This window comes from Komagataeibacter melomenusus (genome assembly GCF_013155395.1).
Classification (GTDB): domain Bacteria; phylum Pseudomonadota; class Alphaproteobacteria; order Acetobacterales; family Acetobacteraceae; genus Komagataeibacter; species Komagataeibacter melomenusus.
Window position 1 is genome coordinate 1 of sequence record NZ_JABJWC010000024.1, and the last position, 49,203, is coordinate 49,203.

49 protein-coding genes and 1 other RNA gene are annotated in these 49,203 nt (G+C 65.0%); 18 read left to right on the forward strand and 32 right to left on the reverse strand.

Annotated features, from left to right (window positions below):
• From HNW77_RS10205 to aat, 4 genes are all read right to left on the reverse strand, one after another.
• A partial coding sequence (locus HNW77_RS10205; protein WP_172157354.1) for a hypothetical protein occupies nt 1–203 on the reverse strand: 203 nt, incomplete at its 3' end.
• Nucleotides 204–330: 127 nt separating this feature from the next.
• Nucleotides 331–927, reverse strand: coding sequence for a DUF4412 domain-containing protein (locus HNW77_RS10210; RefSeq protein WP_276592109.1), 597 nt, complete (start codon nt 925–927; stop codon nt 331–333).
• A gap of 34 nt (nt 928–961) precedes the next feature.
• Nucleotides 962–1,594 carry a DUF4412 domain-containing protein gene (locus tag HNW77_RS10215; RefSeq protein ID WP_241694396.1) on the reverse strand — a complete coding sequence of 211 codons (633 nt, stop codon included), beginning with the start codon at nt 1,592–1,594 and terminating at the stop codon, nt 962–964.
• A gap of 98 nt (nt 1,595–1,692) precedes the next feature.
• Nucleotides 1,693–2,376 (reverse strand): leucyl/phenylalanyl-tRNA--protein transferase, encoded by a 684-nt coding sequence (gene aat, locus HNW77_RS10220; protein ID WP_172157358.1) that lies wholly within the window; start codon nt 2,374–2,376, stop codon nt 1,693–1,695.
• A gap of 84 nt (nt 2,377–2,460) precedes the next feature.
• On the opposite strand from aat, the gene HNW77_RS10225 reads away from it, so the two are divergent.
• Nucleotides 2,461–3,435, forward strand: coding sequence for a 2-hydroxyacid dehydrogenase (locus HNW77_RS10225; protein ID WP_172157360.1), 975 nt, complete (start codon nt 2,461–2,463; stop codon nt 3,433–3,435).
• Between the two features lie 25 nt (nt 3,436–3,460).
• On the forward strand, nt 3,461–3,661 hold the full coding sequence (locus HNW77_RS10230) for a hypothetical protein (RefSeq protein ID WP_172157362.1): 201 nt from the start codon (nt 3,461–3,463) through the stop codon (nt 3,659–3,661).
• 106 nt (nt 3,662–3,767) lie between these two features.
• Here the strand turns inward: HNW77_RS10230 and HNW77_RS10235 are convergent, their stop codons facing one another.
• The 3 genes from HNW77_RS10235 to HNW77_RS10245 form a co-directional block, all read right to left on the reverse strand.
• Nucleotides 3,768–4,613, reverse strand: a complete 846-nt coding sequence (locus HNW77_RS10235; RefSeq protein WP_172157364.1) for an EcsC family protein — start codon at nt 4,611–4,613, stop codon at nt 3,768–3,770.
• Nucleotides 4,614–4,793: 180 nt separating this feature from the next.
• A complete protein-coding gene (locus HNW77_RS10240) occupies nt 4,794–5,207 on the reverse strand; it encodes an EVE domain-containing protein (RefSeq protein WP_172157366.1) in 414 nt (137 codons plus the stop codon).
• 9 nt (nt 5,208–5,216) lie between these two features.
• Nucleotides 5,217–5,510 (reverse strand): YciI family protein, encoded by a 294-nt coding sequence (locus HNW77_RS10245; protein WP_172157368.1) that lies wholly within the window; start codon nt 5,508–5,510, stop codon nt 5,217–5,219.
• 177 nt (nt 5,511–5,687) lie between these two features.
• Here HNW77_RS10245 and HNW77_RS10250 point away from each other — a divergent pair, with 177 nt between their 5' ends.
• The 8 genes from HNW77_RS10250 to HNW77_RS10285 all read left to right on the forward strand — a co-directional run bounded on the left by HNW77_RS10250 (nt 5,688) and on the right by HNW77_RS10285 (nt 11,192).
• Nucleotides 5,688–6,488, forward strand: a complete 801-nt coding sequence (locus tag HNW77_RS10250) for a heme ABC transporter permease (RefSeq protein WP_172157370.1) — start codon at nt 5,688–5,690, stop codon at nt 6,486–6,488.
• Nucleotides 6,485–6,631, forward strand: coding sequence for a heme exporter protein CcmD (gene ccmD / locus HNW77_RS10255; RefSeq protein ID WP_172157372.1), 147 nt, complete (start codon nt 6,485–6,487; stop codon nt 6,629–6,631). The genes HNW77_RS10250 and ccmD overlap by 4 nt, the downstream gene beginning before the upstream one ends.
• Nucleotides 6,628–7,152: a cytochrome c maturation protein CcmE gene (gene ccmE / locus HNW77_RS10260; protein WP_110567173.1), complete on the forward strand. Its 525-nt coding sequence runs from the start codon at nt 6,628–6,630 to the stop codon at nt 7,150–7,152. The genes ccmD and ccmE overlap by 4 nt, the downstream gene beginning before the upstream one ends.
• 19 nt (nt 7,153–7,171) lie before the next feature.
• Nucleotides 7,172–9,151: a heme lyase CcmF/NrfE family subunit gene (locus HNW77_RS10265; protein WP_172157374.1), complete on the forward strand. Its 1,980-nt coding sequence runs from the start codon at nt 7,172–7,174 to the stop codon at nt 9,149–9,151.
• Complete coding sequence (locus HNW77_RS10270; protein ID WP_172157376.1) at nt 9,148–9,720, forward strand: DsbE family thiol:disulfide interchange protein; 573 nt, start codon at nt 9,148–9,150, stop codon at nt 9,718–9,720. The genes HNW77_RS10265 and HNW77_RS10270 overlap by 4 nt, the downstream gene beginning before the upstream one ends.
• A complete protein-coding gene (locus HNW77_RS10275; RefSeq protein WP_172157378.1) occupies nt 9,717–10,196 on the forward strand; it encodes a cytochrome c-type biogenesis protein in 480 nt (159 codons plus the stop codon). The genes HNW77_RS10270 and HNW77_RS10275 overlap by 4 nt, the downstream gene beginning before the upstream one ends.
• Before the next feature lie 7 nt (nt 10,197–10,203).
• Nucleotides 10,204–10,926: a c-type cytochrome biogenesis protein CcmI gene (gene ccmI, locus HNW77_RS10280; protein WP_172157380.1), complete on the forward strand. Its 723-nt coding sequence runs from the start codon at nt 10,204–10,206 to the stop codon at nt 10,924–10,926.
• Nucleotides 10,927–11,012: 86 nt separating this feature from the next.
• Nucleotides 11,013–11,192 carry a DUF1674 domain-containing protein gene (locus HNW77_RS10285; protein WP_172157382.1) on the forward strand — a complete coding sequence of 60 codons (180 nt, stop codon included), beginning with the start codon at nt 11,013–11,015 and terminating at the stop codon, nt 11,190–11,192.
• A gap of 113 nt (nt 11,193–11,305) precedes the next feature.
• Here HNW77_RS10285 and HNW77_RS10290 read toward each other — a convergent pair whose 3' ends face one another.
• Nucleotides 11,306–11,824: a hypothetical protein gene (locus tag HNW77_RS10290; protein WP_061271450.1), complete on the reverse strand. Its 519-nt coding sequence runs from the start codon at nt 11,822–11,824 to the stop codon at nt 11,306–11,308.
• Between the two features lie 24 nt (nt 11,825–11,848).
• The gene (locus tag HNW77_RS10295; protein WP_172157384.1) at nt 11,849–13,018 is read right to left on the reverse strand and encodes a serine hydrolase domain-containing protein; all 1,170 of its coding nucleotides are present in this window, start codon (nt 13,016–13,018) and stop codon (nt 11,849–11,851) included.
• Nucleotides 13,019–13,092: 74 nt separating this feature from the next.
• Between HNW77_RS10295 and HNW77_RS10300 the strand changes: the two genes are divergently transcribed.
• Nucleotides 13,093–15,783 carry a M16 family metallopeptidase gene (locus tag HNW77_RS10300; protein WP_172157386.1) on the forward strand — a complete coding sequence of 897 codons (2,691 nt, stop codon included), beginning with the start codon at nt 13,093–13,095 and terminating at the stop codon, nt 15,781–15,783.
• Nucleotides 15,784–15,973: 190 nt separating this feature from the next.
• Here the strand turns inward: HNW77_RS10300 and rpsA are convergent, their stop codons facing one another.
• From rpsA to aroA, 3 genes are all read right to left on the reverse strand, one after another.
• Nucleotides 15,974–17,671, reverse strand: coding sequence for a 30S ribosomal protein S1 (gene rpsA / locus HNW77_RS10305; protein ID WP_078524594.1), 1,698 nt, complete (start codon nt 17,669–17,671; stop codon nt 15,974–15,976).
• Nucleotides 17,672–17,945: 274 nt separating this feature from the next.
• Nucleotides 17,946–18,587, reverse strand: a complete 642-nt coding sequence (cmk, locus tag HNW77_RS10310) for a (d)CMP kinase (RefSeq protein ID WP_172157389.1) — start codon at nt 18,585–18,587, stop codon at nt 17,946–17,948.
• On the reverse strand, nt 18,584–19,936 hold the full coding sequence (gene aroA, locus HNW77_RS10315; protein ID WP_172157391.1) for a 3-phosphoshikimate 1-carboxyvinyltransferase: 1,353 nt from the start codon (nt 19,934–19,936) through the stop codon (nt 18,584–18,586). Before aroA ends, cmk begins: the two co-directional genes overlap by 4 nt.
• Before the next feature lie 179 nt (nt 19,937–20,115).
• Between aroA and HNW77_RS10320 the strand changes: the two genes are divergently transcribed.
• The gene (locus HNW77_RS10320) at nt 20,116–20,454 is read left to right on the forward strand and encodes a TIGR02300 family protein (RefSeq protein ID WP_172157393.1); all 339 of its coding nucleotides are present in this window, start codon (nt 20,116–20,118) and stop codon (nt 20,452–20,454) included.
• Nucleotides 20,455–20,495: 41 nt separating this feature from the next.
• Here HNW77_RS10320 and folB read toward each other — a convergent pair whose 3' ends face one another.
• From folB to HNW77_RS10365, 9 genes are all read right to left on the reverse strand, one after another.
• Nucleotides 20,496–20,894, reverse strand: coding sequence for a dihydroneopterin aldolase (gene folB / locus HNW77_RS10325; protein ID WP_172157395.1), 399 nt, complete (start codon nt 20,892–20,894; stop codon nt 20,496–20,498).
• Between the two features lie 24 nt (nt 20,895–20,918).
• Nucleotides 20,919–21,689: an SDR family oxidoreductase gene (locus HNW77_RS10330; RefSeq protein WP_172157397.1), complete on the reverse strand. Its 771-nt coding sequence runs from the start codon at nt 21,687–21,689 to the stop codon at nt 20,919–20,921.
• Nucleotides 21,686–22,282 (reverse strand): recombination mediator RecR, encoded by a 597-nt coding sequence (gene recR, locus HNW77_RS10335; protein ID WP_172157399.1) that lies wholly within the window; start codon nt 22,280–22,282, stop codon nt 21,686–21,688. The genes HNW77_RS10330 and recR overlap by 4 nt, the downstream gene beginning before the upstream one ends.
• Before the next feature lie 22 nt (nt 22,283–22,304).
• Nucleotides 22,305–22,628 carry a YbaB/EbfC family nucleoid-associated protein gene (locus HNW77_RS10340; RefSeq protein WP_078524600.1) on the reverse strand — a complete coding sequence of 108 codons (324 nt, stop codon included), beginning with the start codon at nt 22,626–22,628 and terminating at the stop codon, nt 22,305–22,307.
• A gap of 15 nt (nt 22,629–22,643) precedes the next feature.
• The gene (locus HNW77_RS10345) at nt 22,644–24,641 is read right to left on the reverse strand and encodes a DNA polymerase III subunit gamma/tau (RefSeq protein WP_172157401.1); all 1,998 of its coding nucleotides are present in this window, start codon (nt 24,639–24,641) and stop codon (nt 22,644–22,646) included.
• A 69-nt stretch (nt 24,642–24,710) separates the two neighbouring features.
• An RNA gene (gene ffs, locus HNW77_RS10350) (signal recognition particle sRNA small type) lies at nt 24,711–24,805 on the reverse strand.
• Nucleotides 24,806–24,866: 61 nt separating this feature from the next.
• A complete protein-coding gene (ggt, locus tag HNW77_RS10355) occupies nt 24,867–26,642 on the reverse strand; it encodes a gamma-glutamyltransferase (protein WP_172157403.1) in 1,776 nt (591 codons plus the stop codon).
• Between the two features lie 34 nt (nt 26,643–26,676).
• Complete coding sequence (gene map, locus HNW77_RS10360) at nt 26,677–27,483, reverse strand: type I methionyl aminopeptidase (protein ID WP_172157405.1); 807 nt, start codon at nt 27,481–27,483, stop codon at nt 26,677–26,679.
• A 137-nt stretch (nt 27,484–27,620) separates the two neighbouring features.
• Nucleotides 27,621–28,742, reverse strand: coding sequence for a D-alanyl-D-alanine carboxypeptidase family protein (locus HNW77_RS10365; protein WP_172157407.1), 1,122 nt, complete (start codon nt 28,740–28,742; stop codon nt 27,621–27,623).
• 260 nt (nt 28,743–29,002) lie between these two features.
• On the opposite strand from HNW77_RS10365, the gene clpS reads away from it, so the two are divergent.
• The 3 genes from clpS to HNW77_RS10380 all read left to right on the forward strand — a co-directional run bounded on the left by clpS (nt 29,003) and on the right by HNW77_RS10380 (nt 32,362).
• A complete protein-coding gene (gene clpS, locus HNW77_RS10370) occupies nt 29,003–29,434 on the forward strand; it encodes an ATP-dependent Clp protease adapter ClpS (RefSeq protein ID WP_241694395.1) in 432 nt (143 codons plus the stop codon).
• A gap of 161 nt (nt 29,435–29,595) precedes the next feature.
• The gene (clpA, locus tag HNW77_RS10375; protein ID WP_172157409.1) at nt 29,596–31,926 is read left to right on the forward strand and encodes an ATP-dependent Clp protease ATP-binding subunit ClpA; all 2,331 of its coding nucleotides are present in this window, start codon (nt 29,596–29,598) and stop codon (nt 31,924–31,926) included.
• Between the two features lie 106 nt (nt 31,927–32,032).
• The gene (locus HNW77_RS10380; RefSeq protein ID WP_172157411.1) at nt 32,033–32,362 is read left to right on the forward strand and encodes a YnfA family protein; all 330 of its coding nucleotides are present in this window, start codon (nt 32,033–32,035) and stop codon (nt 32,360–32,362) included.
• A gap of 67 nt (nt 32,363–32,429) precedes the next feature.
• Here the strand turns inward: HNW77_RS10380 and HNW77_RS10385 are convergent, their stop codons facing one another.
• The 3 genes from HNW77_RS10385 to HNW77_RS10395 are packed head-to-tail and all read right to left on the reverse strand — an operon-like array spanning nt 32,430 to nt 34,747.
• Complete coding sequence (locus HNW77_RS10385; RefSeq protein WP_172157413.1) at nt 32,430–33,002, reverse strand: DUF3465 domain-containing protein; 573 nt, start codon at nt 33,000–33,002, stop codon at nt 32,430–32,432.
• Nucleotides 33,003–33,059: 57 nt separating this feature from the next.
• On the reverse strand, nt 33,060–33,986 hold the full coding sequence (locus HNW77_RS10390) for a PPK2 family polyphosphate kinase (protein WP_172157415.1): 927 nt from the start codon (nt 33,984–33,986) through the stop codon (nt 33,060–33,062).
• Between the two features lie 2 nt (nt 33,987–33,988).
• Nucleotides 33,989–34,747, reverse strand: a complete 759-nt coding sequence (locus HNW77_RS10395; RefSeq protein WP_172157417.1) for an SDR family NAD(P)-dependent oxidoreductase — start codon at nt 34,745–34,747, stop codon at nt 33,989–33,991.
• Nucleotides 34,748–34,876: 129 nt separating this feature from the next.
• Here HNW77_RS10395 and HNW77_RS10400 point away from each other — a divergent pair, with 129 nt between their 5' ends.
• Nucleotides 34,877–35,461 (forward strand): YqgE/AlgH family protein, encoded by a 585-nt coding sequence (locus HNW77_RS10400; RefSeq protein WP_172157419.1) that lies wholly within the window; start codon nt 34,877–34,879, stop codon nt 35,459–35,461.
• Between the two features lie 149 nt (nt 35,462–35,610).
• Here the strand turns inward: HNW77_RS10400 and HNW77_RS10405 are convergent, their stop codons facing one another.
• Complete coding sequence (locus tag HNW77_RS10405; RefSeq protein WP_172157421.1) at nt 35,611–38,235, reverse strand: TonB-dependent receptor plug domain-containing protein; 2,625 nt, start codon at nt 38,233–38,235, stop codon at nt 35,611–35,613.
• A gap of 167 nt (nt 38,236–38,402) precedes the next feature.
• On the opposite strand from HNW77_RS10405, the gene HNW77_RS10410 reads away from it, so the two are divergent.
• Complete coding sequence (locus HNW77_RS10410; RefSeq protein WP_172157423.1) at nt 38,403–39,509, forward strand: pyridoxal phosphate-dependent aminotransferase; 1,107 nt, start codon at nt 38,403–38,405, stop codon at nt 39,507–39,509.
• A gap of 92 nt (nt 39,510–39,601) precedes the next feature.
• On the opposite strand, the gene HNW77_RS10415 is transcribed toward HNW77_RS10410, so the two are convergent.
• The 7 genes from HNW77_RS10415 to HNW77_RS10445 all read right to left on the reverse strand — a co-directional run bounded on the left by HNW77_RS10415 (nt 39,602) and on the right by HNW77_RS10445 (nt 47,644).
• On the reverse strand, nt 39,602–40,477 hold the full coding sequence (locus HNW77_RS10415; protein WP_172157425.1) for a TIGR01459 family HAD-type hydrolase: 876 nt from the start codon (nt 40,475–40,477) through the stop codon (nt 39,602–39,604).
• A complete protein-coding gene (locus HNW77_RS10420; RefSeq protein ID WP_172157427.1) occupies nt 40,474–41,550 on the reverse strand; it encodes a quinone-dependent dihydroorotate dehydrogenase in 1,077 nt (358 codons plus the stop codon). The genes HNW77_RS10415 and HNW77_RS10420 overlap by 4 nt, the downstream gene beginning before the upstream one ends.
• Nucleotides 41,547–42,788: an L-dopachrome tautomerase-related protein gene (locus tag HNW77_RS10425; protein WP_172157439.1), complete on the reverse strand. Its 1,242-nt coding sequence runs from the start codon at nt 42,786–42,788 to the stop codon at nt 41,547–41,549. The genes HNW77_RS10420 and HNW77_RS10425 overlap by 4 nt, the downstream gene beginning before the upstream one ends.
• Nucleotides 42,789–42,886: 98 nt before the next feature.
• On the reverse strand, nt 42,887–44,140 hold the full coding sequence (locus HNW77_RS10430; protein WP_172157441.1) for a cytochrome c: 1,254 nt from the start codon (nt 44,138–44,140) through the stop codon (nt 42,887–42,889).
• Nucleotides 44,141–44,313: 173 nt separating this feature from the next.
• Nucleotides 44,314–46,101 (reverse strand): GMC family oxidoreductase, encoded by a 1,788-nt coding sequence (locus tag HNW77_RS10435; RefSeq protein ID WP_172157429.1) that lies wholly within the window; start codon nt 46,099–46,101, stop codon nt 44,314–44,316.
• Nucleotides 46,098–46,742: a gluconate 2-dehydrogenase subunit 3 family protein gene (locus HNW77_RS10440; RefSeq protein ID WP_172157431.1), complete on the reverse strand. Its 645-nt coding sequence runs from the start codon at nt 46,740–46,742 to the stop codon at nt 46,098–46,100. The genes HNW77_RS10435 and HNW77_RS10440 overlap by 4 nt, the downstream gene beginning before the upstream one ends.
• 269 nt (nt 46,743–47,011) lie before the next feature.
• Nucleotides 47,012–47,644 carry a hypothetical protein gene (locus HNW77_RS10445; RefSeq protein WP_172157433.1) on the reverse strand — a complete coding sequence of 211 codons (633 nt, stop codon included), beginning with the start codon at nt 47,642–47,644 and terminating at the stop codon, nt 47,012–47,014.
• A gap of 391 nt (nt 47,645–48,035) precedes the next feature.
• Here HNW77_RS10445 and cbiB point away from each other — a divergent pair, with 391 nt between their 5' ends.
• Nucleotides 48,036–49,043, forward strand: a complete 1,008-nt coding sequence (cbiB, locus tag HNW77_RS10450) for an adenosylcobinamide-phosphate synthase CbiB (protein ID WP_172157443.1) — start codon at nt 48,036–48,038, stop codon at nt 49,041–49,043.
• The last annotated feature ends 160 nt before the right edge of the window (nt 49,044–49,203 follow it).

Sequence of the window (49,203 nt, forward strand, 5' to 3'; positions counted from 1 at the left end):
CGGTAATAGACCGGCGGCGGGGGTGGCGGGCCGAAGGCATCGACCATGGCGCCGCCCACGACACCGCCCACCAGGCCCCCCACCAGCCCGCCTACAAACGCATCGCCCGCGCCGCCACGCCCGTGGGCCTGGGCCTGCGGCGCCGCGACGGCCATCGCGGCCAGAAGGGTCAGCCCCGCTGCAATACGCCCCATGTTCTTCATGACCTGTATCCTGATCCTGTCCTGTTCTGGCAGGGCATGCAGCCCCGCCAGAAGCATTCAGACCGGATGGACATGGCGATTTACGGGCAGGCTCCGCCCTTTTCATGCCATAAAGCGGACCGGAATGTTACGGATGGGCCGCGCGCAGTTCCTTCAGCCCCGACGGGATCTCGAACACGCTTGCATCCTGCGGGGCGTGGTTGACCGATGTGGCCTCGACCATGACCTTGCCATCGCGGATGACCTCAAGCATCACGCCGTCATCGGTGTAGCAGATCTCGCTGGCGCGCTGGTCGGTATCCTGCGTCTGCCACAGGGCACAGGGCAGCCCCGCCACCTTTGATACGCCCGTGCGCAGCCACGTGCCCTGCGCGCGCTGGCCCATCTGCACATTGGCGGCGCCGGGGGCGGGAATGACGGTCTTGATCTTCTGGTCGGCGTTCACCACCGTCAGCGTGCCCGCGTGGTAGTCGGTAATCATGTAGGTGGTGGCATTGGCGGGATCGACGCGCTGCATCATGCGGCTGGCCGACCACCGCATGCGCTGGCTCATGGTCTGGCTCGTGTCGTGCGGGGGGTAGATGGTGTAGGTCACGTCCACATCGGCCTGTGGGGTGACATAGGGGGATGAAGGCTCATCGGCTGCCCGCGCGCTGGCAGCGCCCGCAACGAGCAGGCAGGCCAGCAGGGCAGCCCGGCCCAGGGCTGGGGTAATCCGTGTCACGTCATGCAATCCTTGAAAAAAACGGGCAGGCCGGTCAGCCACCCTTGTTGTCCCTGGCCGCGGGCGTGCCGGGCGGCGGTGGCGGCTCGACCTTGCGGTAGCCCTCGGGCGGCTGGAACATGCTGTCGGGTATGGGGCCATAGACCACTTTCGTCGCCTCGAGCCGGCCTTTCAGCCCGTCGCCATCCACCCCGATCTCCTGCAGCACCACGCCATCGTCGGTCACGCAGGCGGTGGCGTTGCCCTGGTCGGTCGTGACATCCCACTGCGTGCAGGCCACGCCCGCCACGCTCGACGTGCCCTTGCGGGCAAACGTCATGGACAGGTCGAGCAGGAAGGGGTTGCGGATGCCGTAGCGGGCATCAAGCTGGCTGTACACCTTCTGCGGGTTGATGATGATGGTGACCTGGCGGCTCATGCGGTTGAGAATCGTCTCGCCCATGCCCTGCGGGCTGTCGATTCGCATCAGCCCGCCATTATAGGCGAACCACGTGCGCACCGCCTTGGGCTCGGGCACGCCATCGGGCTGCACGTTATAGTCCACCTGCACGTCACGGGTGGGGGTAAGCGGCGGATGCACGGCCGCGCCGTCCTGCGCCCGCGCGGCGCACAGGCCCGTGGCAGACAGCGCCACCGCCACCAGCGCCACCCGGCCCGGCAGCCGCATGCGCCTGTTCATCCAGCGCCGCGCCAGGCGGGCCGTTGCATGCTTCATCACATATCCCCTTTCATCTGCGCAGACGGAAGCCCGCATGCGTGGCCCTGTCAACCGCCCACCCCCTCCACCCCGCCACGCAGGGCCAGCAGGCCAGCATGCAGCCGCGCGCCTGCATCGTTGCCCACCCATGCGGCCTGCCCCGCCACCGCGCGGGCCAACTGGCGCATGTAGTCATCAGCCGGAATCTCGACCCCGCCGAACCCGGCCAGATGCGCCGTGCCGAACTGCGTATCGAGCAGCGTGAAGCCGCCCAGGCGCAGCCGGGCGACCAGATGCACCAGCGCCACCTTCGAGGCATCGCGCATGCGGCTGAACATGCTCTCGCCAAAAAACGCCTGCCCGATCACCACGCCATACAGCCCGCCCACAAGCCGGCCTTCATGGCGCACCTCAACGCTGTGGGCATGGCCCATGTCATGGAGTTGGCAGAACAGGGTGCGGATACGCGGGTTGATCCATGTATTCTCACGCCCCGGCGCAGGCTCCGCGCAGCCATCCATCACGGCGGGAAAGTCATGATCGGTCGTAACCGCAAAACGCTGCGACAGCGCCGTGCGCATGAGCCTGCGCGGCGCATGGAAACCGCCATCAAGCGGCAGGATGCCCCGCATTTCGGGGTAGAACCATTCCAGATCATCGGAACGGGCATCGGGCGCCATGGGGAACAGCCCCGCCCTGTAGGCACGCAGCATAAGGTCCGGCGTGATGGGAACCGTCTCTTGACCCGTCATGTTCTTAGGATAACCCTTTCGCACGCAATCATGGGCATGATCGCCCCCCCGCATGCACCCATCTGGCAGGAGAAACCATCCCCCATGTCCGACACCCGTCCGCGCCTTCTGATGACCCAGCGCCAGACCCTTCCCGTAATGCAGCGTATTGAACAGAGTTTTAACATATCTGGCGTGCCGGAGCACAAACTCACAACGCGCGAACTGCTCGATGCCGCCCGGGCTTTCCAGCCACAGGCGATCCTGTTTTCCACCGGCCTGCATCTGCGCCATGACGACGTGGCCCAGTTGCCCGACTGCGTGAAGATCGTGGCCACCGTGAGCGTCGGCACCGATCACCTCGACATCGCGGCACTGCACGCGCGCGGCATCATCGTGACCAACACGCCCGATGTGCTGACCGACTGCAATGCCGACATGGCCATGCTGCTCATGCTTGCCGCAGCGCGCAGGGCGGGCGAATACACCACGCTGATGCGCCAGGGCTGGGGGCGCGGGCTGGCCATGGACGAGATGCTGGGCACGCGCATCAGCGGCAAGCGGCTGGGCATCGTGGGCATGGGGCGCATCGGCCGCGGCGTGGCAAAGCGCGCGCGCGGGTTTGACATGCAGGTGATGTATTCCAACCGCCGCCGCCTGCCCGCCGGGCAGGAGGAAGGGGCGACCTATTTCAGCACCGTGGCCGACATGCTGCCCCATTGCGACATCCTGAGCCTGCACCTGCCTGCCTCCCCCGAGACCGATGGCATGATCAATGCCGACCTGCTGGGCCGCCTGCCCAGGGGCGCCATCTTCATCAACGCCGCCCGTGGCGCGCTGGTTGATGAGGATGCGCTGATCGCGGCGCTGAAAAGCGGGCAGCTTGCCGCAGCCGGGCTGGATGTGTACCGCAACGAACCCAATCCCGATCCGCGCTTTCTCGAACTGCCCAACGTATTCCTGACCCCGCATATGGGCAGCGCCACCACCGAGACGCGCAGCGACATGGGCATGCTCGCCCTTGATAACGTGGAAGCCGTGCTGAACGGACGCGCAGCACTGACCCCGGTCAAGAACTGACCCGCCCCCTTACGGAGACGCACACATGGGCATTGCCGGTATTTTCGTCATCTTCACGCTGCTCGCCATCGGGCTGGACCTGCTTGCCCCCCGCTACGGGGGCATACTGGGCACGCTGCTGAAGTTCTATCTGGGCTTCCTGCTGGTGGCGACATGCATCGAACTGCGCAACGCCTTCCGCCCCGCCGTGACGAAAGAAGGAGGCGCAGGGCCAGAGACGGCCTGAAACGGCCCGGCTCCTGGAAAACAGAAGTTTTTGGTGAAGCTTTTTTCAAAAAGCTTCAGGAGGACACCGCCTTTTCGGAAAAAGGCGGCCCCCCGAAACGTTTCCCTCAGGCCTCGCGCGCCTGGCTTGCGGCATGCGCCTTGAGGTCGGCTGCGGTGCGGCGCACTTCGGGTCCGTATTCGCGCTCGAGCCTGCGGATGGTGAAATGCGCCTGCGCCACCGCGCGGTAATGCGACAGGAACGCCGCATTGAGCGAGGCCCCGCACAACGCGCCCGCCACCGGCATCATCTGCAACGCAAATTTGCGTGACAGGCCCAGCCCGTAATGGGTCGCGACCTCGCTGACCAGCATCACCACCGGGCGGCCACGCAGCATGGCGCGGGCGGAGAAATAGCCAAGCTCGCTTTCCTCTGCCGGGCCTTTCCTGGCACCAAACGGGAAGGCCCGCAGCGCAAAGACTTCAAGACAGGCCGCGCGCGAGGCTTCGGTGGAGAGGTCCTCGCCATTCTCGCGCGCGATGCGGGCGATCTCGCGCATGATGGCCATGGTGGTGAAGCTCACATCGGCCAGCAGCCCCGGCAGGCCGGTAAAACCGCCCACCGCACCCGACACGGTCACCGCCGCCTTGAGCGCGGGGTCGCGCCACGTGCCACTGGTGCTGGCCTCGGCCGAGACATCATGCGGGCGGTCCATGCCCACCACCGCAAGGTCGAACGCGCGGCGGATGGCCGCCTCCGCCGTGGCCTGCAACTTGGCCTGCAGCGTAGGCGCCAGCCCCAGCGTACGCATGCCCAGCATGGCCGCCTGCCCCACGGCGCCGCCCATGAGGTCGGCCAGGCGCACCAGCACGCCCCGCCCGGTCTCGACACGTTCCAGCGCCTGCTGGAGTTCAGTGATACACGCGCTGTCCAGCGTCAGCGGTGCCAGTTCGTTTGCGGAACCTGCACTCATTACAATGCCCTTCGCCTGAATCTATCGTACCGCGCGCCAGCCTGCGGGCCACGCCATGGCAGCGCAGCCCCACATGGCCAGCCGCGACGCCCATTGCGGCAATTGCCACCGTTTCAGCACCATGATGGCATTCTTGCAACGGGCATGAGCATGCCCGCAGCCATGAAACGCGGGCACGGCCTAGCTGTTCCAGCCCCCCATGCGGCACAGATGCGCCCAGTGCGCCGCCGATACCGGCACGACGGACAGGCGCGACTGCCGCACCAGCGCCAGGTCGGCCAGCGCCGGATCGGCCTTGATTGCGGCCAGCGTCACGGGGCGCGGCATGGGGCCTGTGGCGCGCACGTCCACGCACACCCACCGGCCATCTTCCGCCGTGGGGTCGGGATAGGCCTCGCGCACGACTTCAACCACGCCCACGATCTCGCGGCCCACGTTGGAGTGATAGAAGAAGGCCCGGTCGCCCACACGCATGGCGGCAAGGTTCTTCTTCGCCTGGTGGTTGCGCACGCCGGTCCACGGTTCCGTGCCGTTTGCCACCTGCTCTTCCCACGAAAACGCATCCGGCTCGGACTTGATCAGCCAGTAGGCCATGACCGTTTTCTACTCCACCCGCAGCCCATCACGAAAAACTGAACGGAACGGACGGATCACCACGCTCTCGAACAGGTCCACCTTGGCATAGGGGTCTTCCGCCGCGAATCCTTCCGCCGCCGCGCGGTCGGCCATGTCGACTACCAGCAGGCTGCCGCAGGGGCGGTTTTCCGCGTCCAGCAGGGGGCCGCCCTGCACCAGGTGCTGCCTGTGCTGCTCAAGGTAGGCAAGGTGGCGCTCACGGGTCGCCTTGCGGGTTTCAAGGTGGGCGGGCCTGTCGGTGCAGATGATGGCAAACAGCATGTTTTATCCTCCTGTGGGCCAACCGCCCCATGATTGGGACAGGACTGGCCGTGTCTTTTTTAACGCGATAGTGTAGAGCAACAAAACGTCAGCCCCTACCCACCCGTGGGGGAAGGCCGGAATTTCTTGACCGTTTTCATTGCAGGGACAGGTGCCCCCGGCACGGATGGATCAACCTTGAACGCAACGCAGAGCCTTACCGCGCGAACCGGTAACCTTTTTCACCGTTATGCCAACCCTGGCCGTTTCCTGCGCATGGGGGCGAAGCTGCAGCCGTGGCTGACATGGCCCGCCCTTGTGCTGTCGGTTGCCGGAATCGTGTGGGGGCTGTTCTTCTCCCCCGCTGACTGGCAGCAGGGCGACAGCGTGCGCATCATGTACGTGCATGTGCCTACCGCATGGCTGGCATCATCCGGTTATATGGGCCTTGCGGTGTGCTCGCTGCTCTCGCTGGTGTGGCGCCACCCGCTGGCCGACCTTGCGGCGGTGGAAATCGGGCCGGTAGGCGCTGCCATCACCGCCGTGTGCCTGGCCACCGGCTCGCTGTGGGGCAAGCCGATGTGGGGCACGTGGTGGGTGTGGGATGCGCGGCTGACCTCGGTGCTGGTGCTGTTCTTCCTGTATCTGGGTCATATCGCGCTGATCCGCGCGTTTGACGAGCCGCAGCGCGGCTACCGCGCCGCCGCCATCCTTGGCCTTGCGGGCGCGGTTGACCTGCCCATCATCAAGTTCAGCGTGCAGTGGTGGAACACCCTCCACCAGCCCGACAGCATTACGGTGACCGGCGCGCCCACCATGTCCACCTCCATGCTGTGGCCGCTCGGCCTGACCACGCTGGGCTTTACGCTCGGTTTCGCCGCCATCGTGCTCGCCCGCCTGCGCGCCTCCGTCATGGAAAGCCGCGTGCGCACCATCCTTGCCGCCAACCGGGGCCGCCAGTCAGCCACAGCCCCCCAGCCAGAGCGCGCCACCTCATGACCCACCTGCCCTATATCGTGGCCGCCTATGGCCTGACCCTTGGCGTTGCCGCCATCCTGTCCATCAATGCCACGCTGCGCCTGCGCCAGGCCCGCAGGCGGCTTGCCGCCATTGAACAGCCCCGGACACGCCAGCCCTCATGACCCGCAAGAGCAGACGCCTGTGGCTGGTGGTGGCGTGCATGATCGGGCTGGGCTCGGCAGCCGCCCTTACGCTCAATGCCTTTTCATCCAATATCGTGTTCTTCATGGCGCCCTCGCAGGTGCACAGCAAGCCGCCACCGGCTGACCGCACCATCCGCCTTGGCGGCATGGTCGTGGCAGGCAGCGTGCACCAGGAGAAGGTGAAGGACGCCCCGGTCGCCATCTTTGACGTAACCGACGGCCAGGCCGCCGTGACCGTGCGCTACGAGGGCATCCTGCCCGACCTGTTCCGCGAGGGGCAGAGCGTGGTGGCGGTGGGCACGGTCAACCCCGATGGCACGTTCCGCGCCAGCGAGGTGCTGGCCAAGCATGACGAGACCTACATGCCCAAGGAAGTGGCCGAGGAACTGCGCCGCAGCGGCAAGTGGGACCCGCGCTTTGGCAAGGCCCCCGACGCTGCAAGCTGGAACACCATGACCGCCGCAGACAACGCGAAAAAACCGGCCACCCAGACGCCTTAACGGAAACTGACATCCGACCATGAACCCGGAACTTGGAAATTTTGCGCTGGCGCTGGCATGCTGCATGGCCGCCGGACAGGCGATCCTGCCCCTGATTGGCGCCAGCCGCCGCGATGCGCGCCTGATGGCGCTGGCCCCGGCGCTGGCCGTGGGGCAGATGATCGCGCTCATCACCTCATTCGCCTGCCTGATCCATGCTGCCATCACCAATGACTTTTCGGTGCAGAACGTGGCGGCCAACAGCGCGGTCAGCAAGCCGCTGCTGTACAAGATCACCGGCGTGTGGGGCAACCATGAGGGCTCGGTGCTGCTGTGGGCGATGATCCTGTCCATCTGCGGTGGCGCCGTGGCGCTGTTTGGCCGCAACCTGCCCTCCGCGCTCCAGGCGCGCGTGATTGCGGTGCTGGGCGGTGTTGCGGCAGGGTTCGAGCTGTTCTGCCTGACCACATCCAACCCGTTTGCCCGCGTGTGGCCCGCTCCCATGGACGGGCAGGGCATGAACCCCCTGCTGCAGGACCCCGGCCTCGCCTTCCACCCGCCCATTCTCTACACCGGCTATGTCGGCTTTGCCGTGCCGTTTGCCTTCGCCATCGCAGCCCTCATCGAGGGCCGGGTCGATGCCGCATGGGGCCGCTGGGTGCGCCCGTGGGCCGTGGCGGCGTGGTGCTTCCTGACCTGCGGCATCGCCATGGGGTCGTGGTGGTCGTATTACGTGCTGGGCTGGGGCGGCTACTGGTTCTGGGACCCGGTGGAGAACGCCTCCCTCATTCCGTGGCTGACGGGCACGGCGCTGGTGCATTCGGCCATCGTGGTGGAAAAGCGCGAGGCGCTGAAGATCTGGACCGTGCTGCTGGCCATCGGCACGTTCTCGTTCTCGCTTTCGGGCACGTTCCTCGTGCGTTCGGGCATTCTCAACTCGGTGCATGCCTTTGCCAATGACCCCGCGCGTGGCGTGTTCATCCTGGGGCTGCTGGCCCTCGTCATTGGCGGCTCGCTGCTGCTGTTCGCCATCCGCGCCCCGCAACTGACCACGGGCGGGCTGTTCGCCCCCGTCTCGCGCGAGGGGCTGCTGGTGCTCAACAACATCCTGCTGTGCTCGATCTGCGCCGTGGTGCTGACGGGCACGATGTACCCGCCCTTCATGTCGCTGCTGTTTGGCAAGACCATCTCGGTCGGCAAGCCGTTCTTTGATGCCACCACCATTCCGCTGGCCATTCCGCTCATGGTGTTCATGGGCTTCGGCCCCATGATGCCGTGGAAGCGCGCACAGATGTGGCCGGTGCTGCGCCGCCTGTGGTGGGCGGCCTGCGTGACCGGCGTGGCGCTTGTCGCAGCCACCTTCCAGATGCGCGAGATCCTGCCGGTGCTGGCCACGGCTACCGCCGTGTGGGTGATCTGCTCGAGTGTGGCTGACATTGCCGAGCGCCTGCGCCTGTTCCGCCAGCCCCTGGGCCAGAGCTGGCAGCGCGCGCGCAGCCTGCCGCGCGCGGTGTTTGGCGCGGCCCTGGCGCATGCGGGCGTGGGCATTGTGGTGCTGGGCATTGCCGGCATGTCGCAGGCGGCACACCGCATTGTGGAAGTACATGTGGGCCAGAGCGAGATGCTGGCAGGCGATAGCTGGACCCTGACCGACGTGAAGCCTGCCGAGGGGCCGAACTACACGGCGCTCGTCGCCACGATCGAGGTGCGCCACAATGGCAGGCTGGTGACCACGCTGCACCCCTCCAAGCGCACGTTTGCCAGCCAGCACCAGACCACGACGGAGGTGGCGATCCATACCAACCTCATGGCCGACATCTATGGCGTGCTGGGCGACAAGCATGGCGATGACGCCAACCCGACCTATGTGCTGCGCCTGCACTACAACCCGCTGGCGCCGTGGATGTGGCTGGGCGGGCTGATCATGGCCCTTGGCGGGGCACTTTCGCTCTCTGACCGCCGCGTGCGCGTGGGCGCGCCACGCCGGGCCAATACTGTTGACGTGGTGGTGGTGCCATGAGCGACCAGCCTTCTTCCCCCACGCGCCGCCGCCTGCTCATGGCCGCCCCGCTGGTTGTGGCGGGCGGGGTTGGCGTGGGCTTCTGGCGCATGCTCTCGGGCATGACGAAAGGCTCGTTCGACCCGCATGACATCCATGCCCCGGCCCTCAACCGCCCCGTGCCCGACTTCGCGCTGCCCGACCAGGCGCCGGGCACCGGCTTCTCGGCTGCTGACCTGCGGGGGCTGAAGGCGCCGGTGCTGGTGAACTATTTTGCCTCGTGGTGCATTCCGTGCGTGGCCGAGATGCCGGTGCTCAATGCGCTGAAGGACAAACTGCCGATCTGGGGCATTGCCTACAAGGACAAGCCCGAGCACGCGCTGGGCTTCGTGCAGCGCGCGGGCAACCCCTATGCCCGCATCGCCGCCGACCATGACGGGCTGGCCGCGATTGACTGGGGCGTGTCCGGCGTGCCGGAAACCTTCCTGGTCGGGCCGGGCGGGGTCATCCGCTGGCACACCGCCTCCCCCATTACCGAGGCCATGATCACCAACACCATCATGCCCCTGGCGGACAGCCTCAAGCCATGAAGACACATCCCCTGCGCCGTGGTGGCCTGATTGCCCTGCTGGCCTGCCTGTTCTTTGCACCGCTGGTGGCCCTGGCGGTGGATGACCCGTCGGAAATGCTGCCCGACCCGGCGCAGGAGCAGCGCGCCGAGGCCATTGGCGCGCAGTTGCGCTGCCTCGTGTGCCAGAACGAATCGATCGAGGACAGCAGCGCCGACCTGGCCCGCGACCTGCGCCATGTGGTGCGCGAGCATGTGGCCAAGGGCGAGAGCAACCAGCAGATCATGGACTGGATGGTCAACCGCTACGGCAATTTCATCCGGCTCAAACCGCCCTTCACCATCGGCACGCTGCTGCTATGGGTCATGCCGCTGCTCGCACTGTGTATTGGCATCGGCATTGCGTGGTGGACCTTCCGCCGCCCACGCGCGCCCGCGCCGCCGCCCCTTTCGGATGAAGAGCGCCGCCGCCTGTCCGACCTGACTGAAACACGCTGAGATTGATATGATCTGGATTGGTATCTGCCTGCTTGGCGTGATCGCGCTTGTGCCCGCACTCCTGTCGTTCCGCCGCACCACGCTGCTGCGTGACGAGCGTGAAAGCGCGCTGGTGCTGCATCAGGCGCAGTTGGACGAACTCGAGCGTGACCTGGCCGAGGGCATGATCGCGCCTACCGAGCATGACAGCGCGCGGCTGGAAATCCAGCGCCGCGTGCTTGGCGCCGACATGCTGCCTGCCTTCATTGCCCGCAAGGGTGCCTCGACCGGAGCGATTGCGGCAGCCCTCGTGGGCCTGCCGGTGGCGGCCATTGCGCTGTACATGACCGTGGGCCACCCCGGCCTGCCCGCCCAGCCGCTGGCCCCCCGCCTTGTGGCGCTGCAGAAGGAAGACCACCGCAATGATGCGCTGATCGACCGCCTGCGCGACCAGCTCAAGCTGATCCCGCCGGGGGACCCGAGCCTGTTCCAGGGATATGTGCTGCTTGGCCAGGCCGAGGCCGGGCGCGACCATTACGCTGCCGCCGCGCAGGCGTGGCGCAGCGCCATCGAGCAGCGCTTCGACCCCGAGGTCGCGGCCCGCGCGGCTGAAGCGCAGATGATGGCCGATGGCGGCCATATCTCGCCCGAGACCGCCGACCTGTACCGCCGCGCGCTTGATGCCGCCCCCGCGGATGCCCCATGGCGCATGACCGTGCAGCAGCGCATTGCCCAGTCGGAACATCAGTAAGCCCGGAACATCAAGAACGCGCTACTGTGGCCTGACGCGGTTTTTTACGCTTGCAAGCCCCCCATGCCGGGCGGAAACTGGTGGGCATGAGCAAGGATAAATCCCCCACACCCGCCCCTGCAGCCGATCATGCGCAGGATGAAGCGGCCAAGGAAGCCGCATTGCTGAAACAGCCTGCCGAGGCTGATGAAGTGGGTGGCCCCAAGGGGCCGGAACCCACCCGCTATGGCGACTGGACGGTCAAGGGCCGCTGCGTGGATTTCTGATCCCTGTGTTTCGGGAATTTTTAAAATAACAGAAGTTTTTAGGTGCCGCCTTTTTTCAAAAAGGCGGCGTCCTTTTGAAGCTTTTTGAAAAAAGCTTCACCAAAAACTTTTGCTCAGAGTTCGTTGGGCAGCGGGCCACGCCCGAAGGATGTCTGCCGCGCGCGGTGGCCCGGCGGCGGCACGTTGCACGAGATCAGGTAGATCCCGGCCACGAAGACAAGCTGCGAGAGCGAATTGAACCACAGCGCGAGTTCATACACCGCATCCGCCGTCACGGCCTGATACAGCGCATAGGCGGCAAACGGAATGGAAATGGGCCGCATGCCCGCGAGCATGATGCGAAAGGGGTTCTGGTAGCCCGGCCGCACCATGGCCCGCATGCGGTGGATGCCGATGTAGAAGATCACCTCGAAAAACCAGCCCAGCACATTGGTGATGAGGTTGTTGATCGTCATGCCATCAAGCACCAGCAGGGCGGAAATGGAGGCAGCCGAGAGCACGATCGAGCCGACCTGAAAGCTCATGCCCACATCCATCGCCGTCAGGCGCTCGGGCAGCGCATCGGCAACCGGCTGGAAAATCCGGTCCAGCAGCCAGGCGTCGAACTGATTGACGCGTTCACCAAATGACATGACAGTTCCCAGCCTTCTCTTTCATCACGCGCAGGCGGCGGCCACGACCGCATCGGGGTAGCTGCCCGCCATGCCTGCCAGCGCGGTGTTGCTGAGCATGACAATGCTCATGCCCCGCGCCCGGTCCACCACCCATTGATGCCCGTACACACCCCCCCATGTAAAACTCCCGGCACTCAGCGGCGTGCGCGCGGCGGTGGAATCCGTAATCACCGCGCCACCATAACCAAAGCGGCGCCCGCGCATGAGCGGCCCCATATCGACATCGCCAATGCCGTTGCGCCCGAACAGCATGGCCGATGCAGGCGAAAGCAGCCCCTCGCCGCCCAGCCGCACCGCCTCCAGAAACGCCAGGAATTCCGGCGCATTCCCCACCATGCCCGCCCCGCCCGAGGGATAAGAGGCCGGATTATATATCCGGTCGGGCGCAAAACGGATGGCCCCCACCCCGCCACCGGGCAGCAGCCGGGGCAGCACGTATTGCGCGCCCATGCGGATGGGGGCGGGCCTGCCATCGGCGTAGCAGGTGGCCAGCATGCCGGGGGCTGGCGGGGTAAAGCCCGTGTGCTTCCAGCCCAGCGGGCCGCCCACATGCTGGCGCAATGCCTCGGGCAGCGTGCACCCGGCCACGGATTCGATCACGCCGCCCATCACGTCCAGACCCAGCGAATAGGCCCATCCCTGCCCCGGCGCGAAGATGAGGCGCGTTGTGCCCAGCCGCGCCAGATTCTCGGCCAGTGAAAGCCCCGGCTCGGCAATGCCATCCGACACGCCTGCGCGGGTATAGGGATTGTTATCCTGCGGAAAGGAGAAGCCATATGTCAGCCCGCTGGTATGGGTGAGCAACTGGTGCGACGTGATCTGGCACGGCGCGCCATCGGGCAGGGCGGGACGGAAATCGGGCAGGTAGCGCGTAATCGGCGCATGGAGGTCAAGCAATCCTGCCTCCGCCAGGGCCAGCGCCACGGCGGTAATGACCGGCTTGGTCAGCGAGGCAAGGCGGAAGGGCGTCGTCACCTGCATCGGGCGCGCGGATTCGCGCTCGGCCAGGCCCACGGCCTCGCGCACCACCACGTCGCCATCAACGGCAACCAGCACCACCGCGCCGACCAGTCGGCCTGCGGCCACGGCGCCTTCCATGACTGCGCGCACCCGCCCGGCCATGCGGGCCGTCTCCGGCTGGGTTATGGACATGATCGTGTTCCTTCATGGCTGGCAGCGCAACACGCGAACTGGCCCCCGCCCGCAAAGCGGCGTAACCTTGTGGCATGATAGCACGCCTGTTTTCCAAGACATTATGCCTCTCCCTCCTGTTATGCGGTAGCGCCCTTGCCACGCTGCCCCCGGCATATGCCGCAGGGGCCGCCCCCCAGCCCGACATGCCGGTGCAGGCCACCCTGCCCAACGGGCTGCGGGTCGTGATCGTGCCCGACCGGCTGGCCCCGGTTGTCAGCACCGAGATCAACTACCTGGCCGGTTCGGCTGCGGCACCGGCGGGCTTTCCCGGCACGGCGCATGCGCTCGAGCACATGATGTTCCGCGGCAGCGAGGGGCTGGACCGTGACCAGTTGGCCGCCATCGGGGCGCGGCTGGGCGGCAACTACAATGCCGACACGACAGAAAACGTGACCCAGTTCTTCTACACCGCCCCGGCGGATAATCTGGACGTGCTGCTGCATATCGAAGCCCTGCGCATGAAGGCCCTGACGCTGGCCGCCGAGGACTGGGCGCATGAGCGCGGCGCGATCGAGCAGGAAGTCTCACGCGACCTGTCCAGCCCCGGCTACGTGTACCTGGCCCGGCTGCAATCCATCCTGTTCGCAAACACGCCCTACGCGCATGACGCGCTGGGCAGCAGGCCCTCCTTTGACAAGACCGATACCGCCCTGCTGCGCCGCTTCTACCGCGACTGGTACGCGCCCAACAACGCCATTCTGGTCATTGCCGGTGATGTCGACCCCACCCGCGCCATGGCGCAGGTGCGCGCGGCCTTTGGCGCCATTCCCGCCCGGGCGCTGCCTGCGCGCCCGCAGGTCCATCCCGGCCCGGTCCATGCCCAGACGCTGCATTTCCCCACCGATTACCCGGTGGGGCTGGTTGCCATTGCCAGCCGCATGCCCGGCCAGAACAGCCATGACTATGCCGCCGCCCGCATTCTGGCCGATGTGCTGTGCAGCCAGCGCGGGGCACTGTACGAACTCGTACCGCAGGGCCGCGCGCTGCTGTCGAGCTTCGATTTCGTGACCAAGGCGGATGCGGGCATCGGCATTGCCATTGCCGCCTTCCCCAAAGGCGGGGAGGCCGCCCCCCTTCAGGCCCGCATGCAGGATATATTGAAGGCGCTGCGTGAAAACGGCGTGCCCGCCGATCTGGTCGAAGCCGCGAAACGCAAGGAACTGGCCCAGCTCGGTTTTGCCGCCAACAGCATTGCCGGCCTTGCGGAAAGCTGGTCGGAGGCACAGGCCATCATGGGCCTGCAATCGCCCGATGATGAAGCCACAGCCTTTGCCGCCGTGACACCTGAGGATGTCAACCGCCTGGCCCGGCAGGTGCTCGACCCGCAGCAGGCCATCACCGCCATCCTCACCCCGCGTGATGGCGGCCACCCGGTTGAGGGCAAGGGCTTTGGCGGCTCGGAATCCTTTGCTTCCACGCCCGATCACCCCGTCAGCCTGCCGCAATGGGCCAATGACAGCCTGATGGGCGTAAATGCCCCCACGCCCTCCGCCCAGCCTGCCGCCTTTACCCTGCCCAACGGGCTACGGCTGATCGTGCGCCCGGCCCATGTCAGCCACACGGTCAGCCTGTATGGCACCATCCGCCAGAATGAGGACATGCAGGAACCAAAGGGCAAGGAAGGCATTGCCGACATAACCGATGAGATGTTCCGCTACGGCAGCACCACGCATGACCGGATCGGGCTGCAAAAGGCCCTGGACGATATCGCCGCAACCGAAAGTGCCGGGTCCGATTTCAGCCTGAGCGTGCTGACACCCGATTTCGAGCGCGGGCTTGACCTGCTGGCGGAAAATGAACTGCACCCGGCCCTGCCCGCAGCCGCCTTCAAGGTGGTGCAGGCCAATGCGGCGGCCTCGCTGTCCGGGCTGCTGCATTCGCCTGACTACCTGTTTGGCCGGGCGATGCAGGCCGCCGTCTCGCCCAAGGGCGATCCTTCGCTGCGGCAGGCCAACCCGGCGGGTATCATGAAGCTGAGCGTGGCGGACTGCAGCAGCTTTTATGCCGCCGCCTACCGGCCTGACCTGACCACCATCGTCATAACCGGCGACATCACGCCCGATGCCGCCTACAAGGCCATCGCCCGCAGCTTTGGCGCGTGGCAGGCCACCGGCCCCACCCCTGCGGTCGACCTGCCGCCCCGCCCCGACAGCAAAGCCAGCGTGACCCGCGTGCCCGACCCGTCCAGCACGCAGGCTACGGTTTCCCTACCCGAGAGCCTTGGGCTGACGGCGACCAATCCGGAGCACTTCGCGCTCAACCTGGGCAATGAAATCCTTGGCTCGGGCTTTTCATCCCGCCTGTATCGCGACCTGCGGGTGCGTACCGGCTATGTCTATACCGTGCGCAGCCACCTGACATGGAAGCGCCAGCGCGCCGCCTACAGCATCTCGTTCGGGGCCGACCCGCAGAAGGTGGACGCCGCGCGCGCTGCTGCGATACAGGATATCATCGCCATGCAGACCCAGCCTGTCAGTGCGGATGAACTGGCCATGGCGCGCGCGGGCATGCTGCGTGGCCTTGCGCTGCAATCGGCCAGCCTCGACACCATTGCGGCGGGTTACCTGCATTTCAGCGATCTTGGCCTGCCGCTCAACCAGAACGATATCGCAGCCCAGGCCTATTATACCATGAGCGCGGACGCGATCCGCGATGCCTTCCGCAAATGGATTCGCCCCGATGACCTTGCCGAAATCATCAAGGGCCCACCCGCAACACGATGAAAGCAGATAAACGTTTTTGGTGAAGCCTTTTTCAAAAAGCTTCGAAGAACGCCGCCTTTTTGAAAAAAGGCGGCACCCGAAAACTTCCATTCCTCATCCAGCATAAAAAAAGGGCGGTGCATTTCTGCACCGCCCTTTTTTGTGCCCGGCTCCAGCCCACGCCTGCGCGGGCCGGAACCTGTGGCAGGGATCAGCTCTCGGCGTTGCGGCGACGGATCGCGGCACCCAGAATATCACCCAGCGACGCACCGCTATCGGACGAACCGTAGTCGGAGATCGCCTGCTTGTCTTCCTCGACCTCACGGCCGCGAATGGTCAGGGCCAGCTTGCGGGCCGCGCGGTCAACCGACACGACCTTCGCGTCAACGCGCTCGCCAACGGCGAAGCGCTCGGGGCGCTGGTCGGCCTTGTCACGGGCCAGTTCCGCACGGCGGATGAAGCCGGTCAGAACGTCGTCAACCTTCACCTCGATGCCGTTCGCCTGCACCGCAGTCACGATGCAGGTCACGACCGCACCCTTCTGCACCTTGCTCAGCGTGTCGGCTGCGGGGTCTTCATGCAGCTGCTTGATGCCAAGCGAGATGCGCTCCTTCTCCACGTCCACGTCCAGAACCTTGGCCTTGACGACCTGGCCCTTCTCGTAGTGGCTCATGGCGACTTCGCCCGGCTCGTCCCACGACAGGTCGGACATGTGAACCATGCCATCGATGTCGGCGGAAAGGCCGATGAACAGGCCGAACTCGGTGATGTTGCGGATCTCGCCTTCCACCACGGAACCAACCTTGTGTTCCTCGGCGAACTGCTCCCACGGGTTGCGCTGCACCTGCTTCAGGCCCAGCGAGATGCGGCGCTTCGCGCTGTCCACATCCAGAACCATCACATCGACTTCCTGCGAAGTGGCGACGATCTTGCCCGGATGGACGTTCTTCTTCGTCCAGGACATCTCGGACACGTGCACCAGGCCTTCGACGCCCGGCTCGAGTTCGACGAACGCACCGTAGTCGGTGATGTTCGTGACGCGACCGGTGTAGCGGGCACCCGGCGGGTACTTGATCGCCACGTTCTCCCACGGGTCGGCCTCAAGCTGCTTCATGCCCAGCGAGATGCGCTGCGTGTCGGGGTTGAAGCGGATGACCTGCACGCGGACCGGCTGGCCGATCTGCAGCGCTTCGGACGGGTGGTTGATGCGCTTCCATGCGATGTCGGTCACATGCAGCAGGCCATCGACGCCGCCCAGGTCAACGAACGCACCGTAATCGGTGATGTTCTTGACCACGCCATCGAGGATCATGCCTTCCTTCAGGCCCTGGATCAGCTCGCTGCGCTGTTCCGCACGGGTCTCTTCGAGCACGGCGCGGCGCGACACGACGATGTTGCCGCGGGCGCGGTCCATCTTCAGGATCTGGAACGGCTGGGGCACGCCCATCAGCGGGGTCACGTCGCGCACGGGGCGGATGTCCACCTGGCTGCCGGGCAGGAACGCCATCGCGCCGCCGAGGTCGACGGTGAAGCCACCCTTGACGCGGCCATAGATGGTGCCGTTGACGCGCTGGTTGCCTTCGAACGCCTTTTCAAGGTTCGACCAGGCTTCCTCGCGGCGGGCCTTCTCGCGGGACAGGACAATGGACCCGTCACGATCTTCGTACCGCTCGACGAACAGTTCGATGACATCACCCGGCTTGACATCGGGGGTAACGCCCGGCGGGCCGAATTCCTTGAGGGAGACGCGCCCTTCGCTTTTCAGGCCGACATCGACGATGGCGTATTCATCCGTCAGGCGAACGACGCGACCGGTGACGACGGAACCGTCAAACGCGGAATCGCGGCCGAGGGTTTCCTCGAGGAGATCGGCAAAGTTCTCGACGGGCTGTGTTGTGGCTGAAGCCATGAGTTACTCGTAAATCCTGTAACCACATCACGACCGCGCAGCGGCGGATGTGGACAATCCTGCGCCCCCGCCTGCCCGCCTGCGCGGTACCTATGGGAACGACTTGCCCGGCGCTCTGGCCACGACACGGTCGCGGCACGCTGCGGGCCAGATGTGAAAGACCATGCCCCAACGCAGGCGCGCGGGGCATATACCGTTGAGCACAGACACCCTATGGGCGGCGTATGTCAATAAAAACCGTGCCGGGGGCGACTGGTTCGCGCACAAAAGCGCGCTAACGCGTCTTCAGCGCCACGATCCGCAGGGCCTCGGCCAGCACGGCTGCCGCATCGAGGTGGTCGGTCTCGATATGCACGGCGTCATCCGCCGGGCGCAGGGGCGCGGTGGCGCGGGCGGAATCGGCGGCGTCGCGCGCGGCGATCTCACGCTCCACCTGCGCGATCCGGGCCGCGCGGTCGGGTGCGTCGGGGTCACTCGCCATCTGCTCCCACCGCCGCTCGGCCCGCGTGCGGGCCGAGGCCGTGATGTAGAGCTTCACCTGCGCATCGGGGAAGATGACCGTGCCGATATCACGCCCGTCAAGCACCGCGCCATGGGTGCCGGCAAAGCGGCGCTGCACGTCAACGAGTACACGCCGCACGGCGGGCTGGGCGGCCACGAGGCTTGCGGCGCGGTCCACCTCGGGCACGCGCAGGTCGGTGCGACGCAGGTCTTCCATGCCCACGGTGGCGGCAAATTCCTCCGCCGGGGCGGTGGCGGGGTCATGCCCCGCATCGATCATGCGCCGCCCGGTGGCGCGGTAGAGCAGGCCGGTATCGAGGTAGGGCAGACCCAGCGCCTCGGCCAGGCTGCGCGCCAGCGTGCCCTTGCCCGCGGCAGCCGGGCCGTCAACCGCTATGACCAGGCGCTGCGTCATGCCGCAAGCCCCGCGCCGATGCTGTTCATCAGCGCCACGAAACCGGGGAAGCTCGTATCGATGAAGGCGGTATCATCCACGCTGACCGGCTTGCGGGCCGCAAGGCCCATCACGATCGCGCTCATGGCCAGGCGGTGATCCATGCGGGTCGCGACCAGCCCGCCACCGGGAATGGCGCCACCCGTGCCATGCACGATCATGTCATCGCCCACCACGTCCACCCTGATGCCATTGGCCTCAAGCAGCGCCACGGTGGCGGCAAGGCGGTCGCTTTCCTTCACGCGCAGTTCCTCCAGCCCGCGAAAGCGCGACTGGCCCGTGGCATGGGCGGCGGCCACGGCCAGCACCGGATATTCATCGATCATCGACGGCGCGCGGGTGGCGGGCACGTCCACGCCATGCAGCGCGCCCGCAGTGGCGGTCAGGTCGCCCACCGGCTCGCCGCCTTCCACGCGCTCGTTGCTGATGGCAAGCTCCGCCCCCATCTCGCGCAGCGAGGTGAACAGCCCCGTGCGCAGCGGGTTCAGCCCCACGCCCCGCACGGTTACCGTCGAGCCCGGCACCAGCAGGGCCGCGACCAGCACGAAGGCCGCCGATGACGGATCGCCCGGCACCACGATGTCACGCGCCACAAGGTCGGGGCGGCCCTGAAGCGTGATCACACGCCCGCCCGCGCCCATGGGTTCGACCCGCACCTGCGCGCCGAAGTGGCGCAGCATGTTTTCGGTATGGTCGCGGGTGGCCACGGGTTCTTCCACCCGGGTCTCGCCCACCGCGTTCAGCCCGGCCAGCAGCACGGCGGACTTGACCTGGGCGGACGCCACCGGCAGCCGGTAGGCCAGCGGCGGCGGGTTGGCATTGCCCGCAATGGCCAGCGGCAGCCGCCCGCCCTGGCGCGAGAGGAAGGTGGCCCCGGTGGCGGCCAGCGGGTCGGTCACGCGCTTCATCGGGCGGCCGCGCAGGCTGGCATCGCCCGTCATGACCGAGGTGAAGCCGTGGCTGGCCAGAATGCCCGACAGCAGCCGCGCCGCCGTGCCGGAATTGCCCATGTCCAGCACATCGGCGGGTTCACGCAGCCCGTCGAGCCCGCAGCCCTGCACGCGCCACTGCCCTGCCCCCTCGCGGGTGATGTCCGCGCCAAGGGCGCGCATGGCATCGGCGGTGCGCATCACGTCCTCGCCTTCCAGCAGGCCGGTGATGTGGGTCGTGCCGCGCGCAAGCGCTGCAAACATCAGCGAACGGTGGCTGATCGACTTGTCACCCGGCACATGGACCGAACCGGACAGGGGCGCGCGCGGGGCATGAACCGTCAGCGCGCGAACGGAAGATGGGGCATGATCGGTTTTCATAACGCATCCCATTCCGTATTCCGGGTGACAAAGTCAATCACAGATCGGCATGATCAGGGTGCCGGCGTGCGGGGCAATGTTTGACATCAGCCGCGCAAACTGGCATGGGGCTGCGCCTTTTGCCACTTCCGGATACGGTGGCTCCATTCATCACTAAAAACAGGATCGACAGGTTCAAGATGGCTCAGTCCAACCTCGGCACCAAACGTGTCTGTGTCTCCTGCAGCGCCCGTTTCTACGATCTGAACAAGAATCCGGCCGTCTGCCCCAAATGCGGTGCTGAACAGCCCGTGGAACTGCCCCGCGTGCGCCGCCCGGTGGAAGCTGCCCCCGAATCCAAGCCCAAGACCGGCGATGCCGCGATTGATAACGACGTGGATGTCGATCTCGACGCCGATGCGGATGAAGATGCAGACGCCGTGCTGCCTGACGACGCGGGCCTTGATGACGATGATGACGACGACATCAGCAGCGCCGACATCGACGTCAAGACCGACAAGGACGACCACGACAACTGAGCCTGACCGGCCCGGAGTTCATGCTCCGGGCCGTTTTGGCATCAGGCGGGGTTGCGGCGCTCGATCTCGACGCCAACCGATTCGGCATCATCGAAGATATCGAGCTTTTCGATTCTGACGCGCGTAATGCGCACGCGCTTTTCCGCCAGCACGCCTGCCGCGATTCGTTCGGCCAGCGTCTCCACCAGGGCCACATGGCCGGCGCCCACCAGTTCGCGCACCAGCAGCACCACGCGTTCATAGGATACCGTGCGGGCCAGGTCATCCGCCCCCACCGCGAGCGAGGCGCTGTCAGGCACGCCAAACATCACATTGACGCGAATGCGCTGGGTCACGCCCTGCTCGTGCTCGAACACGCCGATATGGGCATCAAGCACCATATTGCGCACGAACAGGCAGCGCAGGGGCTCAGGCTCGTTCCACGGCGGGAATACGGACATGATGGTTCCTGTCAGTCGGGGGCGTCAGCGCGCGGGAGACCACTGCATGTGCTGGCCGCCATCAAGGGCAAGCATCTGCCCGGTGACCGATGGCAGGCAGATCAGCGACAGGGCCGCGCGCGCAATCTCGTCAGGCGTGGCCACCTGTCCCAGCGGCACGGAGGCGCATTGCCGGGCGAACTGCGCGGCCGTCTGCCGTGGCGTGGGCAGCACGGGGCCGGGACCGATGGCGTTGACGCGGATCTGCCGTGGCGCCAGGGCCAGCGCCATGGTCTGGGTCAGGGTCCATAACGCTGCCTTGGACACGGTATAGCTGACAAAATGGGGCGTGAGCGACCACACGCGCTCATCAAGCATGTTCAGCACCATGCCCTGCGCCGTGCCGGGCAGCAGGCGGGCGAATTCCTGCATCAGCACGAAGGGCGCGCGGGTGTTGGGCTCCATATGGGAATCCCACCCCGCCCTTGTGGCGTCATTCCATTCATCGCGCATGAACACGCTGGCATTATTGACCAGCACGCCCACCGGGCCGAGCGCGCCTGTCGCCGCGGCCATGAGCGGTATGACCTCAGCCTCACGCGCAAGATCGGCGGGCAGCAGCACGGCCGTGCGGCCTGTCGCGCGGATTTCAGCAGCGGTCTGTTCCGCCGCCTGCGCGGCGGTATTGTAATGCAGTGCGATATCGAAACCCGCGCGCGCCAGTTCCAGCGCAATGGCGCGGCCAAGGCGGGCCGCCCCGCCGGTGACAAGGGCTGCGCGCGGCATGGCGGCAGGCACGGGCCAGAGCGGGCTCATGCGGGCCTGCGCGCCATGATGGCGGCGGCCAGCGTGCCGTCATCAAGCACGTCAAGCGCGCCCCCCACCGGCACGCCCTGCCCCACGCGGCTGATTTTTACGTCAAACCGGGCCAGCCGCTCATGCAGCCAGTGCATGGTGGTGGCCCCTTCCACCGTGGTGCCCAGCGCCAGGATCACTTCGCGCACGCTGCCCCCGGCAATGCGGTCGAGCAAGGGCTGTACATTCAGGTCATCCGGCCCGATACCGGACAGGGCGGACAGCGTGCCGCCCAGCACCTGATACACGCCACGGTGCACGCCCGCGCGCTCGAGCGCCCACAGGTCGCCCACATTCTCCACCACGCACACCAGCCCCGCATCGCGGGTGGGGTCCGTGCAGATGGCGCAGGGGTCGGTCGTATCAAGATTGCCGCAGGTCGAGCAGGTGCGCACGGCGCGCGCCGCCTGCTCCATGGCCTGCGCAAGCGGCAACATGCGGGCATGGGGCTGGCGCAGCAGGGCCAGCGCCGCCCGGCGGGCCGAGCGCGGCCCAAGCCCCGGCAGGCGGCCCAGCAGGGTCACCAGCCGGTCGATCTCACCCCGCCCGCTCATGCATGCCCTCCCGCGCCCTGGCTCAGAACGGGAATTTCATCCCGCCCGGCAGGTTCAGGCCACCCGTGACCTTCTTCATTTCCTCACTGGCGGTGGCGTCGAGCTTCTTGCGGGCATCGGCGCTGGCGGCAAGGATCAGGTCCTGCATCATTTCCATCTCGGCAGGGTCGGCCAGCTTGGGGTCGATGGTGATCGACTTCATATCGCCCTTGCCGTTCATGGTCAGCGTGACCATGCCAGCGCCCGCGCTGCCTTCAATGACCATGTCTTCAAGCTTGGCCTGCATTTCTTCCATGCGGGCCTGCATCTGGGTGGCCTGTTTCATCAGGCCGGCAAGATTTTTCATGTTCCGTGTCTCTCCTCAGGCAAAATCATCTGCATCCAGATCATCCTCTTCTACCAGTTCGGCATCAAGAGGGGCGAATTCGAGGTCTGGCGCCAGACTTTCCAGCGCCAGTTCTTCGGGCGGCAGGCCGTACTCATCAAGCGCGTGGTCGGTCACCGCACCCAGCCGGGCGGTGGGAAAGACCGCCAGCACCGCCTGCACCAGCGGGTGGGCCTCGGCCTGCGCGCGGTGCAACTGGATGATCTCGGCCCCCTGCTCGGCAATCGTGGCCTCGCCTTCCGCCTCGGACTGGCGGACCTGCCAGCTGTCATCGCCCGTCATCTCGCGCAGGAAGGTTTCCAGCCGCCGGGCCAGGCCGGGCAGGCTGTTGCGCTCCACCCGGATCGTGATCAGCGGCGGCGCGAATGAAACAAGATGGACCGCATGGAACAGGTGGCCGTGCAGCATGGCGTCACGCCCCGATACAAGGGCTACGGTCTCGCGCCATGTGCGGGGCGCGGGCGCAAGCGGCGTTTCCTCCACCCGGCCAATATCGGGCGCGTGCTGCGGCGCGGCATCGACCCGCACGCCGCCATTGGCCACCATGCGGATGGCGCCCCCACCATCAGGCCCTGCCGTGACACTGGCGGATGCGCCTGCCTGCGCCCCGCCACCCGTCGTAGGGGCGGCAGGAGAAGCCGAAGCCTGCACGGGCGCTGCCGCGGCATCCTGCCCCAGCACACGGCGCACCACATCACCCGGTGGCGGCAGGTCGGCCACGTAGCACAGGCGGATCAGCACCATCTCGGCGGCCTGCCTGCGGTCTGGCGCCTGCTCGACTTCAGCCACGCCCTTGAGCAGCATCTGCCATGTGCGGCCCAGCACCGGCACCGGCACGCGCTCGGCCAGCGCAGAGCCGCGCCTGCGCTCGGCCTCGGGCATCTCGGGGTTGTCACGCAGGGCGGGAATGGCCTTGAGGCGCGAGACCGTGTGCACAAGCTCCAGCACATCGCCCAGCATCACGCCCAGATCGCCACCGCGCTCATACACATCGCCGGTAATGGCCAGCGCGCGCTCGGGGCGGCCTTCCAGCACGGCATCGAGCAGGTCGAACACCAGCCCGCGATCGGCCAGGCCCAGCATGCCCGCCACCAGGTCCAGCCCGATGGGGGCGGTATCCGTGCCGCCCTCGCCATCAAGCGTGCCCTGGGCAATGGCCTGATCGAGCAGCGAAAGCCCATCGCGCACCGAGCCGTCGGCCGCGCGCGCGATCAGGGCCAGCGCATCGGGGGTGAAGACGACATTCTCCGCACGGGCCACGCGGTCGAAATGGGCGGCGAGTTCAACCTGCGGCACGCGGCGCAGCGCAAAGGTCTGGCAGCGCGACAGCACCGTGACCGGCACCTTGCGCAGTTCGGTCGTGGCGAAGATGAAGGTCACCTGCGCGGGCGGTTCCTCCAGCGTCTTGAGCAGCGCGTTGAACGCGTTGCGCGAGAGCATGTGGACCTCATCGATGATGAAGACCTTCATGCGCCCCTGCATGGGGCGGAAGCGGGTCGCCTCGATGATCTCGCGCACGTCATCCACGCCGGTGCGCGAGGCGGCATCCATCTCCAGCACATCGGGGTGGCGGTCGGCGAGGATGGCCACGCAGTTGGGGCATACGCCGCACGGGTCCGCCGTGGGGCCGCCCCTGCCATCAGGCCCGGTGCAGTTGAGCGCGCGGGCGATGATGCGCGCCGTGGTGGTCTTGCCCACGCCGCGCACGCCCGTCAGCATGAAGGCATGCGCCACGCGCCCGAGCGCAAAGGCGTTGCGCAGGATGCGGACGGTGGTTTCCTGACCGATCAGGTCATCGAATGTGGTGGGGCGATATTTGCGGGCCAGCACGCGGTAGGGTGCGGCGGGTGCTGCATCCGCCACGGCGGGGGGGGCCGATGGCGGGGTGGCGTCACCAAACAGGCCGGGGCCATCTGCGGGCGGTGCAGGCAGCCCGGCCTCCTCGGAACGATCCTGATCCGACGAAACGGTCATTGATGCATCCGGGCTGGAGAAGTGGCCATGACGTACGCGGCGCGATGGCGGCACAGAAACGTGTTTCAGATGAGAGACCGGCCATAACCCGGACGAAACTCACTACGGCTGCTTCCTTCCGGACCTGACCAGGTTAGCAAGGTATCCGTCTACAACCGATCTCCCGAGCGGGTTCTAACACATACACCCGCCCCATGCACAAGGGGGCGGGCAAAAAAATCACGCTTATTCGCCCACCGCCGCGCCGGACTGGTGGCGCAGGTCGGCCCCGCCATAGTAACGCGCCTGCCCCACCCTGCCGATGCGCGGGCCACCGACGAGAATGCTCTCGGCAACGCCCCAGGGCGCATGTTCCTCAATTCTGTAGCCCTCATGGGTGAGCGTGCGGATGACTGCGGGCGAGAGCGCGCCATGCTCCACCTGCACTACATCGGGCTGCCACTGCTCATGGATGCGCGGCAGGTCGACCGCCTGCTGCACGTCAAGCCCGTAATCGACCATGCCGGTCAGCACCGAGAGGATGATGGTGGGAATGCGCGAGCCACCGGGGCTGCCCAGCACCATAAAGGGCTGGCCATCATGCGACACAATGGTCGGCGCCATGGAGGAAAGCGGCGTCTTGCCGGGGGCTATGGCATTGGCCTGGCTGCCCACGATGCCGAACATGTTCGGCTCGCCCGGCCGGGTGGCGAAATCATCCATCTCGTCATTCATGACCACGCCGGTGCGGCCCGCCACCACGCCCGCGCCGAACCAGCCATTGAGCGTATAGGTCACCGCCACCGTCATGCCGGACTGGTCGGCGATGGAGTAGTGGGTGGTTTCCTCCTTCTCGCCTTCCGGCTGGCCGGGGCGCAGGCTGGCGGAGGAAACGGCATGGTTGAGCGGCAGGTACTGGCGCACCTGGGCTGCGTAGGCGGGGTCCGTCAGGTGCGCGATCGGGTTGTTGACGAAGGCGGGGTCGCCCAGGTCCTGCCGGTCGGCATAGGCGTGGCGCATGGCCTCGACCTCACGCTGCACGCCTGCGGCCGTGTGCAGCCCGAGCGCATGCATGTCATAGCCCGACAGGATGTTGAGCATCTCGCACAGCGCCACGCCGCCACCGCTCGGCGGGGGGGCCGTGTCGATATGGTAGCCGCGATACTCGCAGGTCAGCGGCGCCATCATGCGGGTGTGGTAGCTGGTAAAATCCTTGCGCGACAGGATGCCGCCGCCCTTCTGGCTGCTTTTTACGATCTCTTTCGCCACCGGCCCTTCATAAAAGCCGCTGGCCCCCTTGCGGGCGATCCGCTCGAGCGTGCGGGCCAGGTCAGGCTGCACCAGCCGCTCGCCCGCCATGAGGGGCGTGCCATCGGGGTGCAGGAAGATCTTGCTGGCGTAAGCATCCTTGGCAAAAGCCGCCGTGGACGTATGCAGCAGGTCGACATCGCTGGGCTTGAGGATGAAGCCGTCACGCGCCAGCGTTATGGCAGGGGCCATCACATCCGCGCGCGACAGCTTGCCCCACCTGTCATGCACTTCTTCCAGCCCCGCCACGGTGCCGGGAACGGCCACGGCCTTCCACCCCTTGGTGGAGGCCCCGGCAATGACATGGCCCGCCGCATCCTGATACAGGGTGGCCGTGGCCGCACCCGGCGCATGCTCGCGGAAATCGATGAAGGTCGCCTGTCCGTCCGGCTGGCGCAGGGTCATGAACCCCCCGCCGCCGATATTGCCCGCCGCGGGGTAGACCACCGCCATGGCATAGCCCACCGCCACGGCGGCATCGACCGCGTTGCCGCCGCGCGCAAGGATGTCAGCGCCCACATGGGCTGCAAGGTCCTGTGCCACGACCACCATGCCATTGCGCCCCGGCGTGGGGGCCATGCCGATGGCCTGGCCGCCCGGCGTGTTCTCGAATGCCAGCGGGTCCACGACCGCGGCCTGCCCCGCCACCGGCAGGGCGGCGACAAGGCATGAAAGAAGGAGCGCGCGGGCGTGCGGGCCACGGGCAGAAGGCATGGGCATTTCCTTTATCGGTCTTGTGGGCGGCGCATCACGCCTGTGTATAGGGCGGGCAGGTATAGCCTGCGGGGGAGAGGGTGAAGACCTCGCACCCGTCTTCCGTCACCCCCATCATGTGCTCGAACTGGGCGGAGAGCGAACGGTCGCGCGTTACCGCCGTCCACCTGTCCTCGAGGATCTTCACGTCCGGGCGGCCGATATTGAGCATGGGCTCGATGGTGAAGAACATGCCCGGACGCAGTATCAGGTCAGCATCGGGGCTGACGTAATGCAGCACGTTGGGCGCCGCGTGGAAGGTGCGCCCGATCCCATGCCCGCAGAAATCACGCACCACCGAAAAGCGCCGTTCCTCGGCATAGGTCTGGATGACACGCCCGATATCATTGAGCGTGGCGCCGGGGCGCACGGCATCAATGGCCAGCATGAGGGATTCGTAGGTCGCCTCGATCAGCTTCTGCGCGCGCAGCTTGACCTTGCCCACGGTGTACATCCGGCTCGTATCACCGTACCAGCCATCCAGGATGACGGTCACGTCGATGTTGAGGATGTCCCCATCCTTCAGCGTCTTTTCACCCGGAATGCCGTGGCAGACGACATGATTGATCGAGATGCAGCTCGAGGCCGGATAACCGCGATAGCCCAGCGTGGCGGGCACCGCGCCATTGGCAATCATGTAATCATGAATGAGGCGGTCGAGTTCGCCCGTGGTGACCCCCTCGCGCACATGCGGGGTAATCATGTCGAGCGTGCGGGCGGCAAGCTGGCCTGCCGCCCGCATGCCCACGAAATCTTCTGGCGTGTGGATCTTTACCGCACCGCCGTGCATATCGCCTTCCATGCCGCTAACCTTTCCTGTCATCTGTGCATGACCACCCGCCCGCAGTCATGAGAGGGACAACAGGAACACGCCTGACCCGCCTGCCAGCCGCGCCGGATGGATAATCGTGCCTTCTATACCCTGCCCGGCGCGTGCTGTCAGCTTCGTGACTTGGCGCGCGCATGCGTGGCGTGCGCCACATGCCCCATGCTGACCAGATGCACATGCGCCCGCACGGGCGCGGGGTGCACGTGCACCACCGTGCCATGCCCGCGCCGGATACGGGTGTACGAGGCGGGAATGGCCGGGGCCTCGGCCACTTCATCCGCCGTCGTGGCCCGCAGGCGGGCGGAGGCCAGCGTCAGGCCATGACGGCCCGCGGCAGACCGGCCACCCGCACGCGCAAGCAGCAGCGGCCGCGTGGCGGGACGGGCCACGGGGGCCACGCCCTCGGCCTCGAAGCTGCTGTCGAGCAGGGCGGCCATGGTGGTGTTGCGCCGTGTGTTGGACTTCGCCCCCATCACCACGCCGATCAGGCGCACGTTGTCACGCACGGCGGAGGTGACGAGGTTATGCCCCGCCTCATCCGTATAGCCGGTCTTGAGGCCATCGGCACCGGGATAGGCACCAAGCATGGGGTCATGGTTGGGCACTTCGCGCCCGTGGAAATAGAAGCCCGGCACCGCGAAGTAATGGTAGTACTCGCCATAATCCATGATCAGGTGGCGCGCCAGGGTGGCGAGGTCACGCGCCGATGTCATCTGCTCGGGGTTGGGCAGGCCGGATGCGTTGCGGAACACCGTGTCATACATGCCAAGCCTGCCGGCCTCGCGCGTCATCATCGCGGCGAAGCGGGTCTCGTCGCCCCCGCCAAGGAACTCGCCCAGCGCGCAGGCCGCGTCATTGGCGGATTTGGTAACGAGCGCGAGCACCGCCTGCTCCACCGTAAGCTGCGAGCCCGGACGCAGGCCAAGCTTGGAGGGTTCCATCGAGGCGGCGTGGACCGAAACCGGCATTTCCTGATTAAATGCAACCTGCCCCGTGCGCACGGCCTTGAAAGCAAGGTACAGCGTCATCAGCTTGGTCAGGCTGGCGGGATAGCGGCGCAGGTCCGAATCCTGCTGCGACAGCACGGCCCCGGTGCGGGCATCGACCACGATGGAACTGACCTGCCCCACATACTGCGCCCTTGCGGCATGCATGCCCCCAAGGCCGACGCACAGCCCCACGGTTGCAGTGACCCTGAGGCGGGAAAAACGTGTAGCGGATAAACGGCTCATGGGATGGCGAAACCTGCGCGTGCAATGATCATCATACGGCTTCGGGCGCGCGGGGGTGACCCGCCACCCCTCCATCCATTCACGGGTTGCTTGGCTGCAACCATTCTAAAAGAAAGGTTTTCTATTCGTCCAGAGCGTATTTATAACCTTGCCACTCCATAAACGGGGCGGCACACGGATCACGGGAGATGCAAAAAAATCCCCGCGCCCCGGCGCTCGCCCCTTTCAACCGGCGGCAAAGTTCCAATATGGTACCTGTCATGTCTGCTATTGCTCAAGCTTCCCTGCCCCACGCCGCGCGCCCACCCTGCGCGGACAGTCCGCGCCCGCATGGGCATGGCGGCAATACGCCCCCACGCCGTAACGGCGGGCAGGACTCGCCACCGGGCAATGATGACGGCATGATCGACGTGGTCATCCGCACCCGGCCACAGACCCGCAAGCCGGCGATGTACAAGGTGCTGATGCTCAATGATGACTACACGCCCATGGAATTCGTGGTGCATGTGCTCGAGCGCTTTTTCCAGAAAAACCGCGAGGAAGCGACCGACATCATGCTCCATGTTCACAAACGTGGGGTAGGCGTGTGCGGGGTCTTTACGTACGAGGTTGCCGAAACCAAGGTAACACAGGTGATGGACCTCGCGCGCCAGAACCAGCACCCGCTGCAATGCACGATTGAAAAGGACTGAGCCCACGAGCAAGCGCATCTTCCCGCCCCCGTCGCGATCCGATCGCGTTCCATGGCATTTTGTGCTGGCATTTCCATCGCAACAGGGCAAGGATTGTCCTGGCTTACCGGTTATGATCTCCGGGGTCCTGGTGGCCCCTCTTGGAAAAGGAGCGTCTCGGCATGTTGTCACGTAATCTTGAACAGACGCTTCACCGTGCGCTGACACTCGCTGGCGACCGCCGGCACGAATACGCAACGCTTGAACACCTCCTGCTCGCACTGATCGACGACCCTGATGCCGTAACGGTATTCCGCGCCTGCGGGGTCGACCTGAACAAGCTGCGCACCGACCTGACCGACTTCCTCGACAAGGACCTCGCGGGCCTCGCGGCCGACCGCACCGTCGACCCCAAGCCCACCGCCGCCTTCCAGCGCGTGATCCAGCGCGCGGCCATTCACGTGCAGTCCACCGGGCGTGATGAGGTAACCGGCGCCAACGTGCTCGTGGCCCTGTTTGCCGAGCGCGAGAGCCATGCCGTGTACTTCCTGCAGTTGCAGGACATGACGCGGCTTGATGCGGTCAACTTCATCTCGCACGGCATTGCCAAGGCGCCCGACCGCTCGACGCGCCGCCCGGTTGCGGGCAGCCCGCCCGAAGGCGGCGAGAGCGAGGAACGCGGCAAGGCCGGGCAGAAGAACCAGGATGCGCTCTCCACCTACTGCACCAACCTCAATGACAAGGCGCAGGAAGGCAAGGTCGACCCGCTGATCGGCCGCGACTCTGAAATCGAGCGCACGATCCAGATCCTGTGCCGCCGCACCAAGAACAACCCGCTTTACGTGGGCGACCCCGGCGTGGGCAAGACCGCCATTGCCGAGGGGCTGGCCAAGCGTATCGTTGAAGGCGACGTGCCTGAAGTGCTGCTCAACGCCACCATCTACTCGCTCGACATGGGCGCGCTGCTGGCGGGCACCCGCTACCGCGGCGACTTCGAGGAACGGCTGAAGGCGGTCGTGACCGAACTCGACAACAATCCCGGCTCGATCCTGTTCATTGACGAGATCCATACCGTTATTGGCGCGGGTGCGACCTCGGGCGGGGCGATGGATGCCTCCAACCTGCTCAAGCCCGCGCTTGCCGCCGGCACGCTGCGCTGCATGGGGTCCACCACCTACAAGGAATACCGCCAGCACTTCGAGAAGGACCGTGCGCTGGTGCGCCGGTTCCAGAAGATCGACGTGGCGGAGCCTTCGGTCGAGGATGCGGTCAAGATCCTGCGCGGGCTCAAGGTCAATTACGAGAAGCACCACAAGGTGCGCTACACCGATGATGCGATCCGTGGGGCGGTGGAACTGGCCGCCAAATACATCCACGACCGCAAGCTGCCCGACAAGGCCATCGACGTGATTGACGAGGTTGGCGCCTCGCGCATGCTGGTGCCCGAGAACCGCCGCCGCAAGACCGTGACGCTGAAGGATGTGGAAGACATCGTGGCGAAGATCGCCCGCATCCCGCCCAAGAGCGTCTCGTCGGACGACAAGGAAACCCTGCGTTCGCTCGAGCGTGACCTCAAGGGCATGGTGTACGGCCAGGACAAGGCGATCGAGGCGCTGACGGCCGCGATCAAGCTGTCCCGCGCGGGCCTGCGCGACCCGGAAAAGCCGATTGGCAACTACCTCTTCTCCGGCCCCACCGGCGTGGGCAAGACGGAAGTGGCCAAGCAGCTTGCGGCAACGCTGGGTATCGAACTGATCCGCTTCGACATGTCGGAATACATGGAGCGGCATTCGATCTCGCGGCTGATCGGCGCGCCGCCGGGCTATGTCGGCTTTGACCAGGGCGGCCTGCTGACCGATGCCATCGACCAGCACCCGCATGCGGTCCTGCTGCTTGATGAGATCGAGAAGGCGCATCAGGACCTGTATAACGTGCTGCTGCAGGTGATGGACCACGGGCGGCTGACCGACCACAACGGCAAGACGGTCGATTTCCGCAACGTGGTGCTGATCATGACCACCAATGCAGGGGCCGCCGACCTGAGCAAGGAGGCCATCGGCTTTGGCCGCACCAGTCGCGAAGGCGAGGACGAGGATGCGATCAAGCGCCTGTTCACGCCGGAGTTCCGCAACCGGCTTGATGCGATCATCCCGTTTGCCAACCTGTCGCCGCATGTGGTGGACCGGGTGGTGGAGAAGTTCATCTTCCAGCTTGAGGCCCAACTGGCTGATCGCAACGTGATGATCGAGATCTCGTCCGCCGCGCGTGAATGGCTGGCTGAACGTGGTTACGACCGCCTGTATGGCGCGCGCCCCCTGGGCCGTGTCATTCAGGAGAACATCAAGAAGCCGCTGGCCGAGGAACTATTGTTCGGCAAGCTGACCAAGGGCGGGGTGGCCAAGATCACGCTCAAGGATGGCAAGCTCGACTTTGAATACATCTCGCAGGCGGAAAACGATTCTCCCGAAGGCGATGAAGGCGACAGCACCCGCGAAGCCGAAGCCGCTGACTGACGGTAATCCGCGCAACCCGAAACAGGAACAGGAGCCAGAAATGGCTCCTGTTTTTTTAGGAACGACTTAAAGAACAATATCTGATTTTTTTTCTCGTAAGGACGCCATGCTTACCGCCGCCATCTACATTCCCGCAGCGTTTGCCGAGATTGGTGGCTGCTTCTGTTTCTGGGCCTGGATGCGCCTTGGCCGCTCGCCGCTGGTACTGGTACCGGGCTGCCTGTCGCTGGTGGTGTTTGCGTGGCTGCTGACCTTCAGCCCCGCCGATAATGCGGGGCGGGCCTATGCCATTTATGGCGGCGTGTACATCGTGGCCAGCCTGGTGTGGTCCTGGCTGGTCGAAGGCCTGCCACCTGACAGGTGGGACATACTTGGCGCTGCCATCTGCCTTGCCGGCGCGGGGCTGATCCTGCTTGCCCCGCGCGCCCATCCTTGACAAAAGCTTCGTCAGGCATGCCGCCTTTTTGAAAAAAGGCGGCACCCAGAAACTTTTATCAATGTAGTTACTGGTAACGGGTGCCGTTGACGCTCACGTAACCCTCAACCGGCCAGCTCTTGCCGGTGCCGTGATGGGTCCAGTCAATGCCTTGGCTGCGGGCGTTGTCATAATAATAACGACCCAGCACATCGGCCTTGTCGCCCTTGGCCACCCACGGCCATGTGGGTGCGGACATCCGATCCAGGTCCGACACGATGCGGATGGATACGCCGTGGCCGACATCAACATAAAAATATCCGTGCAGGCCGCTGCGCGTGCGCTTGGATGCCGAGACCGCGATGACCTGCCCGCATACATGCTCGACCCGGTCGGGGTGGGCTTCGCTGCTGCTGGCTTCCGCGGCCTGAAGGTCGGCAAGGAACTTGCCGTCATCGCAGGCCGCGGGCACGGGGCTGGCAATGGGCTGCGGGCGTGAACTGCTGCCCTCATACCCGCCTTGCGTGCCCTGCGTCTCATCACGCTCTTCATGCCGGTGGTGGTGGTGCCGCGCATGGGCGGGCGCAATGCCCCCCATCTGTAGCGCCACGACCGCCCCAAGCCCCATCATCACGCATCGCTGCCAGCGCATTGCCGCCATCTGAGTGTTCTCCCTTTTCAACAGATCACAATCTTTTGCGGCGCGCGGGCGGCGGCGTCAATGAACGGGGTTGCGCACGGGCCGGGGGGCTTCGGCCTCAAGCTGCCTGCGGGCCTTTTCCATATCCGCCTCCATGGCGGGGTCCATGGCGGGCATTTTCAGGTGCAGCTTCTCCAGCGCGTCGATGATCGCCTCGATCACGACCAGGCGTGCGAACCATTTCTGGTCGGCGGGCACGACAAACCACGGCGCATCGGGGTGGGCCGTGTGGCGGATCGCCTCCTCATAGGCGTGCTGGTAGTCATCCCAGTACTGGCGCTCATGAATATCGGCTGGCGAGAATTTCCAGTTCTTGGCGCGGTGCTTGATGCGTTGCAAAAAGCGCAGGCGCTGCTCCTCCTTGGAAAGGTGCAGGAAGAACTTGAGCACGATCGTGCCCTGGCGCGCCATGTAGCGCTCGAAACTGCTGATGTCCTGGTAACGGTCCTCCCAGAAGGTGGGCTTGCGGCGCAGGCTCAGCGGCAGGCATTCGTGCTCGAGCAGTTCGGGGTGCACGCGGGTAACGAGCACTTCCTCATAATGGCTGCGGTTGAAAATGCCGATGCGCCCCGCGGCAGGCGCCACCATATGCTCGCGCCACAGATAGCCATGCGCGAGTTCGACCGGGCCGGGCTGCTTGAAGGACGAGACACTGACCCCCTGCGGGTTGATGCCCGACATGACATGCTTGATCACGCCATCCTTGCCGCCTGCATCAAGAGCCTGCAGCACGACCAGCACCGACCAGGTGTTGTTGGCATAAAGCACGGCCTGCAGGTGCGCGAGGTAGCGGATACGTTCCTTGAGCAGCTGCTTGCCGGTTTTCTTGTCCAGCCCGCAGGCTTCTGCCGCCCGGGTGGGGCAGTCGGCAAGGGAGAACCCCTTGCCGTTATGCACGCTGAAGCGGCGTGCAAGCGTATTGGTGGTCGTTTTCTTGCGGGCCATGCTCAATCCTTCATGCCCCGCGCCACCGCGAGGCCACCAGCCGCCTGACAGGTCGGCATCATCTCCACCTCGTTGATATTGACATGGCGCGGCAGCGCAATGATCCAGGACAGGGTCTCGGCAATATCCTCGGGCAGCAGGGGGTGGGTGCCTTCATACACCGCCGCCGCCTTGGCGGGGTCACGCAGGCGCACGGTGCTGAACTCGCTGCCGCCGCACAAGCCCGGCTCGATATTGGTCACGCGCACATTATGGCCCAGCAGGTCGCAGCGCAGGTTGCGGGTGAACTGGCGCACGAACGCCTTGGTCGCGCCATACACATTGCCGCCGGTATAGGGGTAGGTACCCGCCGTGCTGCCCAGTGTCACCACATGCCCGCGATCACGCGCCACCATGCCCGGCAGCAGCACGCGCGTGAGTTCGACCATGCCGGTCACGTTGGTGCCGATCATGGTCTGCCAGTTGGCCAGATCCGCCTCCTGCGCCTTTTCCATGCCCAGGGCGAGACCCGCGTTATTGACCAGCACATCCACATCGCGCCAGCCCTCGGGCAGGCTGCCCGGCAGGGCGGCGATGGCGGCGGCGTCGGTCATGTCCAGTTCGAAGGCCAGCAGGTCCGGCCCGAGTTCGGCGGCCAGCGCCTCAAGGCGTTCGCGCCTGCGGCCGGTGGCGATGACGCGATATCCATCCCGCACGAGCCGCGTGGCGATCGCCCTGCCGAATCCGGCCGTGGCGCCCGTTACCAGTGCTATCTGCTTCATGGTCTTTCCTCCTGCTGTGTCAGTGGTCAGCCTTGCATATCAATCGCCGCCCGTCATGGGGGCAATCAGCCATACAACCCGAAGCTGAAATGGTTGCAAAAGAGGGCAAATCCGGTTCTATGGTGGTGTATGGCTTCTTTCGCGACATCTCCAGGCCGCAGCCTGACCGGTCACCTGCTGGTGGCGACCCCTGCCCTGACCGACCCCGCCTTCGCGCGCAGTGTCATCTACCTGTGCGCCCATACGCCCGAGGACGGGGCGATGGGGCTGGTCGTCAACCGCAGGCTGTCGCAACCCGTGCTGGATGACGTGCTTGAACAGCTTGGCATTGCCCCCGTGCCGCCGCGCCGCCGCATCAACCTGTGCGCGGGCGGGCCGATGGATAACGGGCGCGGCTTCGTGCTGCATACCTCGGACTGGAGCGGCGATGGCAGCCTGCCGGTCGATGACAGCACGACGCTGACCGCCAGCCTTGATGTGCTGCGTGACATTGCCGATGGCAATGGCCCCGCCCACGCCATGCTGGCCATGGGCCATGCAAGCTGGGAGGCAGGCCAGCTTGAGGACGAGATGCTGCGCCACGATGCCTGGGTTGCCGCCCCCGCCACCGCGGCCATCGTGTTCGGCCCCGACCATAACGCCAAATGGCGGCAGGCGCTGGCCAGCGTGCGCATTGACCCGGCATGGTATACCGGGGCGGCTGGCCACGCCTGAGCGGGACGCAGCACTTTCCGCCAGGGACACTTTCACATACATGCCCCGCCCGGCCGCCAGAACGCGCCGGGAAGGCATGAGAACGCCAGAAGGCCGGAAAGCAGTGCCCTGCTCCCGGCCTTTCTTTTGTTTATGATAACGGGAAAAATTCAGAAACGCGCGTCAATACGGCCATAGTAATAGCCGCCCGTCATGGGCACCTGCGCCGAGTTGGCATCATAAATACGTGCGCCGTAGTTGTTATTCAGCGGGTTTACCATGCGCGGGCGGATGTTGAAGACATTGTTCGCCCCGACGGTAACATGCAGGTGTGGCGTGACGCTGTACCCTATTTCAAGGTCCGTCAGCCAGCGCGGGGTATTGTTGAACTGCGCGAAACAGGTGTTGGAGTACCGCAGCGCACTGACCACGCCGTTGGATACGCACTGGGCGCTGGAAGGGGTCCAGTCCTGATAGGCCAGCATGTCCGTGGTCTGGCCATAGCGGGTCTGGCGTATGTTCACGTCCCATTTCCCGATCGTCCAGTAAGCATTGAGGATCAGTTTGCTGCGCGGATAGGCGGTGGTGATGTAGCTGGCCGTAGCGGCATTGAGCAGTGGCGTGCTCACGCCATTGACCATGGTGGCGGCCACATGGCTCAACCGCGTGCGGTTAAGATCCAGCGAGGCGGAAAGGTTCAGGTTGCCGTAACGGTGCATGTGCAGCAGGTAGCTTGCCTTGAGGTCAAAGCCCTGCGTGCGCGTGCTGGCGCCATTGGCAAAATAATAAGTGCTGACGGCATTGGGGTCGAGACCGCTTGGCAGCACGAAGCCAAGCTGCTGCACGGCGTTGATGGCCGTTGGCCCGTTGACGGACCCACCGGCGATGATGCGGTCGCGGATGTTGATCTGGTAGACATCGGCCTCGACATGGAACCCGTTGACCGGCTCCAGCACGATGCCCGCGCTTGCGTTGGTCGAGCGTTCAGGCTTGAGGGGGGAGGCCCCCAGCGAGCGCGCGGCCCCTGAACTGACAGGCAGCAGCCCCGACACGGTGGAAGCTCCGACATTGATGGCGCTGAAATGCTGCTCGGCCAGTGTCGGCGCACGAAAACCGTTGCTTATGGTGCCACGCACGGCGATGCGTCGCGTGAAGTCATAGCGTGTGGAGACCTTGCCGTTTTCGGTGTTGCCCACATCGGTATAGTGCTCGAAACGCCCGGCAAAATCGACATCCCAGTGCTTGAGCGGATGAAAGTCGCCATCCAGATAGCCTGCCCAGATATCGCGGCTCCAGCTACCCGCATTATGCGGGCTCAGGCCAACGTAACCGGCCATGCCACCGGCCTCATACGATGGCGGCGTGCCTGCCGTTATCTCATAGGTTTCAAGCCGGTGTTCCGCGCCGAAGGCAATGGTGGTGGGCGTGGCGAAACCGGTTTTGAAATTGCGCCTGAAATCGGCCGTATTGGTCCATTGCGCCATGCGGTAGCTTTCGGCCCGCGTGGTGGTGGGCGACCAGCCGCATCCATCAGTTGAAGCATAGGCGCTGGTGCTGGTCGGGTTGGTGCTGCGTGCAATGCACTTGCTGCTCAGCATGCCCGCATTCACGCTGTTCTTGTCACCGATCTTGTCTTCATCCGCGCCATAGGTCGTGCTGATGTCCCAGGCAAATTTGAAGAAGTTATCGCCCTTCAGCCCCAGCGTGGCGGCATAGTCATTCTCTTCCATCGTTTCGATGGGCGAGAAACCGGAGGGGTAGACGGAAGGCAGCGTATTGGGCGGCCGGTAGTTTTCATAGGCTTCGGCATGGCGATGGGCATAGGTAATCAGCCCGTAGCCCTGTATGCCCTCCGCCAGCGTCCTGCCAAAGGCGATGCTCAGGTTTTCACGCGTTTCTTCTGGCGTGCTCATGACCTTGTTGGAATTCTTGGGAACGGAAACCGACCCGGTATAAAGCGAGGTCGCCGCCCCCGCAGGCGCGTAGCCCAGCAGGCGATGGTCTTCGGTGTAGGGGGCCATATGATCGGTATGGTACACCTGCCCGCTCAGGTGCAGGTAGCCATCGCCACCAAGCGACAGGCCGCCGTCAATGCTGGTCTGGTATTGCCAGCCATCGCCGTTATAGGCGTTTGCGCCTGTCTGGGCGCTCATGTTCAGGCCATGATTTGTTTTTTTGGTAATGATGTTGACCACGCCCGCAATGGCGTCCGACCCGTACAGCGCGGCGGCTCCATCTTCCAGCACCTCGATATGGTCGATGGCGGCAGCCGGGATCATGTTCAGGTCAACCGGGGTTGCGCCAAAATCAGGCCCGGCATCGGCATAGATGTTTGCCGTGGTATGGCGACGTTTTCCATCCACCAGCACCAGAACCTCGTTGGGGTTGAGGCCACGCATGCGAATGGCGGATGTCAGCGCGCCGGCATCATTGCCCATGGCGCTGACATTGATCGAGGCATAGGTGCGCGTCAGTGCATCCGCAAGGTTCATCTGCCCCGAACGCCGCAGGGTTGCGGCAGACAGGACCGTAACGGGCGATGTGCTTTGCTGCGCCTTGCGATTGACGGCATGGGTGCCTGTTACAATCAGGGTTTCACTGCTGCTGGCCGAAGCATTTGTGCCATCGACCGGCTTCGGGCCGGATTTCGTGCCGGATTTCGTGCCTTTCACGACAGATTTTTTATTGTCAGGCTTCTGCTCATCCACAAGTGGCGCAGCATAAGAAACGGTTGCATCCACTACCAATCCAAAAGTGAGTGCTGTCGAAAACAGAAAGGCTTTTCTGATGGCCATGAGTATTTCCAGGGACAGGTGATTAAAACCAAACGCAAGCCCCTTATCGAAAATGTTAGATTCTTTTAAAGTTAAGTTACTATGAAAATTTATTCTTATTTATTTCATATTCTATTTTACAGAGATAATATAATAAACCATTCAATCTCATGCCTAAACGGACAATCATGCTGCATCTGAACCGGCGCTCCCTCATCCAGTCCGCCAGCCTGCTCACCTCCGCCCTGTGGGCCGGCGTGGTCCACCCTGCCAGGGCGGAGGATCCTCCGCCGGCACGGGCACGCCTGAATGTAACGGAAAACCCCTTTGGCCCCTCGCCTGCCGCACGCGCCGCCATTGCGGGCTGCGTGCCGCTAGCACCCTATTATGTTGAGGATGAGCATCTGCTGCGCGACCGGATTGGCCAGCAGGAAAATCTTGAACGTGAGAAAGTCGCCCTGTCCAATGGCTCGCTTGATGCGCTTTCGCTGCTTTCAACCGATATCGGGCGCGCCGGGCATATCCTTGCCCCCCAGCCAACCTATGCCACGCACCTGAACTATGCCCAGCGCCGGGGGGTGGCCGTGCGCTATGTGCCGCTTGCGGCGCATGCGATCGACCTGCGGGCCATGCGCCGCGCCATAACCCCCCAGACCGCGCTGGTGTATATCTGCAACCCCAACAACCCGACCGGGCATATGCTCAGGCATCAAGAACTTCTGGCATTCTGCCGGGATGTTTCAAAAACGGTTCCGGTCATTGTGGACGAGGCCTATTTCGAACTGCTGCCCGATGCAAACGGCATGACCATTGCCCCCCTTGTCCATTCCGGACATGACGTGATCGTGGCGCGCACGTTCTCCAAGGTATACGGACTGGCCGGGCTGCGGATCGGCTACATCCTGGCGCAGGCGCCTCGTGTCAAACAGCTTTACAGCCTGACCACGACATCGCGCAATCAGGCAGGCTTTGCCGCGGCAGTCGCATCATTGGGGGACAGGCACTACCTTGACGGCGCGATCGCCTATCTCAAAGACTGCCGCCAGATGATCTATGACATCTGCGAAAAAAATGGCCTGTCCTACCTGCGGAGCCATGGCACATTCGTATATGTAAATACCCGGCGCCCTGCCAAGCTGATGGAACAGGCGCTGGCGCAGCGCAATGTTGATATCCGTGTTTTTGAGGCGCCTGCCTACCAGACATGGATCCGGGTCGGAACCGCTACCCCTGCGGAACTGGCCATGTTCGGGCGCGCCCTTCCCCTTGCCCTCAAGGATGTGCCCAAAACCTGAGGCGGCGCAGGCTGCTCACCGACCGAAAACACCCATGCGATCCGGCAGCATGAAGGCCGAACGGGCGTGGCGTTGGCCATACGGGGCGGCAATTACCAGCGCAGCGACGGCACGCAGGCCACGGGGGCAAGCCCTGCGGCAGTCGCTTCCGCCACCGCAAGGTCGTAGTCAGGGTTGCGGTTATGCGCCCAGCTTCCGCCCAGCATTTCCTGATGGATGCCGCCCAGCACCCAGCAGCCATCAATGCCTGCCGTAGCCGCCCCGCGCATGTCGGTGGCCAGCGCATCGCCCAGGGCCAGCACGCGGTCGCGCGGCACATCAAGCAGCGATAACGCCAGCGCGTACACTTCCGGGTAGGGCTTGCCAATCCAGCGCACGGAACGGCCACGATTTTCATACCAGCTTGCCATCGCACCCGCGCAGATCAGGCGCTGGCTGCCACGAATGACCTGCTGGTCGGGGTTGGCGCAGATCATGGGCAGGCTGTGGGCCGCGCACTGCTCCAGCAGGGGCAGGTAGGGGGTGATGTCTTCCTCGCCCAGTTCGGCATCCGGCCCGGTATTGAGCACGAAATCCGCCTGCGCGGGGTCAGTCACCACATCAAGGTCCAGCCCGGCATAGACATCAACATCCTTGTCGGGACCAAGATGGACCATGCGGCGGCCAAGGCCCGCAAACCATGGGTCGGTGCGGGCGGCAAGCATGCGATGGGTGCACTCGCCACTGGTCATGATGCCGTCATACAGGTCCGCACTGATACCCATGCGGCGCAGGCCCGGCTCGACCGTGGCGGTGCGCCGCGGCGCGTTGGAGAGCAGCACCACCCGCCTGCCCGCCTCACGCAGGCGTTGCAGGCATTCCAGCACGCCGGGATAAGGTTCTACGCCATTATGCACCACGCCCCACAGGTCGAGGATGTAGCCATCATAATCATGGCTCAGGCCGGACAGGCCATCATGCCATTTCATTTAAGGGCGGCTCCCTTGGCATCGGCCAGCGTCTCGAAACCTTCGGCGCGCAGGGCGCGCAGCGTCTCGGCCTTGAGGCGCTTCAGGATTCCCGGCCCTTCATACACATAGGCCGTGTAGATCTGTACGAGGTCGGCCCCGGCCTTGACCCGGTCGAGAATATCCACTCCGGTTTCAATCCCGCCGCTGGCCACCAGCGCCACGCGGCCTGCCGCCACCTTTGCCACGCGGGCCAGCATGTCCTGCGCCAGCGGGCGCAGCGGGCGGCCCGACAGGCCCCCGGTCTCGGTGGCATAGGGGCTGAGCAGCCCTGCGGGGCGCGAGATGGTGGTGTTGGAGACGATCAGCCCCTGCGCGCCACCGGCAATGGCGGCCTCGACCACGGCTTCGACATCATCATGCGCGATATCGGGCGAGATCTTGACCAGAAGCGGCGGGCGCTCGGGGTGGGCTGCGTTGATGGCATCAAGAATGCCCTTGAGCCTTGATGCCTCAAGCAGGTCGCGCAGCCCCGGCGTGTTGGGCGAGGAGAGGTTGATGACGATATAATCGGCATAGTGCTTAACGCGCCCCACCAGCATGGGGTAGTCGCGCTCAGGGTCGGCCCCTGTTTTATTGATGCCAAGGTTGGCCCCTACCGGCACCTGCATGCCGGGCTTGCGGCGCGGCGAGGACACGCGATGCAGGCGCGCCATGCGCACGGCAAAGCGGTCGATGCCCTGGTTGTTGAAGCCCATGCGGTTGATGATGGCGCGGTCTTCACTCAGGCGGAACAGGCGCGGCTGCGGGTTGCCGGGCTGCGGGCGCGGCGTGACGGTACCCGCCTCGACAAAGCCGAAGCCCGAACGCGTGAGCGGGCGCACCACCACGGCGTTCTTGTCAAACCCCGCCGCCATGCCGATGGGGTTGGGAAAGCGCAGCCCCATGGCGCGGACGGACAGCGCCGGGTCATCATTGCCGGGGCAGGAGACGCCGCCAAGGCCGAGTTGCAGGGCATCAAGGGCGATATGATGGGCGGCCTCGGGCTCCAGGCGCCGCATCAGGGGCAGGATCATGCGCGACATAATATTCATGGCCGCGATTGTTGCCGCAATTCAGCGCCGGGGGAAAGGGGCAACTCGCCCGGCGCGGGCCTTGTGGCATCCACGGGGGCTGGCGCATCGGTGGGGAAGCGGATCAGGTAATAGGGCGGCACGCGCAGATCATGGCCACCATTGAGCCCCCCAAGCCGGTTCCATTGGCCCAGCGTGCAGTAAACCATTGTGCCATCAACAAAGATGCCATCAGGCGAGAGCACGCGCGGGTCATGCACCATGGTATCGAACGTACCATCGGTGTTGCGGCGGAAGATGGCATCATGCTCGAAATTGGTGGTGTAGATCCGGCCCTGCGCGTCACTGGCCAGCCCGTCTGCAACACCCTTTTCGCCCAGGTCGCGGATGGCTGTGGCAAGCTGCGCATCGGTCTGGTCAAAATCGGCCAGCAGGGCAGTGGGGATGCTGTACAGCCGCCGGCTGGTCAGCGGGCTGTAATACAGCGTGGCGCTGTCGGGCGAGAGCGTGAGGCCATCCACCCCGCCTGATACAAAAGCAGGCTTGTGCGCAGGCGGATCAAACACCAGTGGCCGCCCCTCCACCACCGCCATGAAGGGATGTTCAGCCTGGATGGACGGGTGGCTGGCCAGCACCCGGCGCTGCCGCCCGCTCGCCACATCCACCACCACGAGTGCAGGCGACTGGCCAAAGGAAGAATCGGTAATGAACACCGTGCCCTGCGCCCCGTGTGTGAGGTCCACGCGCAGGTCGTTCATGTGGCTGTCAGGCAGGAGCGTGGGGGCACGCAGCACGATGCTGGCAAAGATGCGGTTGGTGGCCGGGTCGATGCCGATCACCTTGGCCGCACCGGGCGCCAGTGGCGCGCCTGCCAGCTTGCCATCATCAATGGCCCACAGCCGCCCCTTCGCATCAATGGTCATGCCGTGGATGGACATGAGGCGGGTGGCAGGTGGCCGGTCGGAGGGCATGGAGGTGGCCACATCGGGATAGGGATATAACCGGCCATTTTTCAGTTCCGCCAGCGTCGCCCCCTTGTGGTTGACCGCATGGCGCGGAAAGCCCACGAACACCCGCCCCCCCGTAACCGCAATGCCCGACGGGCCGGGACCATCGAAGCGGGCCACGATCTCGAACGGGCCTTCGGGGGCTGCGCCATGGTCGTGGTTGATGGGCATCTGCGCGGGCTCGGCCGCCCGCGCGGCCGGGAGCACCGCTGCCATGAGGGCAGCCCCGAACAGCAGATCACGCCTGTGCATGGTCATGAATATTTTCCCCCGGTTTGTGCGGCAGGCGTCCATTCATGCAACTCAGGGCCATGAGGGCAATCGCATGCCCTGCCGCGCAGCGTTCACAATCAGTTCATGGGCAGCGTGGCTGGCGGGTGTTCTGGCGACAGGCTGCGCCGGATGCGCGCCACGTCAGCCGCATTCACCGCAGGCGCGTCATTGCCCCACGCCGCACGGATGAAGCTTACAGTATCGGCCACCGCCGCATCATCCATGCGGGCGGCAAAGCCGGGCATGACAAAGGCGGAAGGCGCCTGTTTCGTCGCCCGCAGCGTATTGCCCTCCAGCACGATGCGGATGAGCGAATCCGGTGTCGGGTCCATCACCACCGGGTTGCCCGCAAGCGGCGGGAAGGTTGTGGGGTAGCCGCGCCCGTCAGTGCGGTGGCAGGCGGCACAACTATCGACATAATGCCGCGCGCCACGCGCACCCGCATCACCCGCGTGCAGGGCGTTGGCAGCAGTGGGGTCATACGCCCAGCCCGGCGCGCTGGCGGGCGTTGTGGGCGAGAGGGTCTTGAGGTAGCGGGCAATGGCCAGTTGATCGTCTGCCGTCATGTGCTGGGTGCCGTGGTTGATGGCATCGGTCATGCCACCGAAGGCCGCACCGAGCGGCATGCGCCCGGTGGCCAGAAAGCGCACGATATCCTGCTCGCTCCACCGGCCCAGCCCGGTGCGGTTCTCCCCGCGCAGGCTGACGGGCCTCCAGCCATCAACCGGCGCCCCGCCCGAGAGGTAAAGTGGGCCGTCCTCAGCCGTCAGGGCCTTTTCCTGCATGGTCACGGCGCGCGGCGTGTGGCAGGCGCCACAATGGCCTGGCCCTTCGACCAGATACGCCCCGCGCGCCACCACCGGATCAGAAAAGGTGCGGGCCGCCGCCCCTTGCAGCGTTACGGCCGGATCGGGCGCGAACAGCCTGCGCCACAGCGTGAGCGGCCAGCGCATGGACAGCGGCCAGTGCATGCCATCCTGCACCACCGGCGCGGGGACCGGCCTGACACCGTGCATGAAATAGGCATAGAGCGCATGCAGGTCGTCATCCGTCATGCGCGCATAGGAGGGATAGGGCATGGCCGGGTAGAGCGTAGCCCCGTCGCGGCGGATGCCCTGACGGATGGCGCGGATGAATTCGGCCTCGGAATACTGGCCGATCCCCGCCTGCGCATCTGGCGTGATGTTGGGCGCATACAGCGTGCCGGTGGGCATGTGAAAGGCCATTCCCCCCGCAAAGGGCGCGCCGCCGGGCACGGTATGGCACGCCCCGCAATCCGCCGCCCTGGCCACGTATTCACCCCGCGTGAGCAGATCCGCCGGTAACGGCATGCCCTGTGGCTGCGCGCCCGGGCCGGGGGTGCCCGGAGCCGCAGCGCTCCCGGTCGAAGCGCCCTGGATCGATGCGCTTTGGGTCGATGCACTCCGGGCTGGCGCAACAGGGGCGGACAGCGCCACCAGCAGGGCCGCCGCCATGTGGCGCAGCCCGGATGTCCATCCGCCCCTCATCCGGCCAGCGGGCCGGGATGGGCCAGGTAGGTGGTGCGGATGTGGTGCGCCGCCCAGTAGGCCAGGGCGGCAACCATGCCGGTGGGGTTGTAGCCCGTGCCCTGCGGGAAGGCATTGGCCCCGATCACGAACACATTATGCACATCCCATGACTGCATGTAGCGGTTCAGCGCACTTGTCTGCGGGTCCGTGCCCATGACCGCGCCACCGCCGAGATGGGTGGTCTGGTACTGGCGCGTATCGAACGGCCTGCCGAATTCGCGCATGCCCAGATGCACGTTGCGCGCGCCCATGGCCTTGGCCACATTACCGATCTTGTCCACCACGTAGCGGTTCATGCGGATGTCGTTGTCCTTCCAGTCAAACGTCATGCGCAGCAGCGGCTGGCCGTAGGCGTCCTTCCATGTCGGGTCGAGGTCGAGATAGACATCGCGGTAGGCCATGTTCGCCCCATGCGCGTCGATGCGCAGCGAGTGGCGGTAGGTATCGATCATGCCCGCCTTCCACGCACTGCCCCAGCGCGGCGTGCCCGGCGGCCCACCGGAATGCGCCGCCGCAATGGCCCGCACGCCGGCCTGGTTGACCCATACCGGCGAACCACCCACGAAGCCGAGCGGCCCATGGTCGAAATTCTCGCTGTTGAAGTCATCAAACGCAACGCCGCCGCCACCTGCGCCGATATACTGGTTGGTCTCCACCCTGGGGTCGAGCCACACCACGCTTGTCGTCACGTTCTGGTAGACGAAATTGCGCCCCACAACGCCTTCGTTCCTGACCGGGTCATAGGGCCTGCCAATGCCCGAAAGCAGCATCAGCCGCACGTTATGGAACTGGAAGGCGGTCAGGATCACGATTTCCGCAGGCTGGGTCACCACCCTGCCCTCGGCATCGGTATAGGTCACACCCGTGGCACGCGTGCCCGTGCTGTCGCGCTCCACCTTCAGCACATGGCAGTTGGGGCGGAGTTCAAACAGCGGATGGCGGCGGAGCACCGGCAGGATGTTCACATTGGGCGAGGCCTTGGAATACATGTAGCAGGCATAGCCGCTGCAATAGCCGCAGAAATTGCACGGCCCCATCTGCACGCCATACGGGTTGGTATATTGCTGCGAGGCATTGGCCGCAGGCAGCGAATACGGATGAAAACCCACCTCCGCCGCCGCCTTGCGGAACAGGTGAGCGGTATAGACATCCTTGAGCGGCGGGAGCGGGAAATGGTCGGAGCGCGAGGGCGCGAACACATTGCCCTGCCCCACCACCTGGCCATTGACCTTGTAAGCCTCGCCCGATGTGCCGAATACTTTCTCGGCCCTGTCGAAAAACGGTTCGAGTTCCTCATAGCTCACGCCGTAATCCTGGAGGTTCATGCCTTCGGGGATGAATTTGGCGCCATATTTCTCGATCACGCGCGAGCGCAGGCGCAGGTCATCAGGGGGCATGCGAAAATGCACGCCTGACCAGTGCAGCCCTGCCCCACCCACGCCCTCGCCGGGCAGGAAGGCCGCCATGCGCCGGTAGGGCAGCGCCGTCTGGCTGGCGTTGTTGCGGATGGTGACCGTGCTTTTGGAAAGATCCTGGAACAGTTTGTAGCGGAAATTGGCCTCAAGCTCGTCGATGGAGGCCGGGTATGCCCCCTCCCCCGCCGTGCTGCGGTCCGGCCCGCGTTCGAGCATGACCACCGTGCGCCCGGCCTCGGTCATCTCCTTGGCCATGATGGACCCCGCCCAGCCGCCACCCACCACCACCACGTCAACCGGCTTCAGCCTGCGGGCATCGTCACTCATGCGGTTTCTCCCGTTATGGAGACACTGCCCAGCGGGTAATGCGCGCCGTAGCGGTCCACCCAGTCCATGAAATCGGCCCGCGCGCCGGGAAAGCCCAGCATGGTCCAGCCGCCAAGGCCGGTATTGCCGCCATGGATGGGGTCGCTGAACGCGCCTTCCATCACATTGGCCAGAAGCTGGTCAAAAAACGCGGCGGACGGCACATCGCCAAACACCAGCCTGCCGCCTTCGGCAGCCCGCAGCAGGTCATCCTGCACATCGGGCGCAAGGGCTGCGAAGGGTTTGGCGTGGCGGGTGGTGGCATGGGCGTTCATGCCCGCAATGCCGCGGCGGTACAGGTCACGCGGGGGGTAGGGCAACTGGTAGCCCAGGTTATCCGGCCCCTGCACGAAAGGAGCGGCCATGTACCACTGCGCGCCCTGCGCATAGGGCGTGGTCATCTGCTGGTCGATGAAGCGGGGCACGTCGAGTGCCAGTGCCCCGGGGCCATTGGCATCTGCCGGGATCAGGCGATCACAGGCGGCAAGGAGAAAATTCCATTCCGCCGCGTTAAAGAAAACCGGCGTGTAGGGCGTGGGCGGGGCGGCCGCCCCCGTGCCTGAAACCGTGCCGCAGGCGGCAACCCCTGCCAGTCCCTGCATGAAGCGCCGCCGCGATGAAATGAACCCTGAACCGTTGATACCCAAAAACTGCCTTCTCCCTGGCGCCATGCCACAACCATTTCCCTGTCCTTCCCGTTATCGGCAAGCTAGGACAGGCTGCCTAGAGCCTTTTGCATGATTTCCCTTAATGCAAGAAAAAATGATCCGGAGGTTAAGGCGTGGCGATACCCCACCCAAATACAGGCCGGGGCCGTGGGGGCACCCACCCGTAGCATGGCGGGCGGCCTGGCAGGCAAGGCCGCCCCGCATCATGAACTGCACAGCATCCTTCTTGTGCCGGTCCATGCAACAAGCGGGACCGTTTTACCGTCAACCGTGGTTATTTTCTGTACATCGATGACATAACTATTATCGCCGTTGGTCGCATCATACGACGTAACAGCATACCACTGGCCCGCGGGCAGGTTGGGCCAGACAAAATGGCCGATGGATGGACAGATATCAGGACCGGCAACCGGGCAGGAAATACGCGCGATGAAGGGCAGCACTGACGCATCGACCCAGCGGGGATCATTCACAACCGTGGGGCCGGTAAGCCGATGACTATAAAACTCCATTTTTTTGGCTAGTGCGTGCATATATTCACTCTCCGGCAGCAGTTCTACTGTAAAGTGAACACGGGGTATCTGCATGATCGAACTGTCTATGCCATTAAATGTATAGACAGTATTATTCCCCAAAGTCAGGGCAGTCGTGGTTTGCCGTGTAAATATCGCCCCGCTGACGCACCCCCTGATAGCCGCATGACCCGGCTTTTGCGCCCATGCCACTTCATTGCTGTTGAATGGCAGTGCCGGTGGGTGCGGGTGAATGCAGCCACCAAGAAGCGGCATGATCAGCATCGGGAAAAACAGTTTCTTAATTTTATTGTTATGGCGCATTTTCTTTCCCATACGTTGCAGCGGTATTCATCCTGATATTTGCCCCCGTGGTCGAATGGTTGCGGTATTAATATCCCTTATGGGCACAGTGGGTCTGCCGATGTTTACGATCTGGCTACGGTTTTCCCCTTCCTGCATTATCTCGCCAATAGAATTCAGGTTATTTTATTGTATTTTTTACATATACCTTAAAAATAATTTCACATTCATGGTTCTGATCACTATAATTACCTCCTGCATGGCAATAGAAGTTCATGATCCCTATATCTGCCATGCGCAGAACCTGCATTGCTGGCCAGAAGCATGGCCATGCGTCATGGCTGCAAAACCCGCGCACCGCCCGTTCTCCGCGCCCTTGACCCTGTGCCAGGCGCGCAATATCCATCGGGGCATGCGCCTTTCCCGTTTCCTGCTTCGTCCTGTCAGCACGGCCTGCGTGGCGTCGGTCACCGATGTCCTGGTTGGCTACCCGCAGGCGCTTGTCAGCCGGATCGGGCATCCGGTGATCTGGATCGGCCGCCTGATCGATGGGCTGGACCGCCGCCTGAACATCCCCGAACGCACCCCCGCCTGCCGCCGCGCCAACGGTTTTGTGGCGAGTGCCGTCATCGTGGCCGCACCAACACTGGCCGCCGTAGCGCTTGAACGCAGCATCCGGCGCAGCCTGCCGCACAGCCTGGCCGTGGCGTTGAGCGGCGTGCTGGCCAGTTCACTGGTGGCCCAGCGCTCGCTGCACGAACATGTGCTGGCCGTGGCCCGACAGGCGCAGGTCAGCCTGCCCGCAGCCCGTAGCGCGGTCTCGCACATTGTGGGCCGCGACCCCGAACAGCTTGACGAGGCAGGCGTGCTGCGCGCGGCGACCGAGACGCTGGCCGAAAACTTCTCCGACGGCATCGTCGCCCCCCTGCTGTGGATGGCGCTCGGCGGCCTGCCGGGGGCGGTGTTCTACAAGGCGGTCAATACGGCCGACAGCATGATCGGCCACCGCACGCCCCGCCATGAAGCCTTTGGCTACGCGGCGGCGCGGCTGGATGACCTGGTCAACCTGCCTGCCGCGCGCCTGTCTGCCCTATGGATCATCCTTGCTGCCCTCAGCCTGCCCGGCATGGATGCGCGAGCAGCCGTGCGCGTGCTGCGGCGTGATGCCCGCACCCACCGCTCGCCCAATGCGGGCTGGCCGGAGGCGGCCATGGCGGGTGCGCTGGGCATCCGCCTGTCTGGCCCGCGCGCCTATAACGGCGTGCCCGTGGCCGAACCATGGGTGGGCGACGGCACGCCCGCCCTCCGCCCGGCTGACCTGTATCGTGCCCTGGCGCTATATCGCCGCGCCTGCCTGATCCAGACACTGGCGGGACTGGCAACCACGCTCCTGCTGGCCCGCATGGCACGACGACGCTGAGTTGAGCGTAATAACAGTTTGAGGGTGCCGCTTTTTTTTCAGGGTCTGTTTGGAATTGATTTTTCACAAGGTCCCTGATGTGCTTTAAACTGCATATGGATCGCTTGATATTGACGGATGCCCAATGGGCGAAAATGGAACCGCTGTGCCTTGGCAAGCA

What these genes read in the sequence shown, in the direction of transcription:
- HNW77_RS10275 (WP_172157378.1), top strand. Translation starts at nt 9,717, where the DNA reads ATGAAGACACATCCCCTGCGCCGTGGTGGCCTGATTGCCCTGCTGGCC.
- HNW77_RS10440 (WP_172157431.1), bottom strand. Translation starts at nt 46,742, where the DNA reads ATGCAGGGACTGGCAGGGGTTGCCGCCTGCGGCACGGTTTCAGGCACG.
- HNW77_RS10320 (WP_172157393.1), top strand. Translation starts at nt 20,116, where the DNA reads ATGGCTCAGTCCAACCTCGGCACCAAACGTGTCTGTGTCTCCTGCAGC.
- HNW77_RS10385 (WP_172157413.1), bottom strand. Translation starts at nt 33,002, where the DNA reads ATGGCGGCAATGCGCTGGCAGCGATGCGTGATGATGGGGCTTGGGGCG.
- HNW77_RS10445 (WP_172157433.1), bottom strand. Translation starts at nt 47,644, where the DNA reads ATGCGCCATAACAATAAAATTAAGAAACTGTTTTTCCCGATGCTGATC.
- HNW77_RS10365 (WP_172157407.1), bottom strand. Translation starts at nt 28,742, where the DNA reads ATGAGCCGTTTATCCGCTACACGTTTTTCCCGCCTCAGGGTCACTGCA.
- recR (WP_172157399.1), bottom strand. Translation starts at nt 22,282, where the DNA reads ATGAGCGGGCGGGGTGAGATCGACCGGCTGGTGACCCTGCTGGGCCGC.
- ccmD (WP_172157372.1), top strand. Translation starts at nt 6,485, where the DNA reads ATGACCCACCTGCCCTATATCGTGGCCGCCTATGGCCTGACCCTTGGC.
- HNW77_RS10290 (WP_061271450.1), bottom strand. Translation starts at nt 11,824, where the DNA reads ATGTCATTTGGTGAACGCGTCAATCAGTTCGACGCCTGGCTGCTGGAC.
- HNW77_RS10395 (WP_172157417.1), bottom strand. Translation starts at nt 34,747, where the DNA reads ATGAAGCAGATAGCACTGGTAACGGGCGCCACGGCCGGATTCGGCAGG.
- folB (WP_172157395.1), bottom strand. Translation starts at nt 20,894, where the DNA reads ATGTCCGTATTCCCGCCGTGGAACGAGCCTGAGCCCCTGCGCTGCCTG.
- HNW77_RS10230 (WP_172157362.1), top strand. Translation starts at nt 3,461, where the DNA reads ATGGGCATTGCCGGTATTTTCGTCATCTTCACGCTGCTCGCCATCGGG.
- HNW77_RS10400 (WP_172157419.1), top strand. Translation starts at nt 34,877, where the DNA reads ATGGCTTCTTTCGCGACATCTCCAGGCCGCAGCCTGACCGGTCACCTG.
- HNW77_RS10415 (WP_172157425.1), bottom strand. Translation starts at nt 40,477, where the DNA reads ATGAAATGGCATGATGGCCTGTCCGGCCTGAGCCATGATTATGATGGC.
- HNW77_RS10215 (WP_241694396.1), bottom strand. Translation starts at nt 1,594, where the DNA reads ATGCGGCTGCCGGGCCGGGTGGCGCTGGTGGCGGTGGCGCTGTCTGCC.
- HNW77_RS10345 (WP_172157401.1), bottom strand. Translation starts at nt 24,641, where the DNA reads ATGACCGTTTCGTCGGATCAGGATCGTTCCGAGGAGGCCGGGCTGCCT.
- HNW77_RS10420 (WP_172157427.1), bottom strand. Translation starts at nt 41,550, where the DNA reads ATGAATATTATGTCGCGCATGATCCTGCCCCTGATGCGGCGCCTGGAG.
- ggt (WP_172157403.1), bottom strand. Translation starts at nt 26,642, where the DNA reads ATGCCTTCTGCCCGTGGCCCGCACGCCCGCGCGCTCCTTCTTTCATGC.
- HNW77_RS10390 (WP_172157415.1), bottom strand. Translation starts at nt 33,986, where the DNA reads ATGGCCCGCAAGAAAACGACCACCAATACGCTTGCACGCCGCTTCAGC.
- cbiB (WP_172157443.1), top strand. Translation starts at nt 48,036, where the DNA reads ATGCGCCTTTCCCGTTTCCTGCTTCGTCCTGTCAGCACGGCCTGCGTG.
- ccmE (WP_110567173.1), top strand. Translation starts at nt 6,628, where the DNA reads ATGACCCGCAAGAGCAGACGCCTGTGGCTGGTGGTGGCGTGCATGATC.
- clpA (WP_172157409.1), top strand. Translation starts at nt 29,596, where the DNA reads ATGTTGTCACGTAATCTTGAACAGACGCTTCACCGTGCGCTGACACTC.
- HNW77_RS10225 (WP_172157360.1), top strand. Translation starts at nt 2,461, where the DNA reads ATGTCCGACACCCGTCCGCGCCTTCTGATGACCCAGCGCCAGACCCTT.
- HNW77_RS10285 (WP_172157382.1), top strand. Translation starts at nt 11,013, where the DNA reads ATGAGCAAGGATAAATCCCCCACACCCGCCCCTGCAGCCGATCATGCG.
- HNW77_RS10430 (WP_172157441.1), bottom strand. Translation starts at nt 44,140, where the DNA reads ATGCCGTTACCGGCGGATCTGCTCACGCGGGGTGAATACGTGGCCAGG.
- HNW77_RS10235 (WP_172157364.1), bottom strand. Translation starts at nt 4,613, where the DNA reads ATGAGTGCAGGTTCCGCAAACGAACTGGCACCGCTGACGCTGGACAGC.
- HNW77_RS10240 (WP_172157366.1), bottom strand. Translation starts at nt 5,207, where the DNA reads ATGGCCTACTGGCTGATCAAGTCCGAGCCGGATGCGTTTTCGTGGGAA.
- HNW77_RS10410 (WP_172157423.1), top strand. Translation starts at nt 38,403, where the DNA reads ATGCTGCATCTGAACCGGCGCTCCCTCATCCAGTCCGCCAGCCTGCTC.
- HNW77_RS10425 (WP_172157439.1), bottom strand. Translation starts at nt 42,788, where the DNA reads ATGCACAGGCGTGATCTGCTGTTCGGGGCTGCCCTCATGGCAGCGGTG.
- HNW77_RS10245 (WP_172157368.1), bottom strand. Translation starts at nt 5,510, where the DNA reads ATGCTGTTTGCCATCATCTGCACCGACAGGCCCGCCCACCTTGAAACC.
- aroA (WP_172157391.1), bottom strand. Translation starts at nt 19,936, where the DNA reads ATGAAAACCGATCATGCCCCATCTTCCGTTCGCGCGCTGACGGTTCAT.
- cmk (WP_172157389.1), bottom strand. Translation starts at nt 18,587, where the DNA reads ATGACGCAGCGCCTGGTCATAGCGGTTGACGGCCCGGCTGCCGCGGGC.
- HNW77_RS10380 (WP_172157411.1), top strand. Translation starts at nt 32,033, where the DNA reads ATGCTTACCGCCGCCATCTACATTCCCGCAGCGTTTGCCGAGATTGGT.
- ccmI (WP_172157380.1), top strand. Translation starts at nt 10,204, where the DNA reads ATGATCTGGATTGGTATCTGCCTGCTTGGCGTGATCGCGCTTGTGCCC.
- aat (WP_172157358.1), bottom strand. Translation starts at nt 2,376, where the DNA reads ATGACGGGTCAAGAGACGGTTCCCATCACGCCGGACCTTATGCTGCGT.
- HNW77_RS10270 (WP_172157376.1), top strand. Translation starts at nt 9,148, where the DNA reads ATGAGCGACCAGCCTTCTTCCCCCACGCGCCGCCGCCTGCTCATGGCC.
- map (WP_172157405.1), bottom strand. Translation starts at nt 27,483, where the DNA reads ATGGAAGGCGATATGCACGGCGGTGCGGTAAAGATCCACACGCCAGAA.
- HNW77_RS10340 (WP_078524600.1), bottom strand. Translation starts at nt 22,628, where the DNA reads ATGAAAAATCTTGCCGGCCTGATGAAACAGGCCACCCAGATGCAGGCC.
- rpsA (WP_078524594.1), bottom strand. Translation starts at nt 17,671, where the DNA reads ATGGCTTCAGCCACAACACAGCCCGTCGAGAACTTTGCCGATCTCCTC.
- HNW77_RS10265 (WP_172157374.1), top strand. Translation starts at nt 7,172, where the DNA reads ATGAACCCGGAACTTGGAAATTTTGCGCTGGCGCTGGCATGCTGCATG.
- HNW77_RS10295 (WP_172157384.1), bottom strand. Translation starts at nt 13,018, where the DNA reads ATGTCCATAACCCAGCCGGAGACGGCCCGCATGGCCGGGCGGGTGCGC.
- clpS (WP_241694395.1), top strand. Translation starts at nt 29,003, where the DNA reads ATGTCTGCTATTGCTCAAGCTTCCCTGCCCCACGCCGCGCGCCCACCC.
- HNW77_RS10405 (WP_172157421.1), bottom strand. Translation starts at nt 38,235, where the DNA reads ATGGCCATCAGAAAAGCCTTTCTGTTTTCGACAGCACTCACTTTTGGA.
- HNW77_RS10435 (WP_172157429.1), bottom strand. Translation starts at nt 46,101, where the DNA reads ATGAGTGACGATGCCCGCAGGCTGAAGCCGGTTGACGTGGTGGTGGTG.
- HNW77_RS10300 (WP_172157386.1), top strand. Translation starts at nt 13,093, where the DNA reads ATGATAGCACGCCTGTTTTCCAAGACATTATGCCTCTCCCTCCTGTTA.
- HNW77_RS10330 (WP_172157397.1), bottom strand. Translation starts at nt 21,689, where the DNA reads ATGAGCCCGCTCTGGCCCGTGCCTGCCGCCATGCCGCGCGCAGCCCTT.